This is a genomic window from Streptomyces sp. NPDC001027, from assembly GCF_040299045.1.
Lineage (GTDB): Bacteria > Actinomycetota > Actinomycetes > Streptomycetales > Streptomycetaceae > Streptomyces.
The window spans coordinates 1-53,250 of the sequence record NZ_JBEPBI010000034.1 but is presented as its reverse complement, the minus strand read 5'-3'; the positions used below and the strand labels follow the sequence as shown (position 1 = coordinate 53,250).

Genomic DNA, 53,250 nt, shown 5'->3' with positions numbered 1-53,250 from the left:
GACCGCCGTGACGACCGCCGTGACGACCGGCCTGCGTTCCGTCGGGACGACCGTGGGGACCGTGGTGACCGTCCGAGCTTCCGTCGGGACGAGCGTCGCGATGACCGCGGTGGCCGTCCGGCGTTCCGTCGGGATGACGACCGTGGTGGCTTCGGTCGTCGGGACGACCGTCGGGATGATCGGCGTGAGGGCGACCGCGGGCCGCGCAGGGACGACCGCGGGGACCGTCCGGCGTTCCGCCGTGACGACCGTGGTGACCGGCCCGCTCCGCGTCGGGACGACCGTGGCGGCGACCGGCCCGCGTTCCGCCGCGATGACCGGCGCGACGACCGCCGTGACGACCGGCCTCCGTTCCGCCGCGATGACCGCCGTGACGACCGCCGTGACGACCGCCGTGACGACCGGCCTGCGTTCCGTCGGGACGACCGTGGGGACCGTGGTGACCGTCCGAGCTTCCGTCGGGACGAGCGCCGTGACGACCGTGGTGACCGTCCGGCTTTCCGTCGGGACGATCGGCGCGATGACCGGCGGGACGACCGTGGTGACCGTCCGGCTTTCCGTCGGGATGAGCGGCGCGATGACCGTCGGGACGATCGGCGGGATGACCGTGGTGGCTTCGGTCGTCGGGATGACCGTGGCGGGGAACGCGGCGGGTTCCGTGGGCGGGATGACCGTGGTCCCCGTCGGGACGACCGCGGTGGGCGCCCGGGCGGCGGTTTCCGCGGCCGGGACGACCGGCAGGGCGGCGGAGGCCGTTTCCGCGACGACCGGGACCGGGACCGTGAGCCGATCAAGCGGCTGCCGATCCCTGAGGACGTCACCGGCGACGAGATCGACAAGGACGTGCGGCAGGAGCTGCAGAGCCTGCCCAAGACGCTTGCCGAAGACGTCGCCAAGAACCTGGTGATGGTCGCGCGGCTGATCGACGAGGACCCCGAGCGCGCCTACGCATACTCCAAGATCGCCCTGCGCCTGGCGTCGAGGGTCGCCGCTGTGCGGGAGGCGGGCGGGTTCGCCGCGTACGCCAACCAGAAGTACAGCGAGGCGCTCGCCGAGTTCCGGGCCGCACGGCGGATGACCGGCAGTGCGGAGCTGTGGCCCGTCATGGCGGACTGCGAGCGTGGGCTCGGCAGGCCGGAGAAGGCCCTGGACATGGCCGGCGCTCCCGAGGTGAACAAGCTCGACAAGGCCGGGCAGGTGGAGATGCGGCTCGTCGCGGCCGGCGCCCGGCGCGACATGGGGCAGCTGGACGCGGCCATCGTGACGCTGCAGAGCCCCGAGCTGGCCGCCGGCGCCGTCCAGCCGTGGACCGCGCGGCTGCGGTACGCGTACGCCGACGCGTTGCTCGCCGCCGGGCGTGAGGCCGAGGCGCGCGAGTGGTTCGCCAAGGCCGTGGAAGCGGACCGGGACGGCAGCACCGACGCGTCCGACCGGCTTGCCGAGCTGGACGGGGTGGACTTCGTCGACGCTCTCGACGAGAGCGAGAGCGAGGACGACGCTGATGAGGGCGTCGTCGAGGCGGCGGCGGACGAGGCCGAAGACGTGGCTGAGGCTGCGGAGAAGGCCGACCGTGGGGACGACCGCGACGAGCACTGACGTGCACGCGCGTGGTTGACGGCGACGAGGGGCGGGATCCGGATCACCGGGTCCCGCCCCTTCGTGCGTTCAGGACACGGGTCCTCAGACGTCCAGGGCGCGCAGGACCAGGCCGGAGGCCGGCTTGGGGCCGAAGGACGTGGACTTGCGGGGCATCATGACGCCCTGCCGGGCCAGGTCGCGGACGACCTCCTCGCGGACGGGGTGGAGCAGGACCGCCGTGCCGCCGTCGCGTCGTGCCTTGCGCACCGTGGCCGCCGCGTCGTGGATGTAGGCGATGCGGGCCGGGTCGTCCTCGGGGACATGCCATATGTGCGCGAGGAGGGTGGAGTGCAGGACCGTCGCGTCCAGGGTCCGCCAGGCCTCGGGCCGGTCTGCAGGGACGGTGCGGTCGAGGAGGGCGGTGTCGGGGCGGTCGAGGAGGTGGAAGGCGTCGTCGCCCGCCAACAGGAACGCGTTGCCCGCGGTCGTGGCGTCCGCGAGGGCGTCGAGGGCTTCCGGGAGGGAGACGTCGAGCCGGTGGACGCGGAAGCGGCCATCGAGCGCGGCGAGAGCCTCGGCGACGGGCAGGCCGTGCAGGAGGCGGTGGATGGCGCGGACGCGCAAGGGGTAGCGGGCGGTGTCCACCAGGAGGACCAGACCCTGGTCCCAGGCGCTGGGCGACGAGTGCTCCGCGCGCAGGCGCAGATAGGTCGCCCAGCGATGGTGGCCGTCGGCGATGAGGGCCTGACGGTGTGCGAGGTCCGCCTGGACGCGGGCGGTCTCGGCGGGGTCCGTGATCGCCCAGAGGCGGTGGCTGTAGCCGTCGTCCGTGGTGGTGGACAGCAGCGGGGGGCCGGCTGCCGTGCGGTCGACCGTCTCCGTCGCCGCGCCGCCGCCCCGGTACGTGAGCAGGAGCGGCTCGAGGTTCGCGTGCGTGGCGCGCATCAGCGCCGCGCGGTCCGCGACGACGTGCGGCATGACGTCCTCGTGGGGGAGGACGATCCCCTCCGACGGGTCCGAGAGGCGCAGGTTGCCGATGAGGCCGCGCTGGAGCATGCCGTCGGCGTGCCGCTGCTCGTAGACGTACAGGGAGGGCTCGGCGTCCGCCGTCAGGACGCCCTCGGTCAGCCAGCGCCGCAGGGTGCCGGCGGCCTGTTCGTTGCGGACTGCGGGGATGGTGGCCTGAGGGAGGATCAGCCGGACGATGTTGTACGGGTCCGCGTCCTGGAGGTGGTGCAGGCCGTCGGGGCGGACCACGACGTCGTAGGGCGGGGAGGTGACGGCGGCGAGACTGCCGACCCGGTCGGGGTCGTAGCGCAGGCCTCGGAACGGGGTGAGTTCCAGGCCTCGGGGCGCCGTCGCTTCCGAGTGACCTGCTGAGTTCATCCCGGCATCGTACGTGTGTCGGCGGCATGCGGGATGATCGGGGGAAAGCGGAGCGAACGAGGAGCGATGCGGAATGAGCCGAAGCGTCAGGACGAGGCCCGAGGCCAGTGGGCAGGCCCTGAGCGAGGCGTACGACACGGCGCTGCTCGATCTCGACGGGGTGGTGTACGCGGGCGGGAACGCGATCGTGCACGCGGTCGAGTCGTTGGCCGCCGCGCGCGCGGGGGGCATGCGGCTCGCGTATGTCACCAACAACGCGCTGCGCACACCCGACGCGGTGGCCGACCATCTCACGGAGCTGGGGATGCCGACGGGCGCCGAGGACGTCATCACGTCGGCGCAGGCGGTGGCACGACTGATCAGTGAGCAGACGCCGGCGGGTGCGCGGGTGCTGGTGATCGGCGGGGAGGGGCTGCGGGTCGCGCTGCGGGAGCGCGGGCTGGTGCCGGTGGAGTCCGCGGACGACGATCCGGCGGCCGTGGTGCAGGGCTTCGGCGGGCCCGATCTGGCGTGGGGGCGGTTCGCGGAGGCTTCGTACGCGGTCGCCCGCGGGGTGCCGTGGTTCGCGTCCAACACGGACCTGACGATTCCCAGCGGGCGGGGGATCGCGCCGGGCAACGGGGCGGCGGTCGAGGTGGTGCGGATCGCCACCGGCGCCGAGCCGCAAGTGGCCGGGAAGCCGCTGCCCCCGATGCACCGGGAGACGATCCTGCGGACGGGCGCCGAGCGGCCGTTGGTCGTCGGGGACCGGCTCGACACGGACATCGAGGGTGCGTTCAACGGTGAGGTCGACTCGCTGCTCGTCCTCACCGGGGTCACCGACGGAGCGCAGCTGCTGGCCGCGCCGCCGCAGCACCGGCCGACGTACGTCGACGCCGACCTGCGCGGGATGCTCACCGGGCAGCCGGAGGTCACCGCGGACGGCGGGGATTGCCGTTGCGGCGGCTGGACGGCGGCTGCCGGCGCCGAGAGGCTGGAGCTGTCGGGGGAGGGTCAAAGCCTGGACGGGCTGCGGGCGTTGTGCGCGGCGGCCTGGGCGGCGGCGGGCGACGGGGTCTGCGAGCTGGACGCCGGGAAGGCGCTGGCGCGGCTGGGGTTGTGACACCGGCCCCCGGAGGCGATGGGAGGGTAGGCTAACCTAACCGGGTGTTGGTCGACAGTGTTCCCGAACAGCGTGCGCAGACCGCCCCCGAGCCCCCGAGCCGGCGGGCGGCGTCGCGGGCCGCGGGGCTCTTCGCCGCCCTGGCGCTTCTCCTGCTGGTGGCGGTGGCGAGCATCGCCGTCGGCGCCAAGGAGTTGTCCGTCGCACAGGTCTGGCACGGGCTGTTCGCGGATTCGGGGACGTACGCGGACGTCGTCGTCGACGAGCGGCTGTCGCGGACGGTGCTGGGGCTGCTCGTGGGGGCCGCGCTCGGTCTGTCCGGGGCCGTGCTGCAGGCGCTGACGCGCAATCCGCTGGCCGACCCCGGGCTGCTCGGGATCAACGCGGGCGCGTCGGCGGCCGTCGTCACCGCCATCACCTTCTTCGGCGTCACGAGCCTGAACGGCTATGTGTGGTTCGCATTCTTCGGCGCGGCGGCGGTCGGTGTGCTGGTCTGGTTCCTCGGCGGCAGCCGCGGGGCCACGCCGGTGCGGCTCGCGCTCGCCGGCACCGCGATCAGCGCCGCCCTCTACGGCTACCTCCAGGCCGTGATGATCATGGACGAGGCGGCGCTCGCCCGGATGCGCTTCTGGACGGTGGGCTCGCTGTCCTCGGCGACCGAGGGGACCGTCCGGCAGGTGCTGCCCTTCCTGGTGGTCGGCACGCTCCTCGCGTTCGTGCTCGCCCGGCCGCTGAACGCCGTGGCCATGGGCGACGACACGGCGAGGGCGCTGGGCGCCGACCTCACCCGCACCCGGGCGCTGTCGATGCTCGCGGCGACCGTGCTGAGCGGCGCCGCGACCGCCGCCTGCGGGCCGATCGTGTTCGTCGGCCTGATGGTCCCGCACGTCGTCCGCTCGTTCACCGGCCCCGACCTGCGCTGGATCATGCCGTATGCGGCGCTCCTGTCGCCGGTGCTGCTGCTCGGCTCGGACGTCCTCGGCCGGGTCGTGGCCCGCCCCTCGGAGGTCCAGGTCGGCATCGTCACCGCGATCATCGGCGGTCCGGTCTTCATCTTTCTCGTACGACGGCGGAGGACGGCCCAGCTGTGAAGACCGCGCAGGACTCCGCACAGAGGTCCGCACAGAAGTCCGCGGACAGGACCTCGCACGCAACGGGAGACGAGACGGGGCACAGGAGCGGGCAGACGCCCGCGCGGAGGGCCTCCCGCGGCCGCCGTGCGCTGCGCGGTCCGGGCGGGCTGTCCGTCCGGCTGGACGTACGGGCGCTCACCGTCGTCGTGCTGCTGGTGGCGGCCGCGCTCGCCGCGAGCGTGGTGCTGATCGGCACCGGGGACTTCCCCATCTCGTCGGGCGACGTCGTCCGCACGCTGCTCGGCGACGGCGACGCCGGACAGGAGTTCGTCGTCAACGAACTGCGGTTGCCGCGGGTCCTCGTGGGGCTGCTCGTGGGCGCCTCGCTCGGGCTCGGCGGAGCCCTCTTCCAGGCCGTCTCGCGCAATCCGCTGGGCAGTCCGGACGTGCTGGGGCTCGGGCAGGGGGCGACGGCCGGCGCGCTCGTCATGATCGTGCTGTTCTCCGGGAGCGCCGCCCAGGTGACCGTCGGCGCACTGGTGGGCGGCCTGGTGACCGGGGCCCTCATCTACCTGCTGGCGTGGCGGCAGGGGGTGCACGGGTACCGGCTGGTGCTCGTCGGCATCGGTGTCTCGGCCGTCGCGACGGCCGTCAACGGGTATCTGCTGACGAAGGCCGACTTCGTCGACGCGGCGCGCGCCGTCGTGTGGATGACCGGGACCCTCGACGGCCGTGACTGGAAGCAGGTGTGGCCGCTGCTCACGCTGGTCTGCGTGCTCGTGCCGCTCGTCCTCGCCCACGCGCGCGGGCTGCGGATGACGGAGATGGGCGACGACGTCTCCCATGCGCTGGGGGTGCGGGTGGAGCGGGTGCGGCTGGTGGTGATGGTCGCCGCCGTGCTGCTCACCGCCGCCGCCACCGCGGCCGCGGGCCCCGTCGGCTTCGTGGCGCTCACCGCGCCGCAGCTCGCCCGGCGTCTGACCCGCTCGCCCGGGCCGAACCTCGTGCCGTCCCTGTGCATGGGCGCCGCGCTGCTGGTCACCGCCGACCTGGCCTCGCAACGGCTCTTCGGCGACGGACAGCTGCCAGTCGGAGTCGTCACCGGCGTGCTGGGCGGGGTGTACCTGCTGTGGCTCCTCGTCACCGAGCGCAGGGCGGGCCGGATATGAGCGCCCCCGCACGCGAGTCGACCATCCCCGTACGGGAAGGCCGTGGGCCGAACGACCGAAGGAGCACCGTGAACCGCCTGTCCGCCGAGAACGTCACCCTCGCCTACGACCAGCGGGTCATCGTCGAGGAGCTGTCGGTGGAGATACCCGACCACTCCTTCACGGTGATCGTCGGCCCGAACGCCTGCGGCAAGTCGACGCTGCTGCGGGCCCTGTCGCGGATGCTGAAGCCGCAGCAGGGACGGGTGCTGCTCGACGGGCAGGTCATCCAGACGATGCCCGCGAAGAAGGTCGCGCGGACGCTGGGGCTGCTGCCGCAGTCGTCCGTCGCACCGGACGGGATCACCGTCGCCGACCTCGTCGGGCGGGGCCGGTACCCGCACCAGGGGATCCTGCGCCAGTGGTCGGCCGAGGACGAGCGGGTCGTGCGCGAGTCCATGGCGCGGACCGGGGTCGGCGAGCTGGCCGACCGGTACGTGGACGAGCTGTCCGGCGGTCAGCGCCAGCGGGTGTGGATCGCGATGGCCCTCGCCCAGCAGACCCCGCTGCTGCTGCTCGACGAGCCGACCACCTTCCTCGACATCCAGCACCAGATCGACGTCCTCGACCTGTGCGCCGAGCTGCACGAGGAACACGGGCGCACGCTCGTGGCCGTGCTGCACGACCTCAACCACGCGGCCCGGTACGCCACCCATCTGATCGCGCTGAAGGGCGGCGAGGTCGTCGCGCAGGGCGCGCCGCAGGACGTCGTCACGGCCGGCCTGGTGGAGGAGGTCTTCGGGCTGCGCTGCCAGGTCGTCGACGATCCGGAGACCGGGACGCCGCTCGTGGTGCCGGCGGCGCGCAGGGCGCGGGCCGGGCGGGCGGTGGCGGCGGTCGCCGCAGAGGCGACGGCGGCCGCTACAGAAGCTTCCTGAGCTGGAACAGGTCGCGCAGGCCGGCCTCGAGCCTGACCCGCCCGGAGCCCCACGCCTTGGCGAAGTTCAGCTCGCCGGCGACCAGCGCGACCAGGTCGTCTCCGGTCATCGTCAGCCGGATCTCGGCCTTCTCCCGTGGGGGGCCCTGCAGGGTGTCGTGGACGGTGATCCGGCCGGCCGCCATCCGGCCGACGAACGTGACGTCCAGGTCGGTGATCCGGCAGCTCACCGAGCGGTCCAGGGCCGCGGCCGCCCGGACGTCCCCCTCGGCGCGGCTCATGTTGTCCGAGAGCTTCTCGAGTGCGGCGCGGCACTCCTCGATCGTGGCCATGGCGACCGACGGTACCCCAGACGTTCGAGGTAGCGTCTGCGCATGAGCGACACAGTGCCGCAGACGGGGACGGAGCCGCAGGCACGGACCGCGCCCGACGAGCGGGAGCTTGAGCCGGAGCACGACCCGGCGGGCCCCGCCCCGCTCGGCGTGCCGCGCACCCCCACCGGCCACGCCGAGGCGGACGCGCACCTGGCACGGCTGGCCGACGCCGACCGCCTCGCCACCGACGGACACCTCGAGGTGTACGAGGATGTACACCGGGGGCTGCGCGACGCGCTCACCGCGCTCGACGCCCGCCCGGGGCCTTCGGGTCCCGTCGGTCGTCCGACCGCCGTCCCCGGACGAGACCGTCCGGTCCCGTCCCCTGATTCGCCGTACGGACAACACAGGAGCTGAACCGAACGTGGCAGGAGTCGCACGTCGCCGTCTGGACGCGGAGCTGGTCCGCCGCAAGCTCGCGCGTTCGCGTGAGCACGCCGGGCAGCTGATCGCCGCCGGACGGGTCACCGTCGGCAAGACCGTCGCGACCAAGCCGGCCACACAGGTGGAGACGGCGGCCGCGATCGTCGTCTCCGTCGACGCCGACGATCCCGACTACGTGTCCCGGGGCGGCCACAAGCTGGCCGGCGCGCTGGAGGCCTTCGTGCCGCGCGGGCTCGTGGTGAAGGGGCGGCGGGCGCTGGACGCCGGAGCCTCGACCGGCGGGTTCACGGACGTGCTGCTGCGGGCCGGGGCGGCGCACGTGGTCGCCGTCGACGTCGGATACGGACAACTCGCCTGGTCTCTGCAGAGCGATGAACGCGTCACCGTCAAGGACCGTACGAACGTACGCGAGTTGACGCTTGAAGCGATCGATGGGGAGCCTGTGGATCTTGTCGTGGGGGACTTGTCCTTCATTCCGCTGGGGCTGGTGCTGCCCGCTCTGGCACGGTGCACCGGGCCGGACGCGGACCTGGTGATGATGGTCAAGCCGCAGTTCGAGGTGGGGAAGGAACGGCTCGGCAGCGGGGGCGTCGTGCGCAGTCCGCAGCTGCGGGCGGAAGCCGTGCGGGGGGTCGCCGGCAAGGCGTGGGACCTGGGGCTCGGGGTGCAGGGCGTGACCGCCAGTCCGCTGCCCGGGCCGTCGGGCAATGTCGAGTACTTTCTGTGGCTTCGGGCCGGGGCGCCAGTCCTGGACCCGGCCGACGTCGACCGTGCAGTTGCGGAGGGGCCGCGGTGACTCTGAACCGAGCTCGTACTGTTTTCCTGCTCGCCCACACCGGGCGGCCGGCGGCCATCCGCAGTGCCGAACTGGTCGTCAAGGGGCTGCTGCGCGAGGGCATCGGGGTGCGCGTCCTCGAGTACGAGGCCGCCGACCTGCCGCTGCCGGACGCGGTGGAGCTGGTGTCCGAGGCCACCCCGCAGTGCCTCGAGGGGTGCGAGCTGCTGATCGTGCTGGGCGGCGACGGCACCCTGCTGCGCGGCGCGGAGTTCGCGCGGGCCTCCGGGGTGCCGATGCTCGGCGTCAACCTCGGATCCGTCGGCTTTCTCGCGGAGGCCGAGCGGGACGACCTGGACAAGGTCGTCGACCGGGTGGTGACGAAGGCGTACGAGGTCGAGGAGCGGATGACCGTCGACGTCATCGTGCACCGCAACGGCGACATCGTGCACACCGACTGGGCGCTGAACGAGGCGGCGGTGCAGAAGGCCGGCGCCGAGAAGCTGCTGGAGGTCGTGCTGGAGATCGACGGGCGGCCGGTCACCGGGTTCGGCTGCGACGGCATCGTCCTGTCGACCCCGACGGGCTCCACGGCGTACGCCTTCTCGGCCGGCGGTCCCGTGGTGTGGCCCGAGGTCGAGGCCCTGCTGATGGTGCCGATCAGCGCGCACGCGCTGTTCGCCAAGCCCCTGGTGACCTCGCCGAACTCGGTGCTGGCCGTGGAGCTGCTGCCGCACATCCCGCCCGGCGTCCTGTGGTGCGACGGACGGCGGACCTTCGAGCTGCCCGCGGGGGCCCGCGTCGAGGTGCGCCGGGGCGCCGTGCCGGTACGGCTGGCGCGGCTGCACCACGCCTCCTTCACCGACCGTCTCGTGGCGAAGTTCGCGCTGCCGGTGTCCGGGTGGCGCGGCGCGCGGCACTGAGGGCGCGGCGGGTCCGGCGGCGTCCGGCGAGGCTCGGCGGCGGCCGCGGAGAGTGAGCGGCCGGTCGCTGTCGTCGAGCCATGGGTCATCTCCACCCGCGCGGGTGACAGGGTGCCTCGCACTTCCGCCGCCGGACCTCGTAAGGTCTTCTCCGTGTTGGAGGAGATGCGGATACGGTCGCTCGGAGTCATCGACGACGCGGTCGTCGAGCTGTCGCCGGGGTTCACCGCGGTCACGGGCGAGACGGGCGCGGGCAAGACCATGGTCGTCACCAGCCTCGGGCTGCTGCTGGGCGGGCGTGCCGACCCCGCGCTGGTGCGGATCGGCGCGGAGAAGGCGGTGGTCGAGGGGCGGATCGCTCTGCCCGCCGACTCCTCGGTGGTCGTCCGGGCCGAGGAGGCCGGGGCCGAACTCGACGACGGGGCGCTGCTCATCAGCCGTACCGTTTCCGCTGAAGGGCGGTCACGGGCGCACGTGGGCGGGCGGAGCGTGCCGATGGGCGTGCTCGCCGAGCTCGCGGACGAGCTGGTGGCCGTGCACGGGCAGACCGACCAGCAGGGGCTGCTGAAGCTGTCCCGGCAGCGCCAGGCGCTCGACCGGTACGCGGGCGACGCGGTGACCGTGCCGCTCGCCAAGTACACCGAGGCCTACCGGCGGCTGCGGGCGGTGGCCGGCGAGCTGGAGGAGATCGTCACGCGCGCGCGTGAGCGGGCCCAGGAGGCCGACATGCTCCGCTTCGGGCTCGACGAGATCGCCGGCGTCGAGCCTCGCGCCGGCGAGGACGTGGAGCTCGCGGAGGAGGCCGAGCGGCTCGGGCACGCGGAGGCGCTGTCGTCGGCCGCCACGGCCGCCCACGCCGCTCTCGCCGCCAATCCCGAGGACCCCGAGGGCATCGATGCGGCCACGCTCGTCGCGGGCGCGCAGCGGGCCCTGGAGGCCGTCAGGTCGCACGATCCGGCGCTGGCGGCGCTCGCCGACCGGATCGGGGAGATCGGGATCCTGCTGGGCGACGTGGCCGGCGAACTGGCCGGGTACGCCGACGACCTCGACGCCGATCCGCTGCGGCTGTCGGCCGTGGAGGAGCGGCGGGCCGCGCTCACCGCGCTCACCCGCAAGTACGGGCAGAACGTGAACTCCGTCCTCGCCTGGGCCGAGCAGAGCGCCTCGCGCCTCACCGAACTGGACGGCGACGACGAACGGATCGACGAGCTGACCGCCGAGCGGGACGCGCTGCGAGCCGAACTGGGCGGGCTGGCGCAGGCGCTGACGGACGCGCGCACGGAGGCCGCCGGGCAGTTCGCCGCCGCGGTGACCGCCGAGCTGGCGTCGCTGGCGATGCCGCACGCGCGCGTGTCCTTCGCGATCCGGCAGACCGAGGACCCTGAGGGCGTCGAGGTCGGCGGCCGTCCGGTCGCCTACGGGCCGGCCGGCGTGGACGAGGTCGAGCTGTTGCTCGCCCCGCACCCCGGCGCGCCGCCGCGGCCCATCGCCAAGGGCGCGTCCGGCGGTGAGCTGTCCCGGGTGATGCTGGCCGTCGAGGTCGTGTTCGCGGGGACGGACCCGGTTCCGACGTATCTCTTCGACGAGGTCGACGCGGGCGTCGGCGGCAAGGCGGCCGTGGAGATCGGCCGGCGGCTGGCGCGGCTCGCGAGGACGGCGCAGGTCGTGGTCGTCACCCATCTTCCGCAGGTCGCCGCGTTCGCCGACCGGCAGTTGCTGGTGGAGAAGACCAACGACGGCACGGTGACCCGGTCCGGGGTGAAGGTCCTCGAGGGCGAGGAGCGCATCCGAGAGCTGTCCCGCATGCTGGCCGGCCAGGAGGACTCCGAGACGGCGCGCGCCCACGCGGAGGAGCTCCTCGCGGCGGCCCGGGGGGACGCATAGCGGCAGCGGTCCGGGCGCCGGCCGGAGAGCGACCGGAGGGGTCCGGTCGCCGGCCGGGCCACGGGTGCGAACAGGGGTGCGACCTTCTTCACCCGTGTGGGTGACAGAGGGGGGTCTGTGGGCTCTCGCCGTGGAGCTCCGGGGCACGGAACACCGGTGCGTGCTGGCATCCTTGGGCGGAGTACGTGGAGGAACGTCAGCGGTCCACCCTCCGCCCACGGTCCTTCTGTACGTTTCCCCGTGACCGTCCGACGCCGAACCAGGAGCCCCGGCCACGTGAGCAGCCCCTCACCGTACGGCCAGTCGTCGCTGCGCACCGTCCAGGTGCTCGGCGGGGGCAACGCCGGCAGCAGCGCACATGTGCGCTCCCTGGCGGCGGGGCTCGTCGCGCGGGGCGTGCGGGTGACGGTGTGCGCCCCTGCCGAAGCCGATCACGCCCACGGTTTCACCGGCGTCGGCGCCGAGCACGTGCACGTGCCGCGCAGCAGCGATCCGGCGTCCGTGGCGGCGCTCCGCGCGGCCTGCACGGGCGCCGACCTCGTCCACGCGCACGGGCTGCACGCCTCCTTCCGTGCCGTCCTCGCGCTCAGCGGCCGCTCCACCCCGCTCGTCGTCACCTGGCACGACCGCGCTCACGTCGAGGGCGCCCGCGCCCACCTGCGGCGGCTGCTGGAGCGCCGCGTCGCGAGGACGGCCGCCGTCGTCCTCGGCGCCAGCTCCGACCTCGTCGACCGGGCCCGGCGCACGGGAGCCCGTGACGCGCGGCTCGCCGCCGTGGCGTCGGCCGGTCCCCGCCGGGACGAGGGACGGGAGGACGCCGAGCGGCCGGCCGGCAAGCTGAGAGCCGAACTGGGCGCCGTCGGCCGCCCGTTGCTCATGACGATCGGCTCCCTGGACCGGCGCCGCGGCTACGGCCTCCTGCTGGACGCCGCCCGCGCGTGGCGCCGGCTCGACTGCCCGCCCCTGGTCGTGATCGCGGGCGAGGGCCCGCAGCGCGCCGAGCTCCAGCGCCGCATCGAGGACGAGGACCTGCCCGTCCGGCTGCTCGGCAGGCGGGACGACGCGAGCGAGCTGCTCGCCGCCGCCGACCTCGCCCTGCTGCCCGGTGGCGGGGAGTCGCGCTCCGTCCTGGCGCAGGAGGCCCTTCACGCGCGCGTGCCGCTCGTCGCGGCGCTGTCCGGCGGGGTCCGCGAACTCGTCGGGGACGCGGCCGAACTGGTGCCCGCCGGCGACGCGGACGCCTTCTCCGCCGCCGTCCTTCGTCTGCTAGACGATCCCGAACGGTGCGAGCGGCTGCGGGATCTGGGCGCCCGGCAGACCGCCACCTGGCCCACCGAGGACGAGACCGTCGCCCAGGTCCTCAGCGTCTACGACGAGTTGACGCAGCCCCGGCCCATGATCTGACACCGGTCACCCGCAGAGCCTCGGACCCTCAGGGCAGGTGCCTGCGCGCCCGCAGGGCCAGGCTCAACGCCAGGACCGTCTGCGGGTCGTCCAGATCGGTGCCGAGCAGCTCGCCGATGCGGGCGAGGCGGTTGTAGAGCGTCTGCCGGTTCAGATGGAGTTCGCGGGCCGTCTCCGCCTTCCGTCCGGCATGGGCCAGATAGGTCTCCAGGGTCGGCAGCAGCGGCGGCTTGGAGCGCCGGTCGTGGTCACGGACCGGGCCGATCGCCCGGTCGACGAAGGCCGCGAGGTCCGGGTGGCCGCGCAACCGCCACAACAGCAGGTCGATGTCCAGGCGGCGGGCGTCGTACCAGGGACGGTCCGGCAGACCCTGCGCGGCCGTCGCCGTCTCCGCCGCGTGACGCAGCCCCGCCGAGGCGGCCGCCCAGCCGCCCGCCACCCCGACGACGACCACGGGCGGCTGCGCCCCCGGCGGCCGCATCCCGGCCCGTTCCACTCCCGCCCGCAGCGCCGCCGCGACCCGGTCCGCCACCGCCGGGCGCTCCTGCTCCTCGCGCAGGCCCAGCAGCACCGGCACCCGGCCTTCCACCGGCCGCACGCCCAGCAGCACCGGCACGCCCACCGACGCCAGCTCCTCGGCGACCGCCCGGGCCAGCACCGCCCAGCCCGCCCCCGGGGAGATCCCCTCGCCCAGCCGCATGACGACCGGCAGCAACGGGCCGGCGCCGGGCCGGAACCCGAGGACCCGCGCCTGCGCCGGAGCGTCCTGCTCGGCGATCCGGCCCTCGGCGAGGTCGGTCAGGAAGTCGCCCCGGCCGCGCGCGGCGAGCTCCTCCTCCTGGCGGGCCTGCATCAGCACCACGGCCAGGATCCCGGCCGCCCGGTCGGCGGCGATCCGGTGCACCGGTGCGAGAGGGGCGCGCACGGGGAGCAGTACGAGCCGGGCGCGCACCGAACCCGCCCCCGGCCCGCCCCCGGGCACATCCACCAGCACCGAGCCCGCGGGCGGCGGCGCGTCCTTGTGCGGGCCGCGCAGCCCCTCCCACACCTGGAGCGGATCCGCCCCCTGCGGTCCCTCGCCGGCCGCGTACAGCAGCTGGCCGTCGGGCGTCTCCAGGAACACCGGGTTGCCGCCGAAGTCCGCCAGGATGCCCAGCACCTGCGGGATCCCGCCGCCGCCGAGCAGGGCCTGCGTGCAGCGCCGGTGCACCTCCTCGGCGCGTTGCAGCAGCGCGTGGTGACCGTTGACGATCTCGGTGTGGATCTCCTCCGTGACGGTCACGAACGCCACCTCGCGGTGCAGCTGCACCAGGGGGAGACCGGTGGCCCGCGCGGTCTCCACCAGGGCCGACGGCAGCCGGGTGAAGCGCGGGCCCAGCTCGATCACCAGGGCCGCGATGCCCCGCTCGGCCAGCGTCCGCACGAACGCGCGCTGCTCGGCCGGGCGGGTGCCGAGGCTGTATCCGGTGGTCAGCAGCAGCTCGCCGCCCTTGAGCAGGGAGGCGATGTGCGGGACCTCGCCGGCGTGCACCCAGCGCACCGTGCGGCCCAGCCGGTCCCCGCCCGCGACGATCTCCGGGAGCCCGCTGCGCAGTCCGGGCAGCTCCAGCGCGCGCTGCACGGTGATGCCGGCGCTGCGGCTGTCGAAACGGTGGTCCGTGCGGCTGTCCATGCAGCGGACGCTACCTGCGCGAACGTCCCGGCAACATCCGCGGGGCCGCGGCGGACGTCCGCGCCCGCCCGCGTCGACGTGAGGACGACGGCCCGAGCGGCCGGGGAGAGCGCTCAGATCGGTCTGATGTTGTGGTTGAAGCGGAACACGTTGTCCGGGTCGTATCGGCGCTTCAGGTCCCCCAGCCGCCGGGCGTTCTCCGCGCCCAGGCCGGCCACGACCCGGTCGGCTCCCTCGTCGCCGATGAAGTTCAGGTAGACCGCGCCGGTGCTCCACGGCTGCGACCCGGCCCGCACGTCCCGGACCCACTGCTCGCACCGGGCGTCGTCCGCCGGGTCCTCCCAGAGGCCGAAGGGGTGCACGCCCCAGGGCGCGTCGCGGTAGGGCACGGGATACTCGTGCGGTCCGGCGGCGATCGCGCCGCCCTGCGGGAACAGCGCGTGCATCGTGCCCGTCGGCACGGGCAGGGACTCCCCGAGGCCGCAGAAGACGTCCACGAAGTCGTCGGGCGCGCCCGTCAGGTATTCCGCGGACCAGTGGTTCCGCATCCCGGGCGGGTCGTCGAGCATGCACTGGACGTCGGCGTAGGGCATCGCCCCGACGATCTCCGACTCGTGCGGAAGCGCCAGCAGCGGTTCGGCCAGCTTGCGCAGGTCCTCCTCGGCCCCGGCGTACGTCAGCAGCATCCCGCACAGCAGCGAGCCGACCAGGTGCGGCGGGACGAACTCCTCGGGCGGGCCCGTGAGGTACAGCACCGCGCCGCTCGCCTCGTCGGGGCCGGCGGCGATCACGTCGCGGTAGGTGCGGGTGACCTCGGGGCCGAACTCGGGCCGGTACAGCAGCAGGGCGATGGAGAACTCGGGCAGTTCGTGCAGCTTCAGGGTGAGCGAGGCGGCGACGCCGAAGTTGCCTCCGCCGCCGTGCAGGGCCCAGAAGAGGTCGGGGTGCTCGTCGGCGCTCGCCTGCACCCGCCGGCCGTCCGCGGTGACCAGCTCAGCGCCGAGCAGGTTGTCCACGGCCAGCCCGTGGAGCCGGTCCAGCCAGCCCGTGCCGCCGCCGAGGACGAAGCCGCCGACGCCGGTGGTGGAGGCCCGGCCGCCGGTCGTGGCCAGACCGTGGGGCTCGCAGGCGCGGTCCAGGTCGCTCATGGTGGCACCGCCCGCGACGCGTACGGTCCGGGCGGCGGGATCCACGCGCACCGCGCGCAGATGCCGCAGGTCCACCACCACGGCCCCGTCGCCCAGGGCCATGCCGGCGACGCTGTGCCCGCCGCCGCGCACCGCGATCGGCAGGTCCAGGTCGCGGGCGAAGCGGACGGTGCGGACGATGTCGTCCTCGTCGACGCACTGGGCGATCACCGCCGGGCGCCGGTCGATCATCGCGTTGAAGACGGTCCGGGCCTCGTCGTAGCCCGGGTCCTGCGGGGCGAACACGTCGCCGACCAGATCCTCGCGGAGCGCGGCGAGAGCCGCGCCCGCCTTCGATGGGGAGGCCATGGGGGCGCCCCCTTCCGTGCAGGGGCTGATGACTTCCAGCGTAGGCGGGCGCGGTCCGGCGGTCCTGTTCGGCCGCCGGACCCGGCCCTCACGTCACCGAACCGAAAGACTTCAGCCGCCGTACGCCCCCGACGCCGTCAGGCGCAGTGCGGTGTCGATCAGCGGGACGTGGCTGAAGGCCTGCGGGAAGTTGCCGACCTGGCGCTGCAGCCGGGGATCCCACTCCTCGGCGAGCAGACCGAGGTCGTTGCGCAGCGACAGCAGCTTCTCGAAGAGCTTTCGGGCCTCGTCGACCCGGCCGATCATCGCGAGGTCGTCGGCCATCCAGAACGAGCACGCCAGGAAGGCGCCCTCGTCGCCGGGCAGGCCGTCGACGCCCTCGTCGCCGCCCGAGGTCGGGTAGCGCAGGATGAAGCCGTCCGGGGTGGACAGCTCGCGCTGGATCGCCTCGATGGTGCCGATGACCCGCTTGTCGTCCGGCGGCAGGAAGCCCATCTGCGGGATGAGCAGCAAGGACGCGTCCAGCTCCCTGGAGCCGTAGGACTGGGTGAAGGTGTTGCGCTCCTTGTCGTAGCCCTTCTCGCAGACGTCCCGGTGGATGTCGTCGCGCAGTTCGCGCCACTTCTCCAGCGGACCGTCGGCGTCGCCGGACTCGATCAGCTTGATCGTCCGGTCGACGGCGACCCAGGCCATGACCTTGGAGTGCACGAAGTGGCGGCGCGGGCCGCGCACCTCCCAGATGCCCTCGTCCGGCTCGTCCCAGTGCTGCTCCAGGTAGCGGATCAGCTTCAGCTGGAGGAGGGAGGCGTAGTCGTTGCGGGCCAGGCCGGTCATGTGGCCGAGGTGCAGGGCCTCGGTGACCTCGCCGTACACGTCCAGCTGGAGCTGGTGCGCCGCGCCGTTGCCGACCCGGACCGGGGCGGAGTTCTCGTAGCCGGGCAGCCAGTCCAGCTCGGCCTCGCCGAGCTCGCGCTCGCCCGCGATGCCGTACATGATCTGCAGGTTCTCGGGGTCGCCGGCGACCGCGCGCAGCAGCCACTCGCGCCAGGCGCGGGCCTCCTCGCGGTAGCCGGTGCGCAGCAGCGAGGACAGCGTGATGGCCGCGTCGCGCAGCCAGGTGTAGCGGTAGTCCCAGTTGCGGACGCCGCCGATGTCCTCCGGCAGGGACGTGGTGGGGGCGGCGACGATGCCGCCGGTCGGCCCGTACGTCAGCGCCTTCAGCGTGATCAGTGAGCGGATCACGGCCTCGCGGTAGGGGCCGTGGTACGTGCAGTGCTCGACCCACTCGCGCCAGAAGTCCTCGGTGGCCTGCAGCGACTGCTCGGGCTCCGGGAGCGGCGGCGGCTGCTTGTGCGAGGGCTCCCAGGAGATCGTGAACGCGATCCGGTCGCCCGGTGCGACGGTGAAGTCGGCGTACGTGGTCAGCGCCTTGCCGTAGGTCTCGCAGTCGGTGTCGAACCACACCGAGTCCGGGCCCGCGACGGCCACCGTGCGGCCCTCGTGCTTGTGCACCCACGGCACGACCCGCCCGTAGGAGAACCGCATGCGCAGCGCGGAGCGCATGGGGACGCGGCCCGAGACGCCCTCGACGATCCGGATCAGCTGGGGCGCGCCGTCGCGAGGGGGCATGAAGTCGGTCACCCGGACGGTGCCGCGGGGGGTGTCCCACTCCGACTCGAGGATGAGCGAGTCGCCCCGGTAGGTGCGCCGGGCCGCACGCGGCGGGGGCGCGTCGGAGGCGTGCGCGGGGCCGAGGCGCCAGAAGCCGTGTTCCTCGGTGCCGAGCAGTCCTGCGAAGATCGCGTGCGAGTCGAAGCGGGGCAGGCACAGCCAGTCGACTGTGCCGTCCCGGCAGACCAATGCGGCGGTCTGCATGTCTCCGATGAGTGCGTAGTCTTCGATGCGCCCGGCCACGTGCAACTCCAGTCGAACGGCCACGTCGCCCCCGGACGAGACGGGGGCTGTCGCTAGTGCGGTCAAGGGGTCGTTGGTAATGCGTCGTTGAGCGCTGAAGCAAAGCAGTCGCTCAGCCTTGAGGGCAAAACGCCGATTATTGCTCAACGAACTGACGAGCTCTCGTTGTTCCGGTGGGATACGGGCTGGGGTGTGCCGTCTTGCCGGCCGGGCTCGGCAGCGAGTGTCCGAGCAGGATACGACGCACGTAGATGATCTGCGTGCCGCTCGCGGCAACGCGGGTGGGCCGAACGGGTGAGCAACGGGTGAGGAACCGGTGCGCGGACGGCGGCGCGTGTCGGCCCGTGCGCGGAGCGTGGCCGGAGGCCGTCCCGCCGCGGCGCTGATACCCTGGTAGCCCGTGGACCGGTGGTCTCGAAGCCCCCGAACCGCACCCTCGAATCGCGACCACGGGAGCCCCCTCTTGGCCATGACGCCCAAATCCACGACGACCAAGCACATCTTCGTCACCGGGGGTGTCGCCTCCTCGCTCGGCAAGGGTCTGACGGCCTCCAGCCTCGGCATGCTGCTCAAGGCGCGCGGTCTTCGCGTGGTCATGCAGAAGCTCGATCCGTACCTGAACGTCGACCCTGGCACGATGAACCCCTTCCAGCACGGTGAGGTGTTCGTCACGAACGACGGCGCCGAGACGGACCTGGACATCGGACACTACGAGCGCTTCCTTGACCGCGACTTGGACGGCTCCGCCAACGTCACCACGGGCCAGGTCTACAACACCGTGATCGCCAAGGAGCGGCGCGGCGAGTACCTGGGCGACACCGTGCAGGTCATCCCGCACATCACCAACGAGATCAAGCACCGCATCCGCCGCATGGCGACGGACGAGGTGGACGTCGTGATCACCGAGGTGGGCGGCACGGTCGGCGACATCGAGTCGCTGCCGTTCCTGGAGACGGTCCGCCAGGTCCGGCACGAGGTCGGCCGGGACAACGTGTTCGTGGTGCACATCTCGCTCCTGCCGTACATCGGCCCGTCCGGCGAGCTGAAGACCAAGCCCACCCAGCACTCCGTGGCCGCCCTGCGGAACATCGGCATCCAGCCCGACGCGATCGTGCTGCGCTGCGACCGCGAGGTGCCCACCGCGATCAAGCGCAAGATCTCGCTGATGTGCGACGTGGACGAGGACGCGGTCGTGGCCTGCCCCGACGCCCGCTCGATCTACGACATCCCCAAGACCGTGCACGGCGAGGGCCTGGACGCCTATGTCGTCCGCAAGCTGGACCTGCCGTTCCGCGACGTGGACTGGACGACCTGGGACGACCTGCTCGACCGCGTCCACAACCCCGACCACGAGATCACCCTGGCCCTGGTCGGCAAGTACATCGACCTGCCCGACGCCTATCTGTCGGTGACCGAGGCGCTGCGCGCCGGCGGCTTCGCGAACAAGGCCCGCGTGAAGATCAAGTGGGTCACCTCGGACGACTGCAAGACCCCGGCCGGCGCCAAGGCGCAGCTCGCCGACGTGGACGGCGTCTGCATCCCGGGCGGCTTCGGCGACCGCGGCGTGCTCGGCAAGGTCGGCGCGATCCGCTACGCCCGCGAGAACAAGATCCCGCTGCTCGGCCTCTGCCTGGGCCTGCAGTGCATCGTGATCGAGGCCGCGCGCAACCTGGCCGACATCGGCGACGCGAACTCCACCGAGTTCGACTCGGCCACCGCCCACCCGGTCATCTCCACCATGGCCGAGCAGCTCGACATCGTCGCGGGCGAGGGCGACATGGGCGGCACGATGCGGCTGGGCATGTACCCGGCCAAGCTGGCCGAAGGGTCCATCGTCCGTGAGGTGTACGACGGCAAGGAGTACGTGGAGGAGCGGCACCGGCACCGCTACGAGGTGAACAACGCCTACCGGGCCGAGCTCGAGAAGAAGGCGGGCATCCTGTTCTCCGGCACCTCCCCGGACGGCAAGCTGGTCGAGTACGTCGAGTACCCGCGCGACGTCCACCCCTACCTGGTCGCCACGCAGGCGCACCCCGAGCTGCGCTCGAGGCCCACGCGTCCGCACCCGCTGTTCGCCGGCCTGGTGAAGGCGGCCGTCGAGCGGAAGACTTCGAAGTAACACACCAGTTGTACGGTGGCCGGGGTGCAAACCTTCAAGGGTGAGCGCCCCGGTTTCGTTTGCGCAGGTGGCACGTGGGAGGACGCACGGCATGACGATCAAGGACACCCCCGAGGCGTGGGAGATCCGGGCGACGACGACCCCGTTCACGGGCGCCAAGACCTCCGTCCGCACCGACGAGGTGGTCATGCCCGACGGATCGGTGGCCCGCCGGGACTACCAGGTGCACCCGGGGTCCGTGGCCGTCCTCGCCGTCGACGACGAGGGCCGGGTGCTGCTCATCAAGCAGTACCGGCACCCGGTGCGGCACAAGCTGTGGGAGATCCCGGCCGGCCTGCTCGACGTGCCGGGCGAGAACCCGCTGCACGCGGCGCAGCGCGAGCTGTACGAGGAGGCGCACGTCAAGGCGGAGGACTGGCGGGTCCTCACCGACGTGTACACGACCCCCGGCGGCTGTGACGAGTCCGTGCGGATCTTCCTGGCCCGCAACCTCTCCGAGGCGCAGGGGCGGCGTTTCGACGTGGAGGACGAGGAGGCCGACATGGAGCACGCGCGCGTGCCGGTCGCCGAACTCGTCCGGGCCGTGCTCGCGGGCGACGTGCACAACACCTGCCTCGTCGTCGGCGTCCTGTCGCTGGTCGCCGCGCAGAACGGCGACGGGCTCGACGCGCTGCGCCCGGCGGAGGCGCCGTGGCCGGCGCGTCCGTTCGAGGCGTGATCCGCCCTCCGGGCCCTCTCCCGCACCCGTGCGGTGTGACGATCGGCTGATCCGATCGGGGGACGTCCGGGCCCCGCCCGACGTGCTCCTCCCGGAACGTCGCAGAGCGTGAACTAGGCTCGGCGACAGCCCGAACCGGAGTCCCGGCGGGCTGGCGCGTGCGGTGGGACGGGAGTGTGGCCCGTGACGGACCAGGCAGTGGACACAGGCGGCGTGCAGCTGTCCGGACACGCTGCGACAGAGGGCCATTTCCTGGGCCGTGCCCGGGAGTTGAAGGAACTGCGCGCCGACATCGAGCGCACGGGCCTGGACACCATCTCCGGGAGAAAGGCGCCCCGCGCACGGGTCCTGCTCATCGCCGGCCGCCCCGGCTCGGGGCGCTCCGCGGTCGCCGGGGAACTCGTACGCCAGGTCGCCGGCCGCTACCCGGACGGCGTCCTGCGCGCCCGCCTCGCCGAGCCCGACGGGACACCCGTGCCGGTCGAGCGCGCCGCCCGCGAGCTCCTCGCCGCGCTGGACGTGCCCGCCCCGCCCGGGGCCGACGAGGACGACCTCGCCGCCCTGCTGCGCGACACCCTCGCCGAGCGCCGTGCGCTGCTCCTGCTGGACGACGCGGTCGGCGCCGAACAGGTCGACGCCCTGCTCCCGGACGCCCCGCAGTGCCTGCTCGTCGCCGTGTCCGCCGGCCCGCTCACCGGCATCGCGGACGTCCGCCCCTGCACCCTCGGCGGCCTGGACACCAAGTCCGCCCTCGACCTGCTGACCCGGTACACCGGCTCGGTCCGCATCACCGTGGACCCGCGCTCCGCCGAGCGACTCGTCGAGGCGTGCCAGGGCCAGCCCGCCGCGCTGACCCTGGCCGGCGGCTGGCTCGCCGCCCGTCCGCAGGCTGCCGTCGCCGACCTCGCCAAGCAGCTCCACGCGGAGGGCGACGAGGGCGCCCCGCTCAGCCGCGTCTTCCGCCTCGTGCACACCGCCCTGCCCGCCCCCGCGGCCCGGATACTGCGACTGCTGTCCCTGGCCCCGGCCGGCCTCGCCGACCCGCACACCGCCTCCGCGCTGGCCGGCTGCTCGGTGGGCGCCGCCCGCACCACCCTGGACGACCTCGTCGCCCTCGGCCTGCTGCGGGCCCTGGACTCCCCGCTGCCCCAGTACGAGGTGCCCGGCTGCCTGCACCCCCTGCTGCGGACCGCCGCCGAGACCCACGAGCGCCCCGCCGAGCTCCAGCTGGCCCGCGCCCGCATGCTGGAGCGCACGGTGCGACTGCTGCAGTCCTGCCGGGCCATCGCCGAGACCGACAGCCCCCAGGCCCGCGAGAAGCTCCAGGTCATGCCCCGGGCGCTGCGCTTCCCCAGCTCGCGGGCGGCCGCCGACTGGCTGCAGGCCCGCCGCCCGGCCCTGCTCGCCTCGGCCCGCCTCGCGGTCGCCGACGGGGAGCTGGACACCCTCGCCCGCCGCCTGATGTCCCAGCTGGTCAGGGCGATGGTCGCGCATCTCGGCACCCAGGCGGCCGCGCCGGACCTGTACGGGATCCACCAGCTCGTCCTGGACGTCGCCGAGCGCCGTCGGCTGCCCCGGGAGAAGGCCGCCGCGCTGCTGAACCTGGCCGACGTCGACGCCAGGACCGGTCGCACGGCGGAGGCGCTGGCGCGCTACCGGGCCGCTCTGGACGCCGGACGCGAGGCGAACGACCCGTATGCCGTCGGCCGCGCGATGGAATCCGTAGGCGGCGCGCACCTCGAGCTCGGGGACTACGACCGGGCCGCGGACTGGTTCGGCCGGGCCCTGGCCCAGCGCCTGGCCCGCGACGAGCGCGCGGACGCCGCCCGCCTCTACGGCCGCATCGCCACCGCGCACACCTACGCGGGCCGCTACGGCGAGGCGCAGCGGGCCTGGCGCGCGGCGGTCTCCGGCCACCGCAGGAACGACGATGTGGGCGCGCACGCGCGGGCGTTGAGCGAGCTGGCCCGGGTCCAGGAGTACGCCGGCCGGCCCGAGGAGGCGCTGCGCACGTGTCAGGAGGCGGTGCAGTGGGCCGAGCGCGCCGCGGACACGCGGCTGCAGGCCGCGCTGCAGCTGAGGCTGGCCGACACCCTGGAGCGCCTCGGCGACCCGACGGCGGCCCGACTGCATCGCGGCGCGGCCGAGCGCATCCTGGGAGAGGGCCCGTCGGACGGCTCCAAAGAGCCCGATCGACCGGATGACACCGAGGATGCCTGCGAAATCCGTAGTGCATCTCCGAAAGATTGACGCAATGAAAGGCTAGACAGAGGGAACGCCTTCATTAAACTGGCTCTGCCGCACGTTCTCCTGCGGTGTGTCCCGGTGCGCCCTGTATCTCCGGGAATGTCATTTGCTGTGCCCCCACACCCTCTGAGTCAAGGACCGTGATCGACGTGAAGGTCGGCATCCCCCGCGAGGTCAAGAACAACGAGTTCCGGGTGGCCATCACCCCCGCCGGTGTGCACGAGCTGGTGCGCCACGGTCACCAGGTCGTCGTCGAACGAGGCGCCGGCGTCGGCTCGTCCATCACGGACGAGGAGTACGTGGCGGCCGGGGCGCGCATCCTGGAGACCGCCGACGAGGTGTGGGCCACGGCCGACCTGCTGCTGAAGGTCAAGGAGCCCATCGCCGAGGAGTACCACCGCCTCCGCAAGGACCAGACGCTCTTCACCTACCTGCACCTGGCCGCGTCCAAGGAGTGCACGGACGCGCTCGTGGAGTCCGGGACCACCGCGATCGCCTACGAGACCGTCGAGCTGCCGAGCCGCGCGCTGCCGCTGCTCGCCCCGATGTCCGAGGTCGCGGGCCGGCTGGCCCCCCAGGTCGGCGCCTACCACCTGATGCGCGCCAACGGCGGCCGCGGCGTGCTGCCGGGCGGCGTCCCGGGCGTGCTGGCCGCCAAGGCGGTCGTCATCGGCGGCGGGGTCTCCGGCTGGAACGCCGCGCAGATCGCCATCGGCATGGGCTTCCACGTGACCCTGCTCGACAAGGACATCAACAAGCTCAGGGAAGCCGACAAGGTCTTCGGCACCAAGATCCAGACCGTCGTCTCCAACGCCTTCGAGCTCGAGAAGGCCTGCCTCGAGGCGGACCTCGTGATCGGCGCCGTCCTGATCCCCGGCGCCAAGGCCCCCAAGCTGGTCACCAACGAGCTGGTCTCCCGGATGAAGCCCGGAAGTGTCCTTGTCGACATCGCGATCGACCAGGGCGGCTGCTTCGAGGACTCCCGTCCGACCACCCACGCCGAGCCGACCTTCCCGGTCCACGACTCGGTCTTCTACTGCGTCGCCAACATGCCCGGCGCGGTCCCCAACACCTCCACCTACGCCCTCACCAACGCCACGCTGCCCTACATCGTCGAACTCGCCGACAAGGGCTGGGCCGAGGCGCTGCGCCGCGACGCCGCGCTGGCGAAGGGGCTCAACACCCATGACGGCAAGGTCGTTTACCGCGAGGTCGCGGAGGCGCACGGCCTGGAGCACGTGGACCTGGACTCGCTGCTCGGCTGAGCCGGGAAGCTAAGTCACCTTTTCGTAAAGGCGATACGTCAACAAGGCGCGTCAACCGCGCACACGCGGCCGGACCTTGCCCGACAAGGTCCGGCCAGATGTGTGTATGGTCACTTTGCGCCTCTCGGCCAACTCGCCTCGAACGTAACGCTTCGACCGATTCGCACACCGGTGAATCCTGCCGTGCGACGGCCGTACGCCCTTGACAGCGTGATGTTTCATTGCCGACACATCGGGCCGGGTCCGGCGGATTGTGTTGCTGCGGACGCCCGACACGCCATAGAGTCGCCAACCGTCGGCATGGTGCCACGCTGACCTTGTCTAGAAGTTTCCTGGTCACCAAGGAGGTAAGACGACTTGTGAATGAGTCGACATTTGCTCCCGGGGGTGGTCAACCAGGAATGCGTACGCGGGGCCCGGGTTCCGCGGGGCTCGAGGCTGTCGGCTCCGTCGCTGTCCGAACCTTCGCAGCCCACCAGAGCCAGAGCAGCCCCCAGTTGGCTCTGTCAGCACTCCAGAGCATGGATGGCCATCACGTGAACGCCATGGCCGGCGACGGAAGTGGCGCGCCCCACAACCACTTCGCCGACTACGACGAACTGCCCGACGGGCACTTCTACGACCCCGACGCCGAATACGAGCCGGATCCGGAGTACGCGGCCACGCTCGCGCCCGACGCGGCCCGACAGCGCCGTGAGCGCGTCGGTCCGACCGGACGCCCGCTGCCGTACTTCCCGATCCCGGGCCCGCTGACCGAACACGGCCCCGCGAAGATCATCGCGATGTGCAACCAGAAGGGCGGCGTGGGCAAGACCACGTCGACCATCAATCTGGGCGCCGCGCTCGCGGAGTACGGACGGCGCGTGCTGCTCGTGGACTTCGACCCGCAGGGCGCGCTGTCGGTGGGACTCGGCGTCAACCCGATGGAGCTCGACCTCACCGTCTACAACCTGCTCATGGAGCGGGGCATGGCGGCGGACGAGGTGCTCCTGAAGACCGCGGTCCCCAACATGGACCTGCTTCCCAGCAACATCGACCTGTCGGCCGCCGAGGTGCAGCTGGTCTCCGAGGTCGCGCGCGAGTCCACGCTCCAGCGTGCGCTCAAGCCGCTGATGGACGACTACGACTACATCGTCATCGACTGCCAGCCCTCGCTCGGCCTGCTCACGGTCAACGCCCTCACGGCCGCCCACAAGGTGATCGTGCCGCTGGAGTGCGAGTTCTTCGCGCTGCGCGGTGTGGCCCTGCTGACCGAGACCATCGAGAAGGTCCAGGAGCGGCTCAACCCGGAGCTGGAGCTCGACGGGATCCTCGCGACCATGTACGACTCGCGCACGGTCCACAGCCGTGAGGTCCTGGCCCGGGTCGTCGAGGCCTTCGACGACCACGTCTACCACACGGTCATCGGGCGCACGGTCCGCTTCCCGGAGACCACGGTCGCCGGTGAGCCGATCACCACGTACGCGTCCAACTCCGTCGGCGCCGCCGCCTACCGTCAGCTCGCCAGGGAGGTGCTCGCCCGGTGTCACGCCGAGTGAGTCTGCCGGGGGCCGACGAACTCTTCCGTACGACAGGGGGAACTGCGCTTCAGCCGTCCGCGCCCCGACGCAACGCCAACGGCGAGGCCCGGGTGCCCGCGCCGGCCGGCGAGAGCGACGGGGTGGCGGCCGGCGGAGCGCAGGACGCGCCGCAGGCCGTGCCCGCGCAGGGCGGCGACGGCGAGGGCGCCGAGCACGTGGCGGCCGACGCCGGACCGACCGACGCCGGGGAGTCCCGCACCAGGGGCGGCGCCCCCGGGGAGCGTGCCGAGCGCCGCCAAGGAGCGCAGGAAGGTTCTGCCTCCGCCGACGACCAGCCGCGCAAGCGTGGCCGGCAGGCGTCCCGCAGGCCCAGTGGCCGAGAACGGCACGACGAGAAGATCACCGTCTATGTCTCCGCCGAGGAGCTCATGGATCTGGAGCACGCCCGTCTGGTGCTCCGGGGAGAGCACGGGCTGGCCGTGGACCGGGGGCGCATCGTCCGCGAGGCGGTCGCCGTGGTCCTCGCCGACCTGGAGAGCCGCGGGGACGCCAGCATCCTCGTACGACGACTTCGCGGACGGTAGCGGTAGCCTGCGGGGGCCATGACCTCGAACAACGCCTCCGCCCCCGGCCCCGGCCCAGCAGCCGGCCGTCGGCGTGCGCTGGGGCGGGGACCGGGCACGGCGCCCGGCGGTCCGGAGCCCGAGGCCGACGCCGAGCCCGCCGTGACGGACTCAGCCGCAGCGGAACCGGTTCCACAACCGGCCGCCACGGAGGCGAACCCGGTACCGCTTGCTACCGAACGCGCCCCCCGGAAACCGGAAACGAGCCGGGAAGCGATTGCCGGGCATGCAGGTGCCCGGGATCCGGAGAAACCTGCGGAACCGCTTGCCGCGGAATCCGCCGCCCCGGAACCGGAAACGGGCCGGGAAGCGGTTGCCGCAGCCGTCTCCGATCCGGAGGCTGAAACGGGCCCGCAACCGGTTGCCCGTGTTGCCGCCGCCCCTGAGTCGGCAACCCGTCGGGAACCGGTTGCCGCGCGTGCCGTGACCCGCGATTCGGAAAGGGATCCGCGACCGGTTGCCCCGCTTGCTGCCCCCCGGGATCCGGAAAGGGATCCGCGACCGGTTACTCCGCTTGCTGCCCCCCGGGCCTCGGAAGCAGGTTCGGAACCGCTTGCGACGGAACCCGCCACCCCCGGAGCCGCCGTCGCAGAACCCGCTGCTCCGGCAACCGCAGGAGCCGGAGCCGCCGCCGCAGAACCCGCCGCCCCGGCAACCGCCGGCCCCGGAGCCGCCGCCCCGGGAGCCGAGGTCGGGGGTTCCGGCGTCGGGGGTTCCGTGGCCGGAGCCGGAGCCGGAGCCGGAGCCGGAGCCGGAGCCGGAGCCGGGGCGGGGGCGGGGGGCGGAGCCGGGGCGGGGGTCGGGGCCGGGGCGGTGGCGGACGGTGTCTTCAAGGTTCGGCTCGCAAACTTCGAGGGGCCCTTCGACCTGCTGCTCCAGCTGATCTCCAAGCACAAGCTCGACGTCACCGAGGTCGCGCTGTCGAAGGTCACCGACGAGTTCATGGCGCACATCAGGGCGATGGGCCCCGACTGGGACCTGGACCAGACGACGGAGTTCCTGGTCGTCGCCGCCACGCTGCTCGACCTGAAGGCGGCCCGGCTGCTGCCCGCCGCAGAGGTCGAGGACGAGGCCGACCTGGCGCTGCTGGAGGCGCGGGACCTGCTCTTCGCGCGCCTCCTGCAGTACCGCGCCTACAAGCAGATCGCCGACATCTTCACGCACCGGCTGGAGAGCGAGGGCCGCCGTTACCCCCGCACCGTCGGGCTCGAACCGCACCACGCCGAGCTGCTGCCGGAGGTGGTCATCAGCATCGGCGCGGAAGGGTTCGCGAGACTCGCGGTCAAGGCGATGCAGCCGAGGGCGAAGCCGCAGGTGTACGTCGACCACATCCACGCGCCGTTGGTGAGCGTGCAGGAACAGGCCGGGATCGTCGTCGCACGGCTGCGGGAGCTCGGCGAGGCCAGCTTCCGGGCGCTGGTGGCGGACACCGACGACACCCTCACCGTCGTCGCCCGTTTCCTCGCCCTGCTGGAGCTGTACCGGGAGAAGGCCGTCGCCCTCGACCAGGAGACCGCGCTCGGCGAGCTGCTGGTGCGCTGGACCGGCGGGGACGGGGACGCGCAGCCCCGGGTCACCGACGAGTTCGACCGGCCCCCCGAGGAGCCCGGGAAGGAGACGAAGACGTGAGCGAGGAGAGCGTCGCGGCACTGGATCTCAAGCCGGCCCTCGAGGCCGTCCTGATGGTCGTCGACGAGCCCGCGACCGAGGAGCATCTCGCGAAGATCCTCCAGCGGCCGCGGCGCAGCGTCGCGGACGCGCTGCGCGAGCTGGCCGACGAGTACACCGTGCAGGGGCGCGGTTTCGAGCTCAGGCTCGTCGCGGGGGGCTGGCGGTTCTACACCCGGCCCGAGTTCGCGGCGGCCGTCGAGGGATTCGTCCTGGACGGTCAGCAGGCCAGGCTCACCCAGGCGGCGCTGGAGACTCTCGCGGTCGTCGCCTACCGGCAGCCGGTCAGCCGCAGCAGGGTCTCCGCGGTGCGCGGAGTGAACTGCGACGGCGTGATGCGCACCCTGCTCCAGCGCGGTCTGGTCGAGGAGGCGGGCGCGGAACCCGAAACAGGTGCGATCCTGTACAGGACGACGAACTACTTTCTGGAGCGGATGGGCCTGCGCGGTCTGGACGAGCTCCCGGAGCTCGCGCCCTTCCTGCCCGAGGCGGAGGCGATCGAGGCCGAGACCCAGGAGGGCGTGCCGTCGTTCGATCCGGACGCTCCGGATTCCGAGGACGCAGACGACAAGACGGAACTTTGATGCGAAGCAGCAGCGGCAGGAACAGCAGCGGAAACAACGGCGGGAGCCGTGGTGGCAACAGCGGCGGCCGCGGCGGTAGCGGCGGAGGTCGCGGCGGGAGCAGCGGCGGCGGCGGAGGTCGCGGCGGGAGCAGCGGCGGAGGTCGCGGCAACTACCGCGGCGCCGGGAACTCCCGCGACGACCAGCAGGGCGCCAGGCCGAAGAACCCGCGCCCGGAGGAGCGCCGCTACGACGTGGGTCCCGGCGGCTCCCACGACGGCCCGAAGTCGGGGCGCGGCGCCTCCGCGCGAGGCGGCGCCAAGGGCGGCCCCAAGCAGGGGCAGGGCACCGGGCGCGGCCGCTGGGTGCCGGCGACCTCGCGTGAGTACGAGGCGCGGGCCGAGGAGCGCAACCGCGAGCGCTACGCGGGCAAGAAGGACGTCAAGCTGCCCAAGACCTTCCCGGGCGCCGAGCAGGAGGGCGAGCGGCTGCAGAAGGTCCTCGCGCGCGCGGGCTACGGCTCCCGGCGCTCCTGCGAGGAGCTGATCGAGCAGGCCAGGGTCGAGGTCAACGGCGAGATCGTGCTGGAACAGGGCAAGCGCGTCGACCCCGAGAAGGACGAGGTCAAGGTCGACGGCCTGACCGTCGCCACGCAGACGTACCAGTTCTTCTCGCTGAACAAGCCGGCCGGCGTCGTCTCCACGATGGAGGACAACGAGGGCCGGCAGTGCCTCGGCGACTACGTGACCAACCGCGAGACGCGGCTGTTCCACGTCGGGCGGCTGGACACCGAGACCGAGGGCGTCATCCTGCTGACCAACCACGGCGAGCTGGCGCACCGGCTGACGCACCCCCGGTACGGCGTGAAGAAGGTCTACCTCGCGCACATCGTGGGCCCCATCCCGCGCGACCTCGGCAAGAGGCTCAAGGACGGCATCCAGCTGGACGACGGGTACGCCAAGGCGGACCACTTCCGGGTGGTCGAGCAGACCGGCAAGAACTACCTGGTCGAGGTGACCCTGCACGAGGGCCGCAAGCACATCGTGCGCCGGATGCTGGCCGAGGCCGGCTTCCCCGTCGACAAGCTGGTGCGCGTCGCCTTCGGGCCGATCACCCTGGGCGACCAGAAGTCGGGCTGGCTGCGCCGACTGTCGAACACCGAGGTCGGCATGCTGATGCAGGAAGTCGACCTCTAGGCGATCAGGCCGCGGCCGGGACGTGAATCCCGGGACCCGGGGCTTGTGCGGGACGGCACCCCCTTTTTATAGTCGTGGTGACTATTAAGAGGGGGTGTTCGTCATGCGGGACCACGACAAGCGCGCCGACGACAGGCATCCCGACGACAGGCGCCCTCACGGTCCGCACCCCTACGACAAGTACGCCTACGACAAGTACGCCTACGCGCCCTTCGCGGTCACCGTCGATCTCGCGGTCCTCACGCTCCGGGCGGGCGTTCTGCAGGTGCTGCTCGTCGAGCGCGGGCAGGAGCCGTACGCCGGCCGGTGGGCGCTGCCCGGCGGATTCGTGCTGCCGGACGAGTCGGCCGAGACGGCCGCCCGGCGCGAACTCGCCGAGGAGACCGGCCTGAAGGACGTCTCCGGGCTGCACCTCGAGCAGCTGCGCACCTACAGCGAGCCCGGCCGCGACCCCCGTATGCGGGTCGTCTCCGTCGCGTTCGCCGCGCTGCTGCCCGACGCGCCCGAACCGATGAGCGGAGGCGACGCGGTCCAGGCGCGCTGGCAGCCGTACGACGACGCCCGGCCGCTCGCCTTCGACCACGACCGGATCCTGGCGGACGCCCACGACCGGGTCGGAGCCAAACTCGAGTACACCTGTCTCGCGACGGCCTTCTGCCCGCCCGAGTTCACCCTCGGGGAGCTCCAGCAGGTCTACGAGACGGTGTGGGGGACCGGCCTCGACCGGCCCAACTTCCGTCGCAAAGTCCTCGCCACCCCGGGCTTCGTCGAGCCCGTCCCCGGCGGCGCGCGCCTCACCGGCGGCCGCGGCAAACCCGCCGCCCTCTACCGGGCGGGGGCCGCCACCGCGCTCCACCCGCCCTTGCTGCGACCGCCCCGGGAAGGACGTTCCGCATGACCACCTCGACCACCGTCCGAAAGCGCGCCACCGGATCCCTGCTGGGACTGGCCCTGGGGGATGCGCTCGGGTTTCCGACCGAGTTCGACGACGTTCCGTCGATCCTCGCCAAGTGCGGGCCCTGGCGGGAGATGGAGCTCCCGGCGCGCGCCTTCGTCTCCGACGACACCCAGATGACCCTGGCGGTGGGGCGCGCCCTGCGCAGCGCCATGGACCGCGGCCTGCTCGTGCCGGACTCCCTGGTGCCGCAGCTGCGCAAGGAGTTCGTGGCGTGGAACCGGTCGCCGGACAACAACCGGGCCCCGGGGCGCACCTGCCTGACCGCGTGCGACCTGCTCGAGGACGACACGAGGCTGTGGCAGGACGCCAGCCAGATCGGCTCCAAGGGCTGCGGCGCCAACATGCGCGTCGCCCCGCTCGGCCTCGTCCCCGGGCTCAGCGACGAGCAGCGGGCCGGCGCCGCCCAGCTGCAGTCCGCCCTCACCCACGGCCATCCCACCGCGCTCGCCGCCTCCGACCTCACCGCGCACGCCGTCCGGCTGCTCACGCAGGGCGCCGACCCCGCCGCGCTGGTCGGGCTGCTGCGCTCGTACGCCCTGGACAACCGATCCCACTACCACCACCGCTGGCTCGGCGACCTGTGGACCCGCAGCCAGGACCCGAGCCCGGAGCACTTCATGACACGCGGCTGGGACGAGTGCCTCGCCGTGCTGGAGCGGCTCCAGGAGACGCTGCGCCGCCCCTCGCCCGAGACCGACCCGTGTCTGGCCGCGGGGGAGGGGTGGATCGCCGAGGAGGCCATGGCGGCCGGTCTGCTGTGCTTCCTGCTCTTCCCCGACGAGCCGGTGACCGTGCTGCGCCGGGCCGCCTGCTCGTCCGGCGACTCCGACTCCATCGCCTGTCTCGCGGGCGCCTTCGCGGGCGCGCACGCCGGAGCGGACGCCTGGCCGACGTCGTGGGCGGACCGGATCGAGTACCACGGCGAACTGATGACGCTCGGGGCCCTGTGGGACCAGTGATCCGGTGAGCCGACGAGTCAGCGAGTCAGCGAGCCGGTGAGTCGGTGAGTCGGTGAGCCGGTGACTCGGCGAGCCGGTGAACCGGCCCGGGCTCGCCGACCGCGCTCGCCGAGCGGTTTCGACCGGGTCCGAGCGGGTCCGGCGTCGGGGCGGCCGGGGTCAGGCCAGCCGGATCGCGCCGCCCACGACGGTGATCTGCTCGGCGGGCAGCGGCTTCGTCGCCGGGCCGCGGGCCACCGAGCCGTCCGCGACGCGGAACTCGCTCCCGTGGCAGGGGCACTGGATCAGACCGTCGGCGACGGTGCCGACCGTGCAGCCCTGATGGGTGCAGATCGCGGAGAACGCCTTGAAGTCGTCCTTCGTCGGCTGTGTGACGACGACCTTCTCGTCGGCGAAGATCTTGCCGCCGCCGACGGGGATGTCGCTCGTCTTGGAGAGCTCCTGGCCGGCGGACGCCTTCGGGGACTTCCCGGACGAGGAGGAGCTGTCGTCACCGTACTGGCTGCAGCCCACGGCGAGTGCCGCTGCCGCACCGCCCGTCGCCAGGAGGACCGTGCGTCGAGTCGCGGGGGAAGTCATGTCGTCACTCCGAACGTGCGGAAGAACCAGAGGGCCGAGGTCAGCCAGACGACCGTCAGCACGGCGAAGACGAGTCCGCCGACGAGCGGCAGCAGCCATCCCGGGAGTCGCTCCCAGCGGAGCAGCAGCATCTTGGCACTGAAAGCACCGAAGAAGAAGCAACCCAGGACGGAGTGCCACATCACGCGCGTTTCGTACGTCTGCCAGCCAAGCGCGTACAGGCAGTGCACCGCAACCGGGACCGCGATCAGGAAGGCCGCGCGGCCCGACCAGCGGTGCAGCGTGCCGGACCAGGCGGGGCCCGGCAGCTTCCCGTACAGCATCAGCGCCGAGACCGGCTGCACCAGCGCGAAGAGCATTGCGGCCGACGCCAGCCAGGACTTCACCGCGCCGGTGCTGCTGAAGCCGGCCAGGTTGAAGGCCGTCCCGGCCGGGTCGTGGACACGGCCGTACACGCCCAGGGCGACCGCCACCGCGGCGGCGACGAGCGCCGGGACCAGATAGCGCGCCGGCCGCGGACCGCGCGGTGCGGGCTCGGGGCCGGGGAAGCCCTGGGTGGCGGCGTTCGGGTCGACGGTCATGGTCGCTCCCTGCTCGAAGGGGGTCAGGGCGTTGCGGGGCGGGCCGTGAGCCGATGCCCGTCGACGGTCACCGCGCCGGTCCGCGGGTCGATGCGGGGAGCGGGCGAGGGTTCGCCGTCCCGGGTGACGACGCCGACCTGACTGCCGTCCTTCAGGACGATCCAGCCGCCGTCGATCTTCGCGGAGCGCACGGTGGCCGTCGCACGCCACAGCCCCGACGGCTTCTTCGCCCGGTCCGCGGTGAAGGCGTGGCGCACGCCGCTCACCTCGACCGTGCCGGCGATCTTTCTGCCGTCCTCGAGCGTGCCCTCCAGCTTCGCGCCGTGGCTGCCGGTGAGCCGCAGTGCGCCGTCGTCCGCCACGTCGCCCTTGAGCCACGACTCCTGGGTGCGGCCGTCGCAGAAGTACGCGATCGCCCGGCCGCCGCGGACCGAGACGGCGATCGCCGCCGCGTCGTCGTCCGTGCGGCCGGCGTAGTCGGCGTCGGCGGCCCGGGAGCGGGAGGGGGTCGGCGAGGGCGTGAGGGAGGCCGAGCCGCGGGCGGGGGCCGGGGTGGGCGACTGCTCCTGGTAGGAGGAGGCCGACCTCGTGCCCGTCGTCGCGTTGAGCGTCAGCAGGAACAGGGCGAGCACCAGTCCCGCGAGAAGGGTGAGCAGGGGTCCGGGACGCTTCATGTCGGGCCTTCCCCGATGCGGGTGTCCTGCCGTCAGATGCCTGCGGTCAGAGTGCCTGCCGTCAGACTGCCATGACAGCGCAGGCGGCACCCGCCGTAAAGGGCGTACGGGGGTGCGGCCGTCTCGCCACGCGGGCTGCGCGCACCGTGCCCACGCGGTCTGACTACGCTGGATGCAGCAGGAGCCGTAGTCCAGCACTTCAGCGAGGAGCAGCGCCGTGGCGGTACGAGCGGTCCGGGGAGCCGTCCAACTCGAACGGGACGACGCCGGCCACATGGACGAGCAGGTCGGCGCCCTTCTCACCGCCGTCATGGAACGCAACGCGCTCAGCGCCGACGACCTGATCAGCATCTGGTTCACGGCCACGCCCGACCTGCACAGCGACTTCCCCGCGGCTGCCGCCCGCAAGCTCGGCATCGTGGACGTGCCGCTGATCTGCGCCCAGGAGCTCGACGTCGAGGGCGCCATGCCGCGGGTGGTGCGGATACTCGCGCACATCGAGTCGGACGCCCCGCGCGCCGACATCGACCACGTCTACCTCGGCGCCGCTGCCGCCCTGCGCAAGGACATCGCCCAGTGAGGACCGCGCTCGTCATCGGAACCGGGCTGATCGGCACGTCCGCCGCCCTGGCCCTCGCCCAGCGGGGCGTCGTCGTCCACCTCGTAGACCACGACCCCGAGCAGGCCCGTACGGCGGCCGCGCTCGGCGCCGGCTCCGACGAGGAGCCGCCGGGGCCGGTCGACCTCGCGATCGTCGCCGCCCCGCCCGCCCACGTCGCCGGTGTGCTCGCCGACGCGATGCGCCGGGGGGCGGCCCGCGGCTACCTCGACGTGGCCAGCGTCAAGGGCGGCCCGCGCCGCGAGCTGCAGGCGCTCGGCCTCGACCTGTCGGCGTACATCGGCAGCCACCCCATGTCGGGCCGGGAGAAGTCCGGACCGCTCGCCGCGACCGGCGACCTCTTCGAGGGGCGCCCCTGGGTGCTGACGCCGACCCGGGACACCGACACCGAGGTGCTGAACCTCGCCCTGGAGCTGGTCTCGCACTGCAGGGCCGTCCCCGTCGTCATGGACGCGGACGCCCACGACCGCGCCGTCGCCCTCGTCTCCCACATGCCGCACCTCGTCTCCAGCATGGTCGCGGCGCGTCTGGAGAACGCCGAGGAGGCCGCCGTGCGGCTGTGCGGACAGGGCATCCGGGACGTCACCCGGATCGCCGCATCCGACCCCCGGATGTGGATCGACATCCTGTCCGCGAACCCCGGTCCTGTCGCTGACCTGCTCACCGACGTCGCCGCCGACCTGGACGAGACGGTGCAGGCGCTGCGGGCCCTGCAGTCCTCCGACGACGCCAAGCGCCGGGCGGGCGCCGACGGCGTGGAGAGCGTGCTGCGCCGCGGCAACGCGGGCCAGGTGCGGGTGCCCGGCAAGCACGGGGCCGCGCCGCGGGCCTACGAGGTCGTCGCCGTGCTGATCGACGACCAGCCGGGGCAGCTGGCCCGCATCTTCGCCGACGCCGGACAGGCGGGCGTGAACATCGAGGACGTCCGCATCGAGCACGCGACGGGGCAGCAGGCGGGTCTCGTGCAGCTGATGGTCGAGCCGAAGTCGGCGGTGCTGCTGTCGTCGGCGTTGCGGGAGAGGGGCTGGGCCATCCGCCAGTAGCCGGCGCATCGCCGGGCGGGCGGTGAGCCGGCCGGGTGACGCGGCCGCCGACGAGGAGCCCGGGCCGTGGCCGGTGGCGAGGCGGGGGAGCCGTGGCCGGTGCGTGAGGCTGCGGCGCGGGGCGGGCGCGGAAGGCGCGGCCGGACGAGTGACCTGCGGCCGGTAACCTGGTACGGGGCACAGTCGCGCCCCGCACATCCACCGCCTCGCACCAGGAAGGTGTCCCCCCGTGGAAAACGGCGCCGCCCAGCCCGTGATTGTCGCCATAGACGGCCCCTCCGGCACGGGCAAGTCGAGCACGTCCAAGGCCGTGGCCGCCCGGCTCGGGCTGAGCTACCTGGACACCGGCGCCCAGTACCGGGCGATCACGTGGTGGATGGTGACCAACGGGATCGACATCGAGGACCCCACGGCGATCGCGGCCGTCGCGGGCAAGCCCGAGATCCTCTCCGGCACCGACCCGGCCGCCCCGACCATCACGGTCGACGGCGTCGACGTCGCCGGACCGATCCGCACCCAGGAGGTCACCTCCAAGGTCAGCGCGGTGAGCGCCGTGCCGGAGGTGCGCTCCCGGATCACCGAGCTGCAGCGCTCGCTGGCGTCCTCCGCCGAGCAGGGCATCGTCGTGGAGGGGCGCGACATCGGCACCACCGTGCTCCCCGACGCCGATCTGAAGGTCTTCCTCACCGCCTCCCCGGAGGCCCGCGCGGCCCGGCGCAGCGGTGAGCTGAAGGGCGCGGACCTGCACAGCACCCGTGAGGCGCTGATCAAGCGGGACGCGGCCGACTCCTCGCGCACGACCTCCCCGCTCGCCAAGGCCGGCGACGCCGTCGAGGTGGACACCACCGAGCTCACGCTCACCCAGGTCATCGAGCACGTGGTGACCCTCGTCGAGGAGAGTCGGGCCGCGAAGTGACTCAGCCGTCCGCACCCTCCCGGAAGGGCGCCGAGGTCGGTCGGCGCATCGGCGTCGGCCTGATGTACGGGCTGTGGAAGCCGCGTGTGCTGGGCGCCTGGAAGGTGCCGGCGAGCGGCCCCCTGATCTTCGCGATCAACCACTCCCACAACATCGACGGACCGATGGTGATGGGCGTCGCCCCGCGGCCCACGCACTTCCTGATCAAGAAGGAGGCGTTCATCGGCCCGCTGGACCCTTTCCTGACCGGCATCGGCCAGCTCAAGGTCGACCGGGACACCACCGACCGCACGGCCGTCACCCGTGCGCTGGGCGTGCTCCACGACGGCGGGGTCCTCGGGATCTTCCCGGAGGGCACCCGGGGTGAGGGCGACTTCGCCGCTCTGCGCGCCGGGCTCGCCTACTTCGCGGTGCGCGGCGGGGCGCCGATCGTGCCGGTCGCCGTGCTGGGAAGCACGGAGAGCCGCGGGCGGTTGATCAAGGCGCTGCCCCCGCTGCGCTCCCGCGTCGACGTCGTCTTCGGAGACCCGTTCGACGCCGGTGACGGAAGCGGCCGCAGGACCCGCAGGGCACTGGACGAGGCGACCGAACGGATCCAGAAGCAGCTGGCCGCCCACCTGGAAAACGCCAGGCGCCTGACCGGGCGCTGAGCGACACTGAATGACCGAGTAGTGGATCAACCCGGACGAACGGGGCGCTCCACCGATCACCACGATGGAACGACGAGGTACGGACTTCATGAACGACCACAGCCAGCCCGACGGCTCGGACGCCTTCGAGCACGATCACGGGGCGCTCGGCGACGCCGAGTACGCGGAGTTCATGGAGCTCGCCGCCGTCGAGGGCTTCGACATCGAGGACGTCGAGGGGGCCATCGAGGAGGCCGGTCACGGGCCGCTGCCCGTGCTCGCCGTCGTCGGCCGCCCCAACGTCGGCAAGTCGACCCTGGTGAACCGGATCATCGGCCGTCGTGAGGCCGTCGTCGAGGACAAGCCGGGCGTCACCCGCGACCGCGTCACCTACGAGGCCGAGTGGTCGGGCCGCCGCTTCAAGCTCGTCGACACCGGCGGCTGGGAGCAGGACGTCCTCGGCATCGACGCCTCCGTCGCCGCACAGGCCGAGTACGCGATCGAGGCCGCCGACGCCGTCGTCTTCGTCGTGGACGCCAAGGTCGGCGCCACCGACACCGACGAGGCGGTCGTACGGCTGCTGCGCAAGGCGGGCAAGCCCGTCGTCCTGGCCGCCAACAAGGTCGACGGCCCGAGCGCCGAGGCCGACGCGGCCTACCTGTGGTCGCTGGGCCTCGGCGAGCCGCATCCGATCTCCGCGCTGCACGGCCGCGGCACCGGCGACATGCTCGACGCCGTCCTGGAGGTCCTGCCGGAGGCCCCGGCGCAGACCTTCGGCGCGGCGGTCGGCGGCCCCCGCCGGATCGCGCTCATCGGCCGCCCGAACGTCGGCAAGTCCTCGCTGCTGAACAAGGTGGCGAACGAGGAGCGCGTCGTCGTCAACGAGATCGCGGGCACCACCCGGGACCCGGTGGACGAGCTGATCGAACTCGGCGGCGTCACCTGGAAGTTCGTCGACACGGCCGGCATCCGCAAGCGCGTCCACCTCCAGCAGGGCGCCGACTACTACGCCTCGCTGCGCACCGCCGCCGCCGTCGAGAAGGCCGAAGTCGCGGTCATCCTCATCGACGCCTCCGAGTCGATCTCGGTCCAGGACCAGCGCATCGTCACCATGGCCGTCGACGCGGGCCGAGCGCTCGTCATCGCCTACAACAAGTGGGACACCCTCGACGAGGAGCGCCGCTACTACCTGGAGCGGGAGATCGAGACCGAGTTCGCCCAGGTGGCGTGGGCCCCCCGGGTGAACGTCTCGGCGCGCACCGGCCGCCACATGGAGAAGCTCGTCCCGGCGATCGAGACCGCGCTCGCCGGCTGGGAGACCCGCGTCCCCACGGGCCGTCTGAACGCATTCCTCGGCGAGCTGGTCGCCGCGCACCCGCACCCGGTGCGGGGCGGCAAGCAGCCGCGGATCCTCTTCGGCACCCAGGCGGGCACCAAGCCGCCGCGGTTCGTCCTCTTCGCCTCCGGCTTCATCGAGGCGGGCTACCGGCGCTTCATCGAGCGCCGGCTGCGCGAGGAGTTCGGCTTCGAGGGCACCCCGATCCACATCTCGGTGCGGGTGCGCGAGAAGCGCGGCACGAAGAAGGCCGCCAAGAAGTAGCTCGGCGAGAGCAGCTCGGCGAAAGCAGCTCGACCGGGGGAGCTGAGCGGAGGGCGGGGCCTGTCACAGGCGCCGCCCTCCGGCCGTGTCCGGACCCGGTCAGAAGGTCCTGCGGGGGGCCGGTGGCAGCGCCGCCGGGATGTGGTGCGTCGCGGTGGGCTGCTGCTGGCCGCCGATCTGCCCGACCCGCTGCCACTGCGACTGCTGCCCGTTCCCGTGCCGCGCGCTCTGCGCACCGGCGCTGTAGGCGCTGTACGAGCTGCTGAACGTACCCGGGCGGGGCGCCGGGTACGAGCTGGTGTGGTGCGGGATGTTCCCGAACGCGGTGAACCCCAGGTCGTCCTCGCCGCTGCGGTCGCCCGGCAGCGAGCGGAACGTCTTGACGTACTCGGCGTAGAGCGCGTCGTAGATCGGCGTGGCCGATGGGCCGCCCTGCGCGTCCTGGGCCGGTCGCGCGGAGGGGATCGACGGGAAGGACGGGCGGCGGGGAACGTCGTAGGTGTGCACGTATGTCCAAACGAGGTCGGACATCAGGGGATGCGGCCGGACGGCGTGCCGTCGGGCGCGCGTGCCCGCACGGCGGCACGGCCGTACCCCCCGCCGCACGTCCGCACGCCCGTCGTGCGGGGCGGTGCGGGGCCGCGGGCGGGCCCCGCACCCCGGAGGCCTCAGGTCCCGGCGAGCGGCAGGGCCGCCCCGACCAGCTGACCGCCCGCGGCGGCCTTGTCGAGCGCGTCCCGCAGCAGGTCCTCGCGGGGCTGACGGCCGATCGACCCGACCGGGGCCGCGAACATCAGCACCTGCTGGTGCTTGTTGGCGGCGGCACGCCATCCCTCCGTCACCTGCAGCGGCTGGTGCGCCTGCCACCAGGCGACCGGCTGCCCGCCGTTCGCCGAGGGCTGCAGCACCGCGTGCAGCTGGCCCATGGCCAGCAGCACGGACCAGCCGTGCTGCACCGGCGGCACCTCGGACAGCTGGGAGAGCGGCATGAAGCCCTGCTCGATGAGCAGCGGCAGGAAGTCGTCGCCGGCGCCGGTGGTGCCGGGCCGCACGATCGGCGCGGTCGGCTCGACGACGAGCGCCGGGTGCAACTCCCCGGCGATCAAGACGAGTCCGCTGGTCACGCCGAGCACTGCCTGCTCGGGGACGACCTTGCCGGAGTCCAGGTCGGCCGAGTCGCCGTTGATGGAGCGGACCGCGCCCTGCAGCTGCTCCTCGGTGACCTGGACGACCTGCGAGGGCAGGCAGGTGGAGTGGGCGAAGGCGAGGACTGCGGTCTCGTCCCCGATGAACAGGACGGTGCTGGTGCGCTCGTTGTCGGAGTCGCCCGGGGTGCGGCAGGACGTGCAGTCGTAACTGCCCGGGGCGTTGTCTCCGGCGAGCAGCCGGTCGGCTTCTTCGTCGCCGATCTCGGCGCGAACCTCGTCGCTGACGTCGAGCATGCGCGGCACGGGGTGCTCCCTCGGATGCGGTGCTGAGGCGAGTCCGGGTGGCCCCGGCTCGTGGTCCGGGCGGTCCCCGGCTCATGAAGAAGACAACGGGCGATCTGTGGCGGGAGTCACGCTGCAGAGCGAACGGAATCGAACCGTCCTGCGCGCACGGTCACACTGGGTGCGGAATCAGCCACTCCTTGTCAAGTAACGGGAAGGTCACGGAAGTTGATCCGGTGAGCTGGCTCACAGCGGACGAGGGTCTCTGGACGACAAAGCGGGAAATGAGCGGATGAAACAGGTGGCCGAAAGTAGCCGCTACCTACGGTAACCGGCAAGTGGCCTGGGGCGGAGGGGAGTTGGTTGATAACGACTCGTCAGCATCCCTAGATTGCTCCGCCGTGTGCAACGAGCACCGCTCGGGAACGTCCGCCGGCCGCGCGGCCAGACATCGCGCAGCACCACCGCCGGCGGACGGGACGGAGCACGACGACCGCGCCCCTGTGCGGCACGTGCCCCGTCCTGGGGGAGCCCGGGTTCGTAGAGAGGGATCTACATGTCCGAATGTGCCGATATCCGCACCCGCAAGTCGTCGCGCAAGACGGCGGTCCTCGCCGGGGCGGTGCTTCTCGCCCCTCTCGGGCTGCTGTCCGCGACCGGCGAGGCCACGGCGGCCGACAGCGGGGTGTGGGACCGCATCGCCCAGTGCGAGAGCGGCGGCGACTGGCACATCAACACCGGCAACGGGTACTACGGCGGGCTGCAGTTCTCCGCCGGGACCTGGCGCGCGTTCGGCGGCGGCGCCTACGCGTCCACCGCCGACAAGGCCAGTAAGGCACAGCAGATCTCCATCGCGGCGAAGGTGCAGAACGCCCAGGGGTGGGGCGCGTGGCCGACCTGCTCGGCGCGCGCGGGAGCCTCCGGCAGCGCACCCGGCGCGGGTTCGTCCACGCACGGTTCGGGCTCCTCGGGTTCCTCCAAGTCGTCCAAGTCGTCGAAGTCGACGAACTCGCCCAAGTCGTCGAACTCGTCGAAGCATGCGAAGTCCTCGGCGGCGTCCGGATCGTCGAAGTCCGCGGGGACGTCGGGCTCCTCGAAGGAGGCGAGCTCCTGGAAGTCCGGTTCGGGCTCGGCCGGCGCGGACCGTGCGGGGGAGCAGACCTCCCGCGGCTCGTCCCACGGCGACTACACGGTCCGCGCGGGCGACACCCTCAGCGGCATCGGGGCCCGGCACGGCATGACCTGGCAGCGCGTCTACGCCGCCAACAGGACCGTCGTGGGCGGCGACCCCGACCTGATCGTGCCCGGACAGCGCCTCGTGCTCTGAGCCGCTCCCCCTCCGGGACACGGCGACCCCGTCCCGTCCGACGACGGGACGGGGCCCTTCCACAGGATCCCGGCGGCGTCCGGCGCGTCCGCCGTGAGCCACACTGGGCGCATGCTGGAGACCTCCGCCCGACTGCTGCGTCTGCTCTCCCTGCTCCAGGCCCACCGCGAATGGTCCGGCACGCAGCTCGCCGACCGGCTCGGCGTCACGGCGCGCACGGTGCGCCGTGACGTGGAGAGGCTGCGCGAGCTGGGTTACCCGGTCAACGCGACCCCCGGCACGGGCGGCGGCTACCAGCTGGGCGCCGGGGCCGAGCTGCCGCCGCTGCTGCTGGACGACGACGAGGCCGTCGCCGTCGCCGTGGGGCTGCGGACGGCGGCCGGGCAGGGCATCGAGGGCATCGGCGAGACCTCGGTACGGGCGCTGGCCAAGCTGGAGCAGGTGCTGCCGCACCGGCTGCGGCGGCGGGTGGGCGCCCTGAACGCCTTCACCGTGCCGATGCTGCGCGGCGGCCCGCGGTCCTCCGCCGTGGACCCGGGCCTGCTCACCGAGCTCGCCCATCTCTGCCGGGACGCGGAGCGGCTGCGCTTCGACTACCGCGGACACGACGGCGGCGAGACCCGCCGCACGGTCGAACCCCACCGCCTGGTGTGCACCGAGCGTCGCTGGTACCTGGTCGCCTGGGATCTCGACCGGGCCGACTGGCGCACGTTCCGGGTGGACCGGATGACCCCGAGGCCGCCGCACGGCCCGCGCTTCGAGCCGCGTGAGCCGCCCGCCCAGGACCTCGCCGGGTACGTCTCCGAGGGCGTCTCGACACACGCGTACGCCGTGCGGGCCGTCGTCCGGCTGCTGGCGCCGCTGGCCGAGGCCGCCGAACGCGTCTCGCCCTCGGCGGGCACCCTGGAGCCCGACGGGGACGAGGCCTGCGTGCTGCGCACGGGAGCGGCGAGCCTCGACGTGATGGTGATCCACGTGATGATGGCGGGCCTCGAGTTCGAGGTGCTGGAACCCGTGGAGCTGATCGACGCGATCAGGACCGCGCGCGACCGGCTCGACGGTGCTCTGGCCCGGTCCGCAGCGCCCCGCACGCCCGCCGGCGACCCGGCGCGCACGCCTGGCCGGTGACCGGTCGCCCCGACCCGCCGAGGCCGCCCTCGGAGACCCTTCCTGCCCTTCCCGACTCCCTCGACGGGCGCCGCCGCACCGGCCGAGGGCAGGCCGTCAGCGTCGGGAGGACGTGTGGAGGACCCGTGTATTTCCTACGGGCAGTCAGCTCGGGAGTGCGCGCAGGCAATCGGCACGGAACGGTTTTCGACGGTTTTCGGATACGGCGTTGTGGACGCTTTTCGCAGGGTTTTTCGAAGGGCTCGGACGCTGTGCGAAAATCACTTTCGAATGCCTGAACAAGTTGTGCGAAATCGCTCGTACGTGTGACGGGGTTAGGCCGAAACGCGTGTCGTGATCCTGTGACAGAAGCGTGACCGCGGTGATCCACACGTCCCGTACGGGGTTCCCGGGGGCCCGGCGGGCGGCCTAGCGTGGCGGCATGGCACCGAATCCCGCTCCGCCAGCGGAGCCGCAGGACAGCCCGGACGGGTACGTAGGCCTCGAGGCCGTGCAGGCCGAGCGGCTCGCGCGTGAACGGGGGTGGTCGACGGTGCGCTCGCTGGCACCGGGGACGATCATCACCATGGAGTACCGCTTCGGCCGGTTGAACTTCGAGGTGCGGGAGGGGCGGGTGGCCCGCGCCTGGAAGGGCTGAGCCTCCCCGGCGCCCCCGGGGCGGCGCTCGGCGCGCGCATGAGTCCCGCAGGGACGGCACAGGCCCCGCTTCCCGGCGTCGGGAGGCGGGGCCTGTGCGCGCGGGGCCGGGGGTGCGTACCGGGCCCCGCCGCCGCGGGCGGCTCCGTGCAGGTCAACCCCCGGTGAGGGGGCGGGCCGTCGAGGTCGTGGCGCCTCGGGGGAGGCGGTCGGAGTGCGGTGGCCGACGGCTGCCGACCGGGGTGACCGGCGTGCGTTCCGAGCGGGTGGTGTGCGGGCCGGGGGCCAGATAGACCGGGGCGCGCGGCGGACGGGCCGAAGCGGCCGTCTCGCGGGGGGCCGCCGCCTCGTCCCGGGTGGCCGCAGCGCCCGCCGTGACCGGCACCGCGACGGCCACCGGGGCGGCCGGAACCGGGAACGTGCCGCTGCGGCGCTCGCGCAGACGGTCGCGCAGGGCGAAGATCGCGACCTCGGCGCGGGCGATCAGGGGCTCGCACCAGGGCAGCGCCAGCAGGACGAGCAGGCCCGCGGCCCAGCCCAGCACCACGTCGCTCAGCCAGTGCGTACCGAGGTAGACGGTGGTGAGGCCGACGCCGAGCGAGACCACCGCGGAGACGGCGGACAGCCAGCGGCGGGCCCGCGGGGTGGAGGCCAGATACGCCAGGATTCCCCAGGTCACGACGGCGTTGGCGGTGTGGCCGCTGGGAAATATATCGCCGCCCAGACCCATCTCGTTCGAGCCGATGGTGGTCGCGTAGTGCGGTCCGAGCCGGCCCATGCCGAGCTTGGCCGCCCCGACGGTGATGTTCAGCAGCAGCAGTGAGGCGCCCAGGGTGAGCAGCGGGCGCAGGGTGTGCTGCCGCCAGGATCTCCAGCCGAGCCACGCGGCGACCATCACGGCGGTCGGGCCGCGCTGGCCGAGGACCACGTAGTAGTCGAGGAAGGCGTGGATCTCCGGCCACTGCTGGTACGGCCGGAAGAACATGACCTGCCAGTCGAAACGGACCAGCCACGACGTGACCACCACGAGCCACACGATCGCCAGATAGAAGGCCAGGGTCGCGACCAGCAGCGCGACCCTGTGCCTGCTCATCTTCGGCACATCGATGTGGGCCGGTCGTTCCGGCTCACGGTCGAGCCTGGCGAACACCCGGTCCAGACGGGTGAGGTTTTGTTCGGTACGCACCTAAACGACGTTACAGCGAGTGAGCTCGCGACCCGGCCGATTCCGCTGGTTTGTGATGACGATGTGATGTGGGATTGCTCTCAGAACGGTGACAATTCCCGAGGAATCCACAATCCTCGAACGCTCCTTCCCGCAATTCCTTTGATCATTCCAGGGGATAGCTTTAGGGAAGTTATGAAAGGCTGCACGGAAAAGACCGGTCCGCGATCACGGGGGACCCGAGCCGTTCAGCCACCATGCTCCGTAGACGGCGGACGCGACCGCGAGGCACCCCGTCACCAGCGCCGAGCGGGGGGTCCGCAGCCGGGCCAGGGCCAGCGCGAGCGGCAGCAGCAGCGGGAACGCGGGCAGCAGCAGCCGCGGCTTCGAGCCGAAGTAGCTCGACGCGCACAGGGCGAGGGCGAGCACCGCGCCCCCGTACACCAGCAGCGGCAGCGGCTGACGCTGCCGCACGCAGACGACGTACAGCCACAGCAGCAGGGCGACGCCGACGATCAGCCCGACGCCGGCCAGGGCCGCCGGGAACGCCGTGAACTTGTCGGCGACGAAGCGGGCGAAGGCGTACCCGCCGTCGAAGCCGTTGCGCCAGCCCGCCTGGACGTCGAGGTACCCGAGGGGCCCCCGGCCGGTGCGGTCGCCCACCCACAGGACATAGCCCGCGGCGCCGAGGGGCGCGATCAGCATGCCGAGGGCGCGCGGCGCGACACGGGGCCCGCGGGCGGCGGCCCCGCGCCCCTCGGCGGCCTCGTCGGACGGCTGAGGGGCGCGCCCGGGGCCGTGCGCGCCGGGCGCGAGCGCCGTGCCGCGGGTTCGCACGAACGGGTCCGTCCCCGGGGCCCGCCGGTCACGGATGAGGGACGCCGTTCCCGCCGCCCAGACCGCCGCGACGACCGCGATGCCCACCGGACGGGTCAGCCCGGACAACGACGCCAGCACCCCCGCGGTCACCCACCGGCCGGTGAGCACCGCGTACAGCGACCAGGCGGCCAGCGCGGTGAAGAGCGACTCGCTGTACGCCATCGACTGCACGATCCCGACCGGAAGCACGGCCCACACCAGCACCGCGCAGATCCCGGCCCGCCGCCCGTATACGTGGTCCGCGACCGCGAAGATCCCCCAGGCCGCCGCGAGCGAGGCGACCACGGAGACCGCGAAGCCGGCGCCGGCGTACGACGACGGGGTCGTCGCGTGCAGCAGTCTCTCCAGCCACGGCAGCAGCGGGAAGAAGGCGAGGTTGGAGTGGACGTCGCCGTTCGGCAGGCGCACCTCGTAGCCGTATCCGAGCTCGGCGACCCTCGTGTACCACAAGGCGTCCCAGCGGGCGGTGAGCAGGGTGAACGCGCTCTTGTCGCGGGCCGCGCTCCACACGGCGAGGACGAGCAGGCCCAGGGCGCGCACGGCCGCGTACCCGAGGAGGGCGGGAGCCGCCCGGCGCAGGGCGGCGGAGCCGGGGAGCGTCGCGCGCACGTCAAGGTCGGTCACGGGCCCGATTATCGACGGCGTGCCCGGCCGCCGGGACCGCCGGGGCGCGCGGACCGGCGCAGGGCCCCTGCCGGAGCGGGCCGCGGCCGGGTCGATCGCCCCCCGCGAGCCGTGCGACGAAACCCGCAGCCAGTGGCGTACGCCACACGGGTTGGCCCCGAACGGTGAGAGGTCCGCCACGCGGCCCGGGCGCGAACTCGCGTACGCTGCGTGTCACTCGTGTTCGTCTGCGCGGGCCGGAGACCACCGCTCCTCTCCGGCCGAGCCGCGGGGAGTCCCCACCTCGTGAGCCCGCCGAATCGAGGGATCACCTGGGAGGTACGTACATGTCCGGGACGACCGCGGCCGCCGCTGGGCTGCGCCGTCGGGCGGCCGGGGCCGGTGCCAACCGCTGGGTCGTCCTGGTGGTGCTGTGCGTCAGCCTGCTCCTGGTCGCCGTCGACGCGACGGTGCTGCACGTGGCGGTGCCCGCCGTCACCGAGGACCTGCGCCCCGGCGCCATCGAGCTGCTCTGGGTCGTCGACACGTATCCGCTGGTCTGCGCTTCGCTGCTGATCCTGTTCGGCACGCTCGGCGACAAGGTGGGCCGACGGCGCATCCTGCTGCTCGGGTACGCCCTGTTCGGCGTGGCCTCGGCGCTCGCCGCGTTCGCGGGCAGCGCCGAGGTGCTGATCGTGGCCCGGGCGCTGCTCGGCGTCGGCGGTGCGATGATCATGCCGGCGACGCTGTCGATCCTGCGGCAGGTGTTCCCCGACCGCCGTGAGCGGGCGCTGGCGATAGGCGTCTGGAGCGCGGTGGCCGCGGTGGGCGCGGCCGTCGGCCCGCTGCTCGGCGGCTTTCTGCTGGAGCACTTCTGGTGGGGTTCGGTCTTCCTGGTCAACATCCCGCTGATGCTGGTCAGCCTGCCGGTGGGGCGTCTGCTCCTGCCGGAGTCGAAGGGCACGGGGGACGGCCCCTGGGACGTGGTCGGCGCGCTGATGGCGGCGGCGGGGCTGTTCGGCGCCGTGTTCGGCGTGAAGCGGCTGGGCGGCGCGGAGACCGGTCCGCTCACCGTGCTCCCGCTGGCGGCCGGCGCCGTGCTGCTCGTGACGTTCGTCCGCCGTCAGCGGCGGCGTGCCCATCCGCTGGTGGATCTGCGGATGTTCGGGCGGCCGGCGTTCAGCACGTCGGTGGGGTGCATCGTGCTGGCGATGCTGGCGCTGGTCGGCCTCGAGCTGATCGCGGCGCAGTATCTGCAGCTGGTGCTGGGACTGTCCCCGCTGGAGACGGGCCTGCGCCTGCTGCCCCTGACCTTCGCCGCGATGGCGGCGGGACTGGCGGGGGCGCGGCTGCTGCGGCGGTTCGGGCCCCGCCGGATGGTGTGCGGGGGGTTCGTCCTGACGGCCGTGGCCGTGCTGACGCTGACCGCGATGGGCCAGGCGGACAACACGGGATTGCTGCTGTGCGGCTTCCTGCTGCTGGGCTTCGGTCTGGAGACGACCCTCTTCGCGGCGTACGAGTCGATGCTGAGCGAGGCTCCGCCGGAGCAGGCGGGCGGGGCGGCGGCCATCGGGGAGACCTCGTACCAGCTGGGCGCGGGCATCGGCATAGCACTGCTCGGCAGTGTGATGAACGCGGCGTACGCGCCCGGGCTGAGCTCCGTCGCCGGCGTTCCCGCGTCGGCGTCGGCCGCGGCGGGGCATTCGCTGGGCGAGGCCTACGAGGTGGCCGGGCGGCTCGGCGGACCGGCCGGAGCGGCCCTGCGGGCCACGGCCCGGGACTGCTTCGTCCATGGACTGCATGTGACGTTGCTGGTCAGCGCCGGTTTGCTGCTGCTCGGGGCGGTGATGGCGCTGCGGCTGCCGCGGACCATGAGTTGCGAGACGCCGCCCGTGGAGCTGCCCGCTCCCAGGGAGGTCGCCGCGTCCCGCGTCTCCGTGTGACGGGCTCGCCGGGTGGACGTGCGGGGCGTCGCGTCGTAACGTCACCCGGGACATCGTGACTAGCGGTGCTAGTTTTCCATGGCTGGCGGTGCTGGTCTTCTTGGTTCCTGCCGGAGGCTTCCGTATGTCCGCGTCCTCGAAGTTGCCGCCCTTCGACCCCGCCGACCCGCTCGGGCTCGACGACCTGCTGGAGCCGGAGGACCTCGCGGTCCGCGACACCGTGCGCGGCTGGGCGGCGGACCGGGTGCTGCCGAACGTCGCCGAATGGTACGAGCACGGGGAGCTGCCCGTGATCCGGGAGCTCGCGCGGGAGCTCGGCGGGATCGGCGCCCTCGGCATGTCGCTCGACGGCTACGGCTGTGCGGGGGCGAGCGCCGTGCAGTACGGGCTCGCCTGTCTGGAGCTGGAGGCCGCCGACTCCGGGATCCGCTCCCTCGTCTCCGTGCAGGGCTCGCTCGCCATGTATGCGATCCACCGCTTCGGGAGCGAGGAGCAGAAGCAGACGTGGCTGCCCCGGATGGCGGCCGGCGAGGTCATCGGCTGTTTCGGGCTCACCGAGCCGGATCACGGCTCCGACCCCGCCGGCATGCGGACGCACGCCAAGCGCGACGGCGCCGACTGGGTGCTCAACGGGCGCAAGATGTGGATCACCAACGGCTCCGTCGCCGGCGTCGCCGTGGTGTGGGCGCAGAGCGACGACGGGATCCGGGGGTTCGTGGTGCCGACCGACAGTCCGGGCTTCTCCGCCCCGGAGATCAAGCACAAGTGGTCCCTGCGGGCCAGCGTGACCAGCGAGCTGGTCCTCGACGACGTGCGGCTGCCCGCAGACGCCGTGCTCCCGGAGGTCACCGGTCTGAAGGGACCGCTCAGCTGTCTGAACCACGCGCGTTACGGCATCGTGTGGGGCGCGATGGGGGCGGCCCGCTCCTGTTTCGAGGCCGCCGTCGGATACGCGAAGACCCGGGAGCAGTTCGGGCGGCCCATCGGGGGCTTCCAGCTCACCCAGGCCAAGCTCGCCGACATGGCGGTCGAGCTGCACAAGGGGATCCTGCTCGCCCACCATCTGGGGCGGCGCATGGACGCCGGCCGCCTGCGTCCCGAGCAGGTCAGCTTCGGCAAGCTCAACAACGTGCGGGAGGCGATCGAGATCTGCCGGACCGCCCGCACCGTCCTCGGGGCCAACGGGATCTCGCTCGAGTACCCGGTCATGCGGCACGCGACCAACCTCGAGTCGGTGCTCACCTACGAGGGAACCGTCGAGATGCACCAGCTCGTGCTGGGCAAGGCGCTCACCGGACTCGACGCCTTCCGCTGACCCCCGAAGGGGGCAGGGCCGGTGAGCGGCCCTGCCTCAGCTCTGGTTGAAGAAACCGTCCGTCCGGCGCGCGGACGGGTCCCCGTTCACGATCTCCGTGTTGGCGGGGGTCAGCAGGAACACCCGGGTGGACACCCGCTCGATCGAACCCCGCAGACCGAAGATCAGCCCGGCCGCGAAGTCGACGACGCGCTTGGCGTCGGCGGCCTCCATGGCGGTGAGGTTCATGATGACCGGCACGCCCTCGCGGAACAGCTCACCGATCGCCCGCGCGTCCCGGAAGCTGTCCGGGGTGACGGTGCCGATCCGGCGGCCCTTCTCCTCGGCCGTGTCCGCGGCCACCTTCACTCGGGGGTCGGTGACCCAGGCGTCGCCGGAGTCGGTCCCCTCGGAATAGTCGTCGTCGTAGTAACGCTCGTCATCGTTGTCGTCGACGAGGCCAAGCCAGGCACTCGCCTTGCGCACCGATCCCATGGACGCCTCCTCTCACAGCGGTCATTCTGCTTTCCGCATTCCCCATGGTCGTCCATGATGCGGATGTCGCGCCAAGTGGATAGACGCCGCGCGGGGGGTTTGTGACGGTACTGGTGCACAGGGAATCCGTCGAGAGCCCGCGTCTCCCAAGGGTCCTACCGGATACGGCTGCTGACTGTGAGTGAAATATGATTCTTCGTGGCGGATGGGTGACGCTCGGTGCGTCCGGGTGAACGAGTGCCCCGGATCCGGCATGACAATCAGTCGATAGCATGCGGCAGCTCAATGTCCCAAGGACGACGGGGGTTGTCGTGTTCGGAATCGTCAGACCGTGCTCTCACCGGCTCGGCGAGAGCCTCAAGACCCAGTGGATGGCGCACCTGTGCGGGCTCTGTCTCGCGCTGCGCGGCGACCACGGGCAGTTCGCCCGGGTCGTCACCAACTACGACGGCCTGCTCATATCGGTTCTGACGGAGGCTCAGGCCGAGCGCGCCACGGCCGGCGGATGGCGGCGCACGGCGGGACCGTGCCCGCTGCGCGGCATGCGCACCGCGTCCGTCGCCCGCGGCGAGGGCGCCCGGCTCGCGGCCGCCGTCTCGCTGGTGCTCGCCTCCGCCAAGGTGCGCGACCACGTCGCCGACGGGGACGGCCTGCTCGCGCGACGGCCCGTCGCCGTCGCCGCGCGCCGCGTCGCCGCCGGCTGGGGACGGGCCGGCGAACGGAGCGGGGCCGCCGTCGGGTTCGACACCGCCGTCCTGGTCGACGCGGTCGACCGGCAGATCGGCATCGAGGCGCTCGCCGGACCGGGCACCCCGCTGCTGAGCGTCACCGAGCCGACCGAGACCGCCACCGCCGCCGCCTTCGCGCACACCGCGATCCTGGCGGGCAGGCCGGGCAACACCGCGCCGCTCGCCGAGGCCGGCCGTCTCTTCGGACGTCTCGCGCATCTGCTGGACGCGGTCGAGGACCGGGAGGCGGACGCCGCGGCCGGCGCCTGGAACCCGCTCACGGCCACCGGGACCCCGCTCACCGAGGCCCGCCGGCTCGCCGACGACGCCCTGCACGGCATCCGGCTCGCCCTGAAGGACGTGGAGTTCGTGGAGGGCAGGCTGGCGCACCTGCTGCTCGCCCACGAGCTGGAACGGTCCGTCGAGCGCGCCTTCGGCACCCGGTCGTGCGGCCATGCGCACGGCCCTGAGGGCGCGTTCGGTCCGCCCACCGGCCCGTACGCCCCGCAGAACCCGGCGGATCCGCACGCGCCCGGCAACCCGTACGGAAACCCCTACGGCGGTGAGCCGCCCCGGCCCGGCAAGCGGGGCCTGCTGGCCGGCTGCGCCGTCGCGCTCGGGCTGTGCTGCACCTGCAAGGTGTGCTGCGCCGACGAGTTCGAGGGCCCCTGGTCGCGGAAGAAGCGCGAGGGCCTGTGCAACGACTGCGGGGACTGCTGTGACTGCAGCGGATGCGACTGCGGTTGCTGCGACTGTTGTGACGGGTGCGACTGCTGCTCCTGCGACTGCTCCTGCTGACACGGCCGGCGTTTCGACCGGTGCGGAGGGCGCGTCCCGCCCGTTGCGGCGGCGTCGCCCGTCAACGGTGGGGCGGGAGGGCCGCTGAGCGGCTCGCCGCCCGCACACGTATCCCTGGGCGAGGACGCGGATCTCGTACGACCGGTGTGCCGTCGCGGCGGGCCGGCCGAGCCGCTCCGGGCGGACCCGCGCCGGGGCGCCGCGTCGCCGCGCGAAAGGATCAGGGACCATGCCCGGGCGCTCCCGCTCCGACAAGACCGTGCCGCTCGCAGTGAAGATCGTGGTGAGCGGGGGGCTCGGGGTCGGCAAGACCACCTTCATCGGAGCCGTCTCCGAGATCGAGCCGCTCGACACGGAGGCGGCGATCACCCAGGTGTCGGTCGGGATCGACTCGCTCGAGGGCGTGGAGTCCAAGACGTCGACCACGGTCGCGCTCGACTTCGGGCGGATCACCCTCGACACGGCCATCGCGCTGTACCTCTTCGGCACGCCCGGGCAGAACCGCTTCGCGTTCCTGTGGGACGACCTGGCGGAGGGCGCGCTCGGGACGGTGATCCTCGCGGACACCCGGCGGATCGAGGACTGCTTCCCGGCCGTCGACTACTTCGAGGCCAGGGGAGCGCCGTTCGTGCTCGCCGTGAACCGGTTCGAGGGCACGGTGCGCATCCATCCGGAGGAGGTCCGGGACGCCTTGGGGCTGGGCGCCGACGTGCCGGTGCTCGAGTGCGACGCCCGGGAACGGGGCTCCGTGCGGGACGTGCTGGAGGCGCTGATGGACCGGGTGATCGGCTTCCGGGCCGGCCCGAGGACGCGGAACGGGAAGACGCCGGCCCCGGCCCCGGGCCCCACCGCCGGCCCCGCCCACAGCCGCGAACGCGGCCCCCGCCCCGGCCGCGGCGGAGAAGGCGCGCGTGTGACGGTGTGACGGTGTGTGGGTGTGACGGGGAGTCAGCCGGGCGAGGGGCGTGAAGCCGGCCGGGTGGGCTGAGGCGGATCGGACACGGCGCGTACGGCGCGGGCCCGGGGCGTGACAGCGGACAGAGTCGGGCTGTACTGCCTCCGTGCACCTTGTCGGTCGTTTTCTCCGCACAGCCCCTTCGACGGGGAACACATGGGGCGTGGAAGTCGAGGCAAAACATCACAACCTGGTCTGAGCTGGGGCAAGAGTGCTGCAAGAGGGCTCAACTCGCGCAGTTCGTTCACCGTCTGACGGCCGAAAGGCGCCCTTGCGCCTACCGGCCGTTCGGCCGAATACTCCCCCACAGCGCTTGTCAGGGTCGCGGCGCGTCCGGAATGCGGACGAATGTCGATCCTGGCTGCGCCTCACCTGGGCCTCGACCCCACACGACGGGCCCCCGACTTCCCCTGGGAGGGAACGAAACGTGAGGATCAAGCGCACCACCCCCACCATCCCCACGCACGGCATCTCGAGACGGGCCCGGCTGACCGCCGTCGCCACCGGACTCGTGGCCGCGGCCGCCATCGCGATCCCCCATGCGAACGCGGCCGACGACGCCGTCTACAGCAGGGCCGAACTCGAGAGCGCCGGCGACTCGGTGCTCCATGCGGACGTCCCGGGCACCGCCTGGGCCGTCGACGGCAAGACCAACCGGCTGGTGGTCACCGTCGACAGCACGGTGTCGGACGCCGAGATCGCGAAGATCAAGAGGCAGGCGGGCGACAACGCCGGCGCGCTCACGATCAAGCACACCCCGGGCAGGTTCACCAAGCTCATCGCAGGCGGCGACGCCATCTACGGCGGCGGCTACCGCTGCTCGCTCGGCTTCAACGTGCGCAGCGGCAGCACCTACTACTTCCTGACCGCCGGGCACTGCGGCGAGGTCGCCTCGACCTGGTACGCGAACTCGGGCCAGACCACCGTGCTGGGCACGAACAGCGGCTACAGCTTCCCGACCAACGACTACGCGCTGGTCCGGTACACCAACACCTCGGTCGCCAAGGCCGGCACCGCGGGCAACACCGACATCACCAGCGCCGGCAACGCCGCCGTGGGCCAGTCGGTGATCCGGGACGGCTCCACGACCGGCATCCACACCGGCCGGGTGACCGCCCTCAACGCCACGGTGAACTACGGCGGCGGCGACGTGGTCTACCAGATGATCCAGACCAACGTGTGCGCCGAGGGCGGCGACTCCGGCGGCCCGCTCTACACCTCCGGCGGCGTGGCGCTCGGCCTGACCTCCGGCGGCAGCGGCAACTGCTCGTCCGGCGGCACGACCTTCTTCCAGCCCGTGACCGAGGCCCTGAGCCGCTACGGCGTCAGCGTCTTCTAGGCC

47 protein-coding genes are annotated in these 53,250 nt (G+C 72.8%); 34 read left to right on the top strand and 13 right to left on the bottom strand.

Annotation, left to right across the window (positions count from 1 at the left end; translation table 11 throughout):
- Positions 1 to 798: 798 nt before the first annotated feature.
- Positions 799 to 1,596, top strand: coding sequence for a tetratricopeptide repeat protein (locus ABT300_RS13040; RefSeq protein WP_351674499.1), 798 nt, complete (start codon positions 799 to 801; stop codon positions 1,594 to 1,596).
- An 84-nt stretch (positions 1,597 to 1,680) separates the two neighbouring features.
- Here the strand turns inward: ABT300_RS13040 and ABT300_RS13035 are convergent, their stop codons facing one another.
- Entirely contained in the window at positions 1,681 to 2,964 is a 1,284-nt protein-coding gene (locus ABT300_RS13035) for a DUF1015 domain-containing protein (RefSeq protein WP_351674493.1), read from the bottom strand.
- Between the two features lie 73 nt (positions 2,965 to 3,037).
- On the opposite strand from ABT300_RS13035, the gene ABT300_RS13030 reads away from it, so the two are divergent.
- The 4 genes from ABT300_RS13030 (at position 3,038) to ABT300_RS13015 (ending at position 7,225) form a co-directional block, all read left to right on the top strand.
- On the top strand, positions 3,038 to 4,066 hold the full coding sequence (locus tag ABT300_RS13030) for an HAD hydrolase-like protein (protein WP_351674492.1): 1,029 nt from the start codon (positions 3,038 to 3,040) through the stop codon (positions 4,064 to 4,066).
- Between the two features lie 44 nt (positions 4,067 to 4,110).
- Positions 4,111 to 5,157 (top strand): FecCD family ABC transporter permease, encoded by a 1,047-nt coding sequence (locus ABT300_RS13025; RefSeq protein WP_351674490.1) that lies wholly within the window; start codon positions 4,111 to 4,113, stop codon positions 5,155 to 5,157.
- Positions 5,158 to 5,288: 131 nt separating this feature from the next.
- Complete coding sequence (locus ABT300_RS13020; RefSeq protein ID WP_351674498.1) at positions 5,289 to 6,308, top strand: FecCD family ABC transporter permease; 1,020 nt, start codon at positions 5,289 to 5,291, stop codon at positions 6,306 to 6,308.
- Entirely contained in the window at positions 6,305 to 7,225 is a 921-nt protein-coding gene (locus ABT300_RS13015; protein ID WP_351674488.1) for an ABC transporter ATP-binding protein, read from the top strand. The genes ABT300_RS13020 and ABT300_RS13015 overlap by 4 nt, the downstream gene beginning before the upstream one ends.
- Here the strand turns inward: ABT300_RS13015 and ABT300_RS13010 are convergent.
- Positions 7,209 to 7,556 (bottom strand): SCP2 sterol-binding domain-containing protein, encoded by a 348-nt coding sequence (locus ABT300_RS13010; protein WP_351674486.1) that lies wholly within the window; start codon positions 7,554 to 7,556, stop codon positions 7,209 to 7,211. The genes ABT300_RS13015 and ABT300_RS13010 overlap by 17 nt on opposite strands.
- A gap of 42 nt (positions 7,557 to 7,598) precedes the next feature.
- Between ABT300_RS13010 and ABT300_RS13005 the strand changes: the two genes are divergently transcribed.
- The 5 genes from ABT300_RS13005 to ABT300_RS12985 all read left to right on the top strand — a co-directional run bounded on the left by ABT300_RS13005 (position 7,599) and on the right by ABT300_RS12985 (position 12,968).
- Positions 7,599 to 7,955: a hypothetical protein gene (locus tag ABT300_RS13005; protein ID WP_351674484.1), complete on the top strand. Its 357-nt coding sequence runs from the start codon at positions 7,599 to 7,601 to the stop codon at positions 7,953 to 7,955.
- A gap of 7 nt (positions 7,956 to 7,962) precedes the next feature.
- The gene (locus tag ABT300_RS13000; RefSeq protein WP_351674482.1) at positions 7,963 to 8,778 is read left to right on the top strand and encodes a TlyA family RNA methyltransferase; all 816 of its coding nucleotides are present in this window, start codon (positions 7,963 to 7,965) and stop codon (positions 8,776 to 8,778) included.
- Positions 8,775 to 9,680 (top strand): NAD kinase, encoded by a 906-nt coding sequence (locus ABT300_RS12995; RefSeq protein WP_319279578.1) that lies wholly within the window; start codon positions 8,775 to 8,777, stop codon positions 9,678 to 9,680. Before ABT300_RS13000 ends, ABT300_RS12995 begins: the two co-directional genes overlap by 4 nt.
- A gap of 165 nt (positions 9,681 to 9,845) precedes the next feature.
- Complete coding sequence (recN, locus tag ABT300_RS12990; RefSeq protein WP_351674497.1) at positions 9,846 to 11,564, top strand: DNA repair protein RecN; 1,719 nt, start codon at positions 9,846 to 9,848, stop codon at positions 11,562 to 11,564.
- Positions 11,565 to 11,840: 276 nt separating this feature from the next.
- Positions 11,841 to 12,968, top strand: a complete 1,128-nt coding sequence (locus ABT300_RS12985; protein WP_351674480.1) for a glycosyltransferase family 4 protein — start codon at positions 11,841 to 11,843, stop codon at positions 12,966 to 12,968.
- A gap of 28 nt (positions 12,969 to 12,996) precedes the next feature.
- On the opposite strand, the gene ABT300_RS12980 is transcribed toward ABT300_RS12985, so the two are convergent.
- The 3 genes from ABT300_RS12980 to ABT300_RS12970 all read right to left on the bottom strand — a co-directional run bounded on the left by ABT300_RS12980 (position 12,997) and on the right by ABT300_RS12970 (position 18,050).
- On the bottom strand, positions 12,997 to 14,640 hold the full coding sequence (locus ABT300_RS12980) for a PucR family transcriptional regulator (RefSeq protein WP_351674478.1): 1,644 nt from the start codon (positions 14,638 to 14,640) through the stop codon (positions 12,997 to 12,999).
- A 113-nt stretch (positions 14,641 to 14,753) separates the two neighbouring features.
- Positions 14,754 to 16,136, bottom strand: coding sequence for an FAD-binding oxidoreductase (locus ABT300_RS12975; protein ID WP_351674476.1), 1,383 nt, complete (start codon positions 16,134 to 16,136; stop codon positions 14,754 to 14,756).
- A gap of 111 nt (positions 16,137 to 16,247) precedes the next feature.
- The gene (locus ABT300_RS12970) at positions 16,248 to 18,050 is read right to left on the bottom strand and encodes a glycoside hydrolase family 15 protein (protein ID WP_334520313.1); all 1,803 of its coding nucleotides are present in this window, start codon (positions 18,048 to 18,050) and stop codon (positions 16,248 to 16,250) included.
- A gap of 469 nt (positions 18,051 to 18,519) precedes the next feature.
- On the opposite strand from ABT300_RS12970, the gene pyrG reads away from it, so the two are divergent.
- The 11 genes from pyrG (at position 18,520) to ABT300_RS12915 (ending at position 31,886) form a co-directional block, all read left to right on the top strand.
- Entirely contained in the window at positions 18,520 to 20,169 is a 1,650-nt protein-coding gene (pyrG, locus tag ABT300_RS12965; protein ID WP_107444754.1) for a CTP synthase, read from the top strand.
- A 91-nt stretch (positions 20,170 to 20,260) separates the two neighbouring features.
- Positions 20,261 to 20,887, top strand: a complete 627-nt coding sequence (locus ABT300_RS12960; protein ID WP_351674475.1) for an NUDIX domain-containing protein — start codon at positions 20,261 to 20,263, stop codon at positions 20,885 to 20,887.
- 183 nt (positions 20,888 to 21,070) lie between these two features.
- The gene (locus ABT300_RS12955; protein WP_351674474.1) at positions 21,071 to 23,137 is read left to right on the top strand and encodes a tetratricopeptide repeat protein; all 2,067 of its coding nucleotides are present in this window, start codon (positions 21,071 to 21,073) and stop codon (positions 23,135 to 23,137) included.
- 137 nt (positions 23,138 to 23,274) lie between these two features.
- Positions 23,275 to 24,399 (top strand): alanine dehydrogenase, encoded by a 1,125-nt coding sequence (ald, locus tag ABT300_RS12950; protein WP_351674473.1) that lies wholly within the window; start codon positions 23,275 to 23,277, stop codon positions 24,397 to 24,399.
- A 401-nt stretch (positions 24,400 to 24,800) separates the two neighbouring features.
- Entirely contained in the window at positions 24,801 to 25,937 is a 1,137-nt protein-coding gene (locus ABT300_RS12945; protein WP_079041320.1) for a ParA family protein, read from the top strand.
- On the top strand, positions 25,922 to 26,503 hold the full coding sequence (locus tag ABT300_RS12940; RefSeq protein ID WP_351674471.1) for a hypothetical protein: 582 nt from the start codon (positions 25,922 to 25,924) through the stop codon (positions 26,501 to 26,503). The genes ABT300_RS12945 and ABT300_RS12940 overlap by 16 nt, the downstream gene beginning before the upstream one ends.
- An 852-nt stretch (positions 26,504 to 27,355) precedes the next feature.
- Positions 27,356 to 28,171, top strand: coding sequence for a segregation and condensation protein A (locus tag ABT300_RS12935; RefSeq protein ID WP_502977926.1), 816 nt, complete (start codon positions 27,356 to 27,358; stop codon positions 28,169 to 28,171).
- Positions 28,172 to 28,224: 53 nt separating this feature from the next.
- Positions 28,225 to 28,794: an SMC-Scp complex subunit ScpB gene (gene scpB, locus ABT300_RS12930; protein ID WP_319279589.1), complete on the top strand. Its 570-nt coding sequence runs from the start codon at positions 28,225 to 28,227 to the stop codon at positions 28,792 to 28,794.
- A complete protein-coding gene (locus ABT300_RS12925; RefSeq protein WP_351674468.1) occupies positions 28,794 to 29,969 on the top strand; it encodes a pseudouridine synthase in 1,176 nt (391 codons plus the stop codon). The genes scpB and ABT300_RS12925 overlap by 1 nt, the downstream gene beginning before the upstream one ends.
- A 103-nt stretch (positions 29,970 to 30,072) precedes the next feature.
- Positions 30,073 to 30,867 (top strand): NUDIX hydrolase, encoded by a 795-nt coding sequence (locus ABT300_RS12920; RefSeq protein WP_351674466.1) that lies wholly within the window; start codon positions 30,073 to 30,075, stop codon positions 30,865 to 30,867.
- Positions 30,864 to 31,886: an ADP-ribosylglycohydrolase family protein gene (locus ABT300_RS12915; RefSeq protein ID WP_351674464.1), complete on the top strand. Its 1,023-nt coding sequence runs from the start codon at positions 30,864 to 30,866 to the stop codon at positions 31,884 to 31,886. The genes ABT300_RS12920 and ABT300_RS12915 overlap by 4 nt, the downstream gene beginning before the upstream one ends.
- 159 nt (positions 31,887 to 32,045) lie before the next feature.
- Here the strand turns inward: ABT300_RS12915 and ABT300_RS12910 are convergent, their stop codons facing one another.
- From ABT300_RS12910 to ABT300_RS12900, 3 genes are read right to left on the bottom strand one after another with little or no spacing between them, the layout of a single operon-like run.
- Positions 32,046 to 32,465, bottom strand: coding sequence for a Rieske (2Fe-2S) protein (locus ABT300_RS12910; RefSeq protein ID WP_351674462.1), 420 nt, complete (start codon positions 32,463 to 32,465; stop codon positions 32,046 to 32,048).
- Positions 32,462 to 33,046 carry a DUF6529 family protein gene (locus tag ABT300_RS12905; RefSeq protein ID WP_351674460.1) on the bottom strand — a complete coding sequence of 195 codons (585 nt, stop codon included), beginning with the start codon at positions 33,044 to 33,046 and terminating at the stop codon, positions 32,462 to 32,464. Before ABT300_RS12905 ends, ABT300_RS12910 begins: the two co-directional genes overlap by 4 nt.
- A gap of 23 nt (positions 33,047 to 33,069) precedes the next feature.
- Positions 33,070 to 33,720 carry a hypothetical protein gene (locus ABT300_RS12900; protein ID WP_351674458.1) on the bottom strand — a complete coding sequence of 217 codons (651 nt, stop codon included), beginning with the start codon at positions 33,718 to 33,720 and terminating at the stop codon, positions 33,070 to 33,072.
- A gap of 217 nt (positions 33,721 to 33,937) precedes the next feature.
- On the opposite strand from ABT300_RS12900, the gene aroH reads away from it, so the two are divergent.
- From aroH to der, 5 genes are all read left to right on the top strand, one after another.
- Positions 33,938 to 34,300, top strand: coding sequence for a chorismate mutase (aroH, locus tag ABT300_RS12895; protein ID WP_351674456.1), 363 nt, complete (start codon positions 33,938 to 33,940; stop codon positions 34,298 to 34,300).
- Positions 34,297 to 35,382 carry a prephenate dehydrogenase gene (locus ABT300_RS12890; protein ID WP_351674454.1) on the top strand — a complete coding sequence of 362 codons (1,086 nt, stop codon included), beginning with the start codon at positions 34,297 to 34,299 and terminating at the stop codon, positions 35,380 to 35,382. The genes aroH and ABT300_RS12890 overlap by 4 nt, the downstream gene beginning before the upstream one ends.
- A 229-nt stretch (positions 35,383 to 35,611) precedes the next feature.
- On the top strand, positions 35,612 to 36,298 hold the full coding sequence (gene cmk / locus ABT300_RS12885; RefSeq protein WP_351674452.1) for a (d)CMP kinase: 687 nt from the start codon (positions 35,612 to 35,614) through the stop codon (positions 36,296 to 36,298).
- Between the two features lie 62 nt (positions 36,299 to 36,360).
- Positions 36,361 to 36,948: a lysophospholipid acyltransferase family protein gene (locus ABT300_RS12880; RefSeq protein ID WP_452992670.1), complete on the top strand. Its 588-nt coding sequence runs from the start codon at positions 36,361 to 36,363 to the stop codon at positions 36,946 to 36,948.
- Positions 36,949 to 37,036: 88 nt separating this feature from the next.
- Positions 37,037 to 38,527 carry a ribosome biogenesis GTPase Der gene (gene der, locus ABT300_RS12875; RefSeq protein ID WP_351674448.1) on the top strand — a complete coding sequence of 497 codons (1,491 nt, stop codon included), beginning with the start codon at positions 37,037 to 37,039 and terminating at the stop codon, positions 38,525 to 38,527.
- A 99-nt stretch (positions 38,528 to 38,626) separates the two neighbouring features.
- Here der and ABT300_RS12870 read toward each other — a convergent pair whose 3' ends face one another.
- A complete protein-coding gene (locus ABT300_RS12870) occupies positions 38,627 to 39,034 on the bottom strand; it encodes a hypothetical protein (protein ID WP_351674495.1) in 408 nt (135 codons plus the stop codon).
- Positions 39,035 to 39,195: 161 nt separating this feature from the next.
- The gene (locus ABT300_RS12865; protein WP_351674446.1) at positions 39,196 to 39,978 is read right to left on the bottom strand and encodes a DUF8842 C-terminal domain-containing protein; all 783 of its coding nucleotides are present in this window, start codon (positions 39,976 to 39,978) and stop codon (positions 39,196 to 39,198) included.
- Between the two features lie 535 nt (positions 39,979 to 40,513).
- Between ABT300_RS12865 and ABT300_RS12860 the strand changes: the two genes are divergently transcribed.
- From ABT300_RS12860 to ABT300_RS12850, 3 genes are all read left to right on the top strand, one after another.
- Entirely contained in the window at positions 40,514 to 41,284 is a 771-nt protein-coding gene (locus tag ABT300_RS12860) for a transglycosylase family protein (RefSeq protein ID WP_351674445.1), read from the top strand.
- Between the two features lie 111 nt (positions 41,285 to 41,395).
- Complete coding sequence (locus ABT300_RS12855) at positions 41,396 to 42,412, top strand: helix-turn-helix transcriptional regulator (protein WP_351674443.1); 1,017 nt, start codon at positions 41,396 to 41,398, stop codon at positions 42,410 to 42,412.
- Between the two features lie 421 nt (positions 42,413 to 42,833).
- A complete protein-coding gene (locus tag ABT300_RS12850) occupies positions 42,834 to 43,049 on the top strand; it encodes an I78 family peptidase inhibitor (protein WP_351674442.1) in 216 nt (71 codons plus the stop codon).
- Between the two features lie 153 nt (positions 43,050 to 43,202).
- Here the strand turns inward: ABT300_RS12850 and ABT300_RS12845 are convergent, their stop codons facing one another.
- Both ABT300_RS12845 and ABT300_RS12840 read right to left on the bottom strand, forming a co-directional pair.
- Positions 43,203 to 44,234 (bottom strand): phosphatase PAP2 family protein, encoded by a 1,032-nt coding sequence (locus ABT300_RS12845; RefSeq protein ID WP_351674440.1) that lies wholly within the window; start codon positions 44,232 to 44,234, stop codon positions 43,203 to 43,205.
- A gap of 207 nt (positions 44,235 to 44,441) precedes the next feature.
- Positions 44,442 to 45,716 (bottom strand): mannosyltransferase family protein, encoded by a 1,275-nt coding sequence (locus tag ABT300_RS12840; RefSeq protein ID WP_351674438.1) that lies wholly within the window; start codon positions 45,714 to 45,716, stop codon positions 44,442 to 44,444.
- A gap of 326 nt (positions 45,717 to 46,042) precedes the next feature.
- Between ABT300_RS12840 and ABT300_RS12835 the strand changes: the two genes are divergently transcribed.
- Both ABT300_RS12835 and ABT300_RS12830 read left to right on the top strand, forming a co-directional pair.
- On the top strand, positions 46,043 to 47,638 hold the full coding sequence (locus tag ABT300_RS12835) for an MFS transporter (RefSeq protein WP_351674436.1): 1,596 nt from the start codon (positions 46,043 to 46,045) through the stop codon (positions 47,636 to 47,638).
- Positions 47,639 to 47,762: 124 nt separating this feature from the next.
- Positions 47,763 to 48,953 carry an acyl-CoA dehydrogenase family protein gene (locus ABT300_RS12830; RefSeq protein ID WP_351674434.1) on the top strand — a complete coding sequence of 397 codons (1,191 nt, stop codon included), beginning with the start codon at positions 47,763 to 47,765 and terminating at the stop codon, positions 48,951 to 48,953.
- A gap of 36 nt (positions 48,954 to 48,989) precedes the next feature.
- Here ABT300_RS12830 and ABT300_RS12825 read toward each other — a convergent pair whose 3' ends face one another.
- Entirely contained in the window at positions 48,990 to 49,427 is a 438-nt protein-coding gene (locus ABT300_RS12825) for a cell division protein SepF (RefSeq protein ID WP_319279545.1), read from the bottom strand.
- Positions 49,428 to 49,738: 311 nt separating this feature from the next.
- Here ABT300_RS12825 and ABT300_RS12820 point away from each other — a divergent pair, with 311 nt between their 5' ends.
- From ABT300_RS12820 to ABT300_RS12810, 3 genes are all read left to right on the top strand, one after another.
- Entirely contained in the window at positions 49,739 to 50,953 is a 1,215-nt protein-coding gene (locus ABT300_RS12820; protein ID WP_351674433.1) for a DUF5685 family protein, read from the top strand.
- Between the two features lie 229 nt (positions 50,954 to 51,182).
- A complete protein-coding gene (locus ABT300_RS12815; protein WP_351674432.1) occupies positions 51,183 to 51,878 on the top strand; it encodes a GTP-binding protein in 696 nt (231 codons plus the stop codon).
- 457 nt (positions 51,879 to 52,335) lie between these two features.
- Positions 52,336 to 53,247: a S1 family peptidase gene (locus ABT300_RS12810; RefSeq protein ID WP_351674430.1), complete on the top strand. Its 912-nt coding sequence runs from the start codon at positions 52,336 to 52,338 to the stop codon at positions 53,245 to 53,247.
- Positions 53,248 to 53,250: the final 3 nt, after the last annotated feature.

Bases quoted from the DNA above. Each gene is read 5' to 3' on its own strand.
- ABT300_RS12830 (WP_351674434.1), top strand. From the start codon at position 47,763: ATGTCCGCGTCCTCGAAGTTGCCGCCCTTCGACCCCGCCGACCCGCTC.
- scpB (WP_319279589.1), top strand. From the start codon at position 28,225: ATGGTCGTCGACGAGCCCGCGACCGAGGAGCATCTCGCGAAGATCCTC.
- ABT300_RS13005 (WP_351674484.1), top strand. From the start codon at position 7,599: ATGAGCGACACAGTGCCGCAGACGGGGACGGAGCCGCAGGCACGGACC.
- ABT300_RS12915 (WP_351674464.1), top strand. From the start codon at position 30,864: ATGACCACCTCGACCACCGTCCGAAAGCGCGCCACCGGATCCCTGCTG.
- der (WP_351674448.1), top strand. From the start codon at position 37,037: ATGAACGACCACAGCCAGCCCGACGGCTCGGACGCCTTCGAGCACGAT.
- ABT300_RS12910 (WP_351674462.1), bottom strand. From the start codon at position 32,465: ATGACTTCCCCCGCGACTCGACGCACGGTCCTCCTGGCGACGGGCGGT.
- ABT300_RS13030 (WP_351674492.1), top strand. From the start codon at position 3,038: ATGAGCCGAAGCGTCAGGACGAGGCCCGAGGCCAGTGGGCAGGCCCTG.
- ABT300_RS12880 (WP_452992670.1), top strand. From the start codon at position 36,361: ATGTACGGGCTGTGGAAGCCGCGTGTGCTGGGCGCCTGGAAGGTGCCG.
- ABT300_RS12980 (WP_351674478.1), bottom strand. From the start codon at position 14,640: ATGGACAGCCGCACGGACCACCGTTTCGACAGCCGCAGCGCCGGCATC.
- ABT300_RS12975 (WP_351674476.1), bottom strand. From the start codon at position 16,136: ATGGCCTCCCCATCGAAGGCGGGCGCGGCTCTCGCCGCGCTCCGCGAG.
- ABT300_RS12900 (WP_351674458.1), bottom strand. From the start codon at position 33,720: ATGAAGCGTCCCGGACCCCTGCTCACCCTTCTCGCGGGACTGGTGCTC.
- ABT300_RS12860 (WP_351674445.1), top strand. From the start codon at position 40,514: ATGTCCGAATGTGCCGATATCCGCACCCGCAAGTCGTCGCGCAAGACG.
- ABT300_RS12960 (WP_351674475.1), top strand. From the start codon at position 20,261: ATGACGATCAAGGACACCCCCGAGGCGTGGGAGATCCGGGCGACGACG.
- ABT300_RS13010 (WP_351674486.1), bottom strand. From the start codon at position 7,556: ATGGCCACGATCGAGGAGTGCCGCGCCGCACTCGAGAAGCTCTCGGAC.
- ABT300_RS12825 (WP_319279545.1), bottom strand. From the start codon at position 49,427: ATGGGATCGGTGCGCAAGGCGAGTGCCTGGCTTGGCCTCGTCGACGAC.
- pyrG (WP_107444754.1), top strand. From the start codon at position 18,520: ATGACGCCCAAATCCACGACGACCAAGCACATCTTCGTCACCGGGGGT.
- ABT300_RS12815 (WP_351674432.1), top strand. From the start codon at position 51,183: ATGCCCGGGCGCTCCCGCTCCGACAAGACCGTGCCGCTCGCAGTGAAG.
- ABT300_RS12920 (WP_351674466.1), top strand. From the start codon at position 30,073: ATGCGGGACCACGACAAGCGCGCCGACGACAGGCATCCCGACGACAGG.
- ABT300_RS12855 (WP_351674443.1), top strand. From the start codon at position 41,396: ATGCTGGAGACCTCCGCCCGACTGCTGCGTCTGCTCTCCCTGCTCCAG.
- recN (WP_351674497.1), top strand. From the start codon at position 9,846: ATGCGGATACGGTCGCTCGGAGTCATCGACGACGCGGTCGTCGAGCTG.
- ABT300_RS12945 (WP_079041320.1), top strand. From the start codon at position 24,801: ATGCGTACGCGGGGCCCGGGTTCCGCGGGGCTCGAGGCTGTCGGCTCC.
- ABT300_RS13015 (WP_351674488.1), top strand. From the start codon at position 6,305: ATGAGCGCCCCCGCACGCGAGTCGACCATCCCCGTACGGGAAGGCCGT.
- ABT300_RS12835 (WP_351674436.1), top strand. From the start codon at position 46,043: ATGTCCGGGACGACCGCGGCCGCCGCTGGGCTGCGCCGTCGGGCGGCC.
- ABT300_RS13035 (WP_351674493.1), bottom strand. From the start codon at position 2,964: ATGAACTCAGCAGGTCACTCGGAAGCGACGGCGCCCCGAGGCCTGGAA.
- ABT300_RS12925 (WP_351674468.1), top strand. From the start codon at position 28,794: ATGCGAAGCAGCAGCGGCAGGAACAGCAGCGGAAACAACGGCGGGAGC.
- ABT300_RS12905 (WP_351674460.1), bottom strand. From the start codon at position 33,046: ATGACCGTCGACCCGAACGCCGCCACCCAGGGCTTCCCCGGCCCCGAG.
- ABT300_RS12850 (WP_351674442.1), top strand. From the start codon at position 42,834: ATGGCACCGAATCCCGCTCCGCCAGCGGAGCCGCAGGACAGCCCGGAC.